This window comes from Pseudomonas sp. RL_105y_Pfl2_101 (assembly GCF_963970585.1).
Taxonomy (GTDB): domain Bacteria; phylum Pseudomonadota; class Gammaproteobacteria; order Pseudomonadales; family Pseudomonadaceae; genus Aquipseudomonas.
The window spans coordinates 57,672-102,437 of record NZ_CAXAPG010000019.1 but is presented as its reverse complement, the minus strand read 5'-3'; the positions used below and the strand labels follow the sequence as shown (position 1 = coordinate 102,437).

Sequence of the window (44,766 nt, the reverse complement as noted above, 5' to 3'; positions counted from 1 at the left end):
GGGTGCGCGATGTGGTGCAGACCACCTTCATCCTCAACGGTGAAAAACACGAGTATTTCAACCAGAAGGAGCGCTGGCAGCGCTTCGGCTGGCCGGGGCGTAGCGACTACCCCGGCGTGAGCCTGACCTGGACCAGCGTCCACACTGGCGAGCGGTTGTTCGCGGACTACGCCGGCACCTGGGGGCTGATTCGCTTGCTGGAGCAAGCCACGTTCACCGCACTGGATGACGGCGACAGCCGCTACCGCATGGTGCTCAAGGCCCCCGATGGGCTGGGCTTGACCTGGCACCTGCGCACCGAACTGGACGCCGGGCCGATGGCGTTGCTCAGGCTACGAGGGTTTACGTTGCCGGGGCAGGTATTTTTGGAGGGGCGTGGGGCTGCGGGGGGATAGGCGTGCAACCTGAACCGCCTGACGATTGCTGGATCTGAGCACGGATTGTTCGATGCACGAAACGGCGGTGCGGGCCGATGTAGAGCTGTCAGGCGTGAGGTTGCTCCGAGTTGTGGAATGAGGGGGTTGGTGAGCGTTTATGGAATAAATCCCCTCGCCACAGATTCGCCTGCGTTCTTAAGTGAACAGCAGCGCTAACACCGCAAACAGTCGCCCATCAGGCCGGCGCCCTAGGCGTATCTGAGGGTGACTCGCCAAACAGCGCCCGGTAATGGGCCGCAAAATGACTCAGGTGGAAAAACCCCATCGCCACGGCGATCTCACTGACGTTCAGTGCCGCCGCATGGGTCGTGATCAGACGCCGGCGCACGGCATTGAGCCGCAGGTTGCGCAGGTACTCCACCGGACGCATCCCGGTGACCGCCTGGAAACTGTTCTGTAGGGTCCTGCGGCTCACCCGCAATTGCTCGCACAAATCGAGGATGCTCAAGGGCACCTCTGCACTGGCGACGACCAGCTCCTGGCAGCGCTTGACCAAATAGGCACTGACGGCAAAATTGCCGCGCCGGCCACGCACCTCGTCCGAAGCGTGACTGAACAGGTCGAGAAAGGCGTTGAGCAGAACGTCCTCGAGGATTTTTTCCGAGGCTGGATTGACCGCGTCCGTCTGTTCCAAAAGGTGACGAAACAATGGGTGAATCATTTGTTGCACGCGGCGCAGCACCGCCTCATCCACGCTGACCTGGGACACGCTTTTCAAACGATTGAGCTGTTCGCTCGACAGTTCGTAGGCCGCCAGCTTGGCGAACCGTACCGTGTCGACATTCGCCGCGAAAAAATGCGTGCCTTCCGGGGCGTGCAAGACGAAGTCCTCGCCATCGCGCAACAGCACGACGCTGTGGGCGCCCACTTGGTGCCCCTGGACCACTGGCGCACCGCCCAGCGACATGGCAATGCACAAGCGCCCTTTTGGCGCGCTACCGCGCTGCACCACCCGTTTATCCAGCACCTCCTGGAATATCTGGAAACGTTCGGCGCACACCTGCCGCAGCTCGCTGGAAAGGCAGCCACGCCCGAGTTGGTCATAGACCTGTTGCCAGCCCAGGATCGAACCGGCGTGTTGCTGAGGATCATTGAAGGTACGGACTTCGGCGAACATGATCATTGTTCCTCGGTGACACTGTGCTTATTGCCCGGTGCTGTATAGGAGCTGTGCCAGACGCTGTGCCGATGCTGTGTCGGACGCTGTGTAGGAGCTGCCGAGTGCAACGAGGCTGCGATCTTTCCCCAGACACTTGAATCTCAAGCGAAAGAAAAAAGATCAAAAGATCAAAAGATCGCAGCCTTCGGCAGCTCCTACAGTGAACCGTGCTTATTGCCGGAAAACCAAAGCCAGTTCCATGCCAAGCATGTACAACCGGTACTCAGCGGCCTTGATCTCCAAGGGCGCCAATAAAGACCCGGACAGCACCACCTGGCCTGCTTCAACGCACTGCCCATCGGCCAGCAACCTGCGGACCAACCAGCACAGGTTGGCCTGGGGTGTGTCCTCGCGCGCCTGGGCATTGCCCTCGCCGCAAGGCACCCCGTCGCACTCCAGGCGATAGTTCACGTGGGGCAGTTGCTCGGGATGGAACCTGACCCGCGAACCCAGGCAATACAGCCCCGCCGCGGCATTGTCGGCAAGAAACGCCCCAACGCCGAAACGCCAGCCCTGCCAGCGACAATCGGCCATTTCGAACGCCGGCGCGACCTCGGACACGGCGGCCAGAATGTCATCATCGCTGTAGAAACCTGGCAGCAACGTACGCCCCAGAACAAACGCCAGCTCGATTTCCAGCTTGGGTTGAATCAGCCGGGCAAGCGACACGGAACGGCCAGGTTCCACGGCCATGGCATCGGTCAGTGCGCCCAACACCGGTTCATCAATACCGAAACGGTCCTGGGCGGGGCGGCCGGCGAAGGCCACTTTCCATCCGGTCAACTGCTCACCAGCGGCCTGGCGTCGGCGTAATGCCTCGCGCTGCAAGGTGTAGCCCGCCGGCAGGTCAACGGCCTGTGGCTCCAACGAAGGCAAGGCGTGTACGGCCTGCGCGGCATCCTGAAGCCGGACCAGGAAATCATCTTCGCGCCTCATGAGAGTTGCTCCGCCAATTTGCGCAAGACGCCTTCGAGCCGCTCAGGTGTGGTGATCGCGGCGACGAACCGATCCGGCCGCACCACCACTACGCAGTCACGCACCTTGGCAAACCATTCGCCCAAGCGGTTATCGACGTCCTCGACGCAAATGGCGCCATTGACGGACATGGGTTGGTTACGCCCCACGCCACTGCGCGAGCGATTGATCTGGATGAAACGCGTCTCCCAACGCGCCCACCAGGCGGCGGTTTGCTCACTGAGCTGTTCGCTCGGATTGACCCGATACCCCAGCACCGCATAGGAATGCCCCAGCACCTCGTCCAGGCGCCGGCGCTGGCCCTGGGCGTCTTCGACAGACGGCTGGATGAACAGCTGCCCAACCAGATCATCCTCATGCAGCTCGGCACGCTCGTGATGAACCAGGCCTTTGGTGATGGTCGCCTTGGGTTTGAACTTGAATTCCAGCAAGTGCGAGCGCAGGTTGTCGACGCTGTTGACGGCCTGGAACAACCAGTCCCGCACACCGGCCATCAGCGGGTTGGTCAGCCCCAGCACTGCGCCCATGTTGTCGGCCAACGCGATGAGATCGGTGGCATGCCCGCGGCGCTCCTGGTCGTAACTGGCAAGAATCGCCGGCGACGCCCGCCCTTGGAGGATCGCGGCAAGCTTCCAGGTGACGTTGGCGACATCACGCAGGCCCGAATTGAGCCCCTGCCCGGCCCAGGGCGGGGAAATATGCGCCGCATCCCCCACCAATGCCACACGGCCCTGGACAAAGCGCGCCGCGACCCGAGAGTTATGGGTGTAGGCGCGGATCCGGATGATTTCCAGTTGATCGACCGCATCGCCGATATGCCCACGAATCAAGTCCCGGATCGTCGCTTCTTCGCACATCCGGCTCTCGTCTTCACCCTCCAGGAGCATGAACTCCCAGCGCCGTTGCTGATACGGCAGGTAAATGCACACGAAAGGTCGCTGAGGGTCGGCATGCAGGGCTGTATACGGTGCATCCAGGGAGTCGTTGGCGGTATCGATGACCACCCATTTGCGCGGATGGGTCAACCCCAGCAGCTCGATACCGAGTTTCTTGCGCACGCTGGAACGTCCGCCATCGGCGCCGATCACGTACTGCGCCTGCAATTGATACAGCTCACCCTGGGCATCGCGCACCTGCAAGGTCACGCCCTCGGCATCCTGCTCAAGATCGAGCATTTCATGGCCCTGGCGCAACTCGACACTGGCGTGCTTGCCCAGTTGCTCGCGCAATGTCGTTTCCAGCAACTGTTGCATGAAGATGTTGCGCATCGGCCAACCATAGTGGGCCGTGCTCGGCTTGACCTCGGCAAAACACACGCCTCGCGCATTGTAGTAACGCAGGGGCACGTTGCAGATCATGTCACGCGCGGCCAGTTCAGCGATGCCGATGCCCTGCAACACCCGCAGCGCTTCGTCATCCATGCCCACGGCGCGGGGATACGGCAGGACGCCGTCAGCCAACTCGAGGACGATGCAGTCGATGCCGTACAGCCCCATGTAATGAGCGGCCGTGATTCCGTTGGGGCCACCGCCCACGATGACAACCTGGGTTTTCTCCTGCTTCATCGCTATTCACCGCTTTGTTGTTGTGGTTGTAGGCACTGGTCATACAGATAGTCCATGACGACAAGGTTGAACATTTCGCTCTGGTCATCATGGACGTAATGGCTGGCGTCGGCGATTTCCTCTGTGCGCACCCACTTATTGGCCTGCTTGATCGACTCAAGGATCGCCAACGGCAGGAAATCGGAACGGGCGCCACGAATGAACAGCGTCGGGCAATCCAGTGCCCGTACCGCCGGCCACAAGTCTGTCGGGGCAATACTCAGGCGCGCCTGGGCGATACCTTGCTGGTCGTGACGCCATTCGATTCCAGCCAGGGTTTCCTTCATGGAATACATCAACCTGGAAGCCAGCCCCTCCTGAGAGAGGCCAGGTCGCGCTTGCAGCCAGAACTGGGCGGCGCTCTCCCAGTCAGGAAACAACAACGGTGTCTGGCTCATCTCGCGCCGAATGCGCTCGGCGCCATCACCGCTGACCGAAGAACCAGGGCCGATGTCCTCGATCACCAGCGCTTGCAGTCGTCCCGGATTGAGCCGCGCATACTCCAGTGCATTGGTGCCACCGAGGGAATGCCCCACCAGGACGAAACGCTGCAACCCCAAATGCGCCACCAGATCTTCAAGGTCATTGACGTAGGCCTCGGTCCGATAGCTGGAGGCATCCGCCCAGTCACTGTAGCCACGACCGCGCTGGTCAAGGGCATAGCAGCAGTAGCGCTCGCCCAGTGCATTGGCCAAACCATCCCAGGTCTGGGCATAGGAGCGCAGCCCGTGCAGCAGCACCACCGCAATGCCCGACGGGTTGCCCCACGACAAATAGTGCAGGCGCATCTGCGAGCGATTGATGAAGAACTGGCTGTTTGCAGACATTCGTTTGCTTCCCACGATCAGCGCACCTCAATACAAGCCGTCATTGCCCTTGACGTCGGCAGCCTTGAGGCCACCCAGCCGTGCATGCAAACGCCCGCGCGTGGCGAAGGCCCAGATGATGATCAACTCGTCGGCGGCTGGACCGTCACCGAACGACAGGGAAATGCTGTCGTAGTGCGAACGGACATACAGCGCATCCTTGTGGGCCAGCGGCACATCGATGGTCACGCCAGGCCCGCCACGCTTGCCGGTGGAAGGCACCCAGGACTTGCCGCCGCCCAAGGCGACGCGGATCGGATCCGCCGCCGGGTTGGTCAACAGTGCATTGCCATGCTCGTACTCGCCCTGACTGCCCACCAGGCACGCCTTGCCGTAGCTGACGATTTCGCGCTGGCCGGCCATTACCCGGATACGCCGACCAAACTCCTGGCCCAGCAAGGGTGACGGCTCTACCAGCTCGGCCAGGCTTTCGCTGAAACGGCCGGCATAAGGGTTGGCGATCACGGCGCCAATGGCGTACTTGAACAGCGGCTCACCATCGGCCAACTGGCCCGTTTCGTTGGCCAGGGTTTCCTCGACGAAGCTATACCATTTGCGGATGTGGTAACTGGCGAAATTTGCGGTTTTCATAAGAGCAGTCTCTTCAAAGTGGGTCGAGATCGAAATGTCGGCTAGGCGCTCCAGCGGCGCTGAAACGCGCCTTGCCACGCGCATCGTCGTGTTCGGTCTCGAGGAAAAATTCCATGCGATTGCCGTCGGGGTCGTTGAAGTACACACCGTTGCCGATCTCGTGGTCGGTGATCTTCACCACCTCGACGCCCTTGCTCAGCAACATGCCGTAGAGCTGGCGCAGGGTGGTCATGTCGCCGGCGATTTCCAGCCCGTAGTGCTGCAAGCCCAGCCCGCCCTGGTGGGCCCCGGGTGCTGCGCGGAGCAACGCGATGTCGTGATGCTTGGCACCGAAGGCCATCATGATCCAGCTTTCACCCCGGGCGCTTTCATGCATGCCCAGCACGTCGGCGTACCAACGCGCCGACACTTCAGGGTCGCTCACGGATAGCGACAGGTGAGTACGAACGACTTCGACTTTCATCGCGCGGTCCCTCAGTTTTTCTTGATGATGGATTGATGCCCGGACTTGATCTGCGCCACGGCGGGCGTCCAGAGCACATCAGCGATTTCACTGAATTCACGCCACTGCTTCTGCCAGCCGTCACCGCCATTTTCGGAGGTGAACAGATGCCCATATTTGGTACCGGCGACGATCTGGCGAGGGTCGGCGGGGTTCAAGGCAATCGCCCAGACACAGGAGTTGGGCTGTTGTGGCAGCGGCAGCACTTCCCAACTGAGGGCGGCATTGCGCGAGACCAGCACCTTGCTGGTCGTACCAGGGGTACCGTCGGAGATACTCAGGTAAAGCGTATCCTCGCTGCCCAACGGTGCATTCATGGCACGCACGTAGTACAGGCCGAAGGCTTCCCGGGCGACGATGCCGGTCCAGGTCTGCCCCTCGTCAAGGCTGCGGTAAACGGCGTTGACGCACACCACCACGATGACCTTTTGCCCATGGTTGGGCAGGACCACGATGTTGTGCACGTCCGAGTTGTAGTCCCACAGCAAGCGATCGTCGACACGGGTCCAGCCATCGCCACCGTCACGGCTGTGGAACAACCCGCCCTCCTCCAGGCCGAACCAGAGCTGGTTGCGATCCGTCGGGTCGTAGGCGAAGGCCAGCAAACGCGGACGACTGACGCCGTCGCAGAACTCCGGGATCTCCACCGGGGCACGTTCCCAGTTCTGGCCACCGTCGAGGGTGCGCCACAGCACCGCGCGCGACGGAGCACCCGTACCGACGAAAATGCGCTGTGCATCCTGAGGATCCACGGCCACCTTCCAGACGGTTTGCCCATTGAATGGCGAATCCAACCGCTGCCAATGACCTCCGGTATCAAGGCTGATGCACAGGCCGACGTCGGTGCCGGCGTAGATCACCTCAGGCGTCCCCGGATGGAAACTCAGGGAGCGGGTGATCGCGTCGAATTCCAGGTCCTGGCCCAGGCCCAGTCGATGCCAGGTACGCCCATCGTCGGCGCTGCGGATCACCGCTTGCCCTACGGTGGCGACCAAAAGGGTTCCGTTACTCATCACTGCTGCTCCTCAAATGAAGATGCCGCGGGTCAAGCCGCCGTCGATGCCAATGGATTCCCCGGTCACCGCACCGGCTTTGGGGGATGCGAGGAAGCCGATCAGCCAGCCCATTTCAATAGGCGCCAAGGTGCGCCGGATCGGCGTCGCGTCGATGTAGCCCTGCTCCACCTGCTCGGGCGTCTTGCCCTGCTTGATCCCTTCGCGCTCGTAGAGCTCCTGGATGTGCGGGGTGTCCACAACGCCGGGGTGGATCAGATTGACCGTGATGCCGGAGGGGCCGAGTTGGTCGGAAAGCGTCTTGGTCATGTGGGCGATGGCCAGGTTGCGCATACCCGAGAGGACCTTGCTGCCACGCCCGGTCAGGCCACCGATATTGATGATGCGACCGAAGCCACCGGCCTTCATGTGCGGCGTCACGGCCTTGGCGCAACGGAAATAGCCGATCACTTTGGTGTTGAGGTCCGAGAGCAATTCGTCGTCGCCGGCATGCTCGATGTCGTTGCGCACCACACCGGACGGTGCGGCGGCGCCGTTGACCAGGATGTCGATGCGACCAAAGTGCTTGTGGGCCGCCTCCACCATGTCGGACACCGCCGACATCTGGTTGGTGTCACAGAACAGCGGCAGCACCTCGTTGCCGGTCTCTGCGGTGATTTCCTCGGCGGCTTGCTGGAGGTATTCCATGCGCCGCGCGCAGATCACCACCTTGCAACCTTCCTGGGACAGAAAGCGCGCGACTTCCTTGCCGATGCCCATGCCACCGCCGGTGACGATTGCCACGCGGCCTTGTAATTCCAGATCCATAGCAGTTCCTCTTGTGATTGTTCGGCTCAGGCGAGATCGACGAAGACACTTTTGGTTTCGGTGTAGGCATCGATCACGTTCTTACTCATTTCCCGGCCCCAGCCGGATTGCTTGTAGCCACCGAATGGCGAGGCCGGGTCGACGACGTTCCAGCAGTTGATCCACACCGAGCCGGCCTTCAACTGCGCCGCCACGCGATGGGCGGAGCGCAAGTCACGGGTCCAGAGACCGGCCGCCAGGCCATAGGGCGAGTCGTTGGCGCGCAGCACCAGTTCATCGATTTCGGTCCAGCTCATGACGGTCAGCACCGGGCCGAAGATTTCTTCCCGGGCGACACAGGCACGCTCGGCGCGGTCGAGAAACACGCTGGGGCGGATGAAGTGGCCGTGCTCCAGGTGGGCCGGCCGATCACCGCCGCAGATCAGCTCGGCGCCTTCTTCCTGGCCCCGTTGCAGGTAGCCACGCACCGTGCCCAATTGCCGGGCCGAGACCAGCGGGCCCATGCTGCTGGCCGGATCCAGGCCGGGCCCCAACACATGGGCGGCCGCGTGGCGCTGGAGTTCTTCAAGCACCTGATCGAGAACGCTGGCGTGCACGTAGAGACGCGATCCGGCGGTGCATACCTGCCCCTGGTTGTAGAAAATGCCGTCGGCGGCGCCTTTGGCGGCACGGACGATATCGGCGTCCGGCAGGATGATGTTGGGGGACTTGCCACCCAGCTCCAGCGAGACCTTCTTCATATTGCCGGTGGCCGCCTGGGCGATCAGTCGCCCCACCTGAGTCGAACCGGTGAAGGCGATCTTGTCCACGTCCGGGTGCTGGGCCAGCGGTGCGCCGGTATGCACGCCGAGGCCGGTGAGCAGGTTGACCACACCAGCCGGGAAACCGGCGGCCTCGATCAACTGCACCAGGCGAATCGCCACCAGGGGCGTCTGCTCGGCGGGCTTGAGCACCGCGACGCAACCGGTCGCCAGCGCCGGGCCAAGCTTCCACACGCACATGGTCAGCGGGAAGTTCCACGGCACGATCAAGGCGCAGACGCCCACCGGCTCGCGCAAGGTGTAGTTGAGCATCGGGGCGCCGCTGGAGGGCGAGACCGGCAGCGTGCTGCCTTCGATCTTGGTCGGCCAGCCGGCGAAGTAACGAATGATATTGGCCGCACTGGCTGCTTCGCCCCGGGCCGCGCCGATCGGCTTGCCGTTTTCCAGGGTGATCAGTTGCGCCAGCTCTTCGCGATGCTGGTCGAGCAGCTCCGCCAGGCGAAACAGCAACAACCCGCGCTGGGCCGGTGACTGCTGCGCCCAAGGCCCGGTGAAGGCCGCGCGGGCGGCAGCGACGGCGGCATCGACGTCGCGCTCGCCACCTTCGGCGACTTGCGCCAGGGTGTGTTCAGTGGCCGGGTTTTCCACGGCAAACCGACGGCCATCGGCGGCGTCCTGCCAAGTGCCACCGATAAACAGCCGACCCGGTTGCGACAGGAACTTCTCGACGGCAGGTAACAATTGAATCGGGTTCATATCCGCTCCTTCACAGTGCCATTTCAATCAGGCAAGGGCCGCCATCGGCCTTGGCGTTGGCCAGGGCGCGCTGCAACTCACCGTTGGTGTGCACGGTGCTGGCCGGCAAGCCGTAGCCTTTGGCCAGAGCCTTCCAATCGATGCGTGGCCGGTCCAGTACCGTCAGGCTCAGGGCCTCGGGGCCCAGGTCGGTCATGCCGAAGCGGCGCAGCTCGTTCTGCAAAATGGCGTAGCGATGGTTGGCCGCGATCAGGATCACCACCGGCAGTTGCTCGCGGGCAATACTCCACAAGGTCTGGATGGTGTACTGGGCGCTGCCGTCCGATTGCAGGCAGAACACGCGGTTGCCGCGCTCGGCCATGGCGGCGCCAAAACCCACCGGGATGCCCTGGCCGATGGCCCCACCGGTGTTGGTCAAGACCCGATGCCGTGCGGCATGGGCCGAAGCGGTGAAGAATGGATAGCCGCACGTCCCGCCTTCCACCGAAACGATGCAGTCGTCCGGCAGCGACGCAGCCAGCACCTGACCCACGGACTGCGGGGTCAACGTAGCTTCGCTTGGCGGCAGCTCGATACCGGTTGGCGTTGGCACATAAGCCGGCGCTTCAAGCGCATCGGCAAGCGCCGTGAGTGCGCCGGCAACATCGTCCCCTACTTCCGCCAGGCAGAGCAGGCGTTCACGTTCGGCCAGGCGAGAAGCGATGCCTTCGTAGCCGAAATAACTGATCGGCTCCGGCACGCCGGCGCACACCACCGCGTCGTACTGGTCAAGGATCTCAATGGCGACTTCGGGGAAGTACGGCAGGCGATCCAGGTCAGGCAAACCACCGCCGCGATAACTCAGGCGCGGAAAGGTTTCGGCGAACAGGCGCACGCCCGGCAGTTGCGCCAGGCGCCCCGCCGCTTCGAGCCCGGCGACCGACAAGCCTTGGTCGCCGACGATAAACACCAGGCGCCGACCATCACGCAGGGCCTGGGCGACCGCCTCGATCCGGTCACCGGCAAAACGCCGAACCGGGGCCTGCAATGCGGTGAAGGCTTTCTCGTGCTGCACCGTGTTGGCTTGCAGGTCCATCGGCAGAATCAGGCTGGCGATCTGGCCGTTGGCCTGCCAGGCGGCACGCACCGCCTCCTGGAAATCTTCACCAACGCCCGATGCCGTGCGCGAGGTACGTACCCACTTGGAAACACTGCCGGCCAACGCCTGGATATCACTGGCCAACGGCGGATCGTAATTGACGTGCCAGGACGCGTGATCACCGATGACGTTGACGATCGGGGTGTTGGCGCGACGCGCGTTGTGCAGGTTGGCAATGCCATTGGCAAAGCCTGGCCCCAGGTGAGTGAGGGTCATCGCCGGCTTGCCGGCAATCCGGCCATAGCCGTCCGCAGCACCGGTGCACACCCCTTCGAACAAGGACAACACCGGCTTGAGGGCTGGCGCACTGGCCATGGCTGCCACCAGGGGAATTTCAGTCGTTCCGGGATTGGCGAAGCAGTATTCGATACCGCTCGCCACCGCCGCTTTCACTATCAGTTGCGCACCATTCATTTCCAGCCCTCTTGATCGAGCGTTTGCAGTGGCTGGGATTTATCACATAGAAGAACCCTCCACTCAAGTACTTTTTACACATAAAAGCTCTTATTTTGAGATTTATGCAAAATTACCACGAGAATAAGGCCATCAATCCGTTTGTTTTTCTCAAGCACTGGCGTATCGTGGCAACGCCCTGTCCGCCTAACGAGCGGGCTTTCCATCATCGGCGCACCTACCTATAGTGCTCACCCAAACGACCACCTACGCGCCATTCCCCCTTTAGGAGCGAAATGAGCAGTCTGAGCAAAATGCTGAGTGTGCTGGACCTGTTCGGCCCGGCCACGCTGAAGATCGACCCCGACACCATCGCCGAACGCATGGGCCTGTCACGGGCGACCGTGTACCGCTACGTCAAGGATTTGTGTGATGCGGGCCTGCTGGTCCGGGTGGATGCCGGCAGCTACGGCCTGGGGCCACGCATCATCGAGCTCGACTGGATGATGCGCCAATACGACCCGATCCTCGTGGCGGGCCGCGAGTTGATGCACCAGCTGTCCGAGGCCACTGGCCTGGCGGTGTTCGCCAGCGTTTTCTATGACGGCCACATCATCAACACCTACATCGCCGAACCCGATAACACCTACCAGTTCGCATTCGGTCGCGGCCAGCCACTGCCGTTTTTTCGCGGTGCGCAATCCAAGGTGTTGATCGCCTTCCAAAAGGGACGGCGCCTGCAACGCCTGTTCGAAGAACACATGGCCAAGGACCCCGACAACGGCTATGACTGGGCAAGCTTTTCCAAAGCGGCGAAAAAGATCCGCAAGGACGGCTATTGCCTGACCCACGATGAACTCAATCTGGGGCTCACCGGTATCGCGGCGCCGATCATCAACCCCGGGCTCGACGAGGTGGTAGGCAGCCTTTCAGCCGTCGGCAGCACCGACAGCTTCAAACTGCTGCGCCAGGAAACCGTGATTGAAATGGTGATGGACACCACCCGGCGGATTGCCGAGAGAATGCAGAATCCGCCTGCCATCGGCTAGAAACCGGAGGTGCGGCCTTACCGCTGCCCTGTAGGAGCTGTCGAGCGAAGCGAGGCTGCGATCTTTTCGCCCCCATTGAGTCTCAACGAAAGATCAAAAGATCGCAGCCTTCGGCAGCTCCTACAGGTCCCGACGGGGCAAGCTCCCTCGCCACAAAGTTTATCGAACAGCCCCTGCCTCAGAACGGCACGACCACCGTCACCTGGCTGTACACGTTGGTGCCATTGCCCGCCACTTGATTGCCCCCGGTCGTTGCATCCCGATCCGGCTTGTAGAGGCCTATCAGCGGCGTGATGATCAAGTGCTCATTGACGGCCCACTCGGCATACAGATCCAGCTCGCGGGCATCCAGGTTAAGGGCGCTGTCTTTACGCACGGTGTTGTAATCGAAGTACAACGCCCCGAGGGTCAGGTTCTCCAACGGTGTGGCTGTCAGGCCGACATGATGAATGCCCGTGTTGCTGTTGAAGGGCCCGGCATAATTGCCCGCGACTTCACCCTGGAACCAGGTGCCGTAGCCCGTGCTGAGCCCGGTGAACAGCGAGTCCCACTTCTGGGAATAGCGGGTGTAGCGGTACGTCAGTTTCGGGGCCCAGGCGAGATCGGTAAAGGTGTAGCCGGCCTCGGCGTACCAGGCGTTCTGCGGGCCGGCGTCCTTGTCCTGCCAGGCGTATTCGAATGCCAGGCTGGCGTTCTCGATGCCCGCGTCGCCCTCACCACGAATGCTGTAGACGTCCATGCCCTTGCGTTGCTTCTGGACATCGCTGGCCCACTGCTCGTTCACGTCGATGCCATGTATCCAGGTCAGCCCCAACGTGCCCGCCTTGGCGGTGTAATCGAGCGTGCCGGCGGCCAGTTCGGTTTCGGCCTGGGCGCGGTTATCGGATTTGAGCCACACCACACTGCCATGCAGCCCATCCTGCCCGCCCAGACGTAATACGGCGGTTTGATCGAACGCGTGGCGGGCAGCCAGGTAATAGGCGCCACCGCGATTCAAGCGACCATCGGCAGGCCCTTTGCCCAGGTTCGGCCCGTCATCGTTGATCAAGAATCCCCTGCCCAGCTTGACCACCTGGCGGCCGCCGGAGATATCGACGCCGTCCTGTCCCAGTACGGGGAACAGATCGGCGGAACGCCAACCCAGGTAAGCGTCTTCAATCTTCGTCGTGCGCTCGCTGCCCAGCGTATTGCCGGCCGCGTCGCCATCGCCCCAGGTGGCGGAGCTGACCAGGCTGAACGCCCCGTAGGCGGTGCCATGGCCGGCCAGGCCCTGGTCGCCGCTGACGCCATACTTGATGAAGCCTTCGCGCCAGGTTGAACCACCTGGCCTGCCGTCGTAGTTCTTGCGGCTGTTGAAATGACCGAACACGGCCAGCATGTCGGCGTTGAGGTGAGTGTCGTCATCGGCATACAACTCATAGGCCTGGACCTGACTCGCGGCGCAAAGCGCCAGCGTACAGGCAAGGCCACTGCCGAAAAATTCCATACGCGATAGGTTCCGCATGGCGGGAGCTCCTTGTGGTGCGCCTTTTGAAGGCTGTCTTTGTATTCAGGAGCCGGCGCAGCACGCTGCGCCGGCTTGCAGGCTAGCGGCAGTCGGCAAGCGCGCTGTCCAACGCGCCGACCATCATGGCGGCCTCGTCGGACGTGAGGGTCAGCGGCGGCGACATCACGATTTTGTTGCCTATCGGGCGCATCAATACACCGGCCCGGCGCGCCTGCTCGGCGATGCGCGAGGCCAGGCCCGTAGCAGGATCAAGCGGCTCGCGCGTGGCCTTGTCCGCCACCAGGTCCACAGCGATCATCAAGCCCTTGCCGCGCACTTCGCCCACTACCGCATAACGTTCGGTCAGCGGTTGCAGTTGTTCCAGCAACTGGGCACCGACCTTCCCGGCGTTGCCCGGCAAATCCTCGGCCTCGACGATGTCCAGCACCGCCAGGGCCGCCGCGCAGGCAGTCGGGTGCCCGCTGTAGGTGTAGCCGTGCATGATGACGTTGCTGAAGCCCGGGCCGTTCTCGATGGCATCGACCATGCGCTGGTTGAAGACCGTGGCGCCCATGGGGATGTAACCGGCGGTGATGCCCTTGGCCAGGCACAGTACGTCCGGGGCGACACCCCAGCCACGACTGCCGAGCATGCAACCGGTGCGGCCGAAACCCGTCACCACTTCATCGGCGATCAACAGGATGCCGTGGCGGTCGCAGACTTCGCGCAGCCCCTTCCAGTAGTACGCCGGCGGCACGATCACACCGCCGGCACCTTGCACCGGTTCGGCGATCAGCGCGGCAATGGTCTGCGGGCCGAGCAGCGCGATCTGGTCTTCCAACTGACGAATGCAGTGCGCGGTCAGTTCTTCCGGATCGCGGCAGTCCCAGGGGTTGCGGTACAGCCACGGCGTGTCGAGCAGATGACAGCCGGCCAACAGCGGCCCGTGGTTGTAGTGATAAACCCCATTGCCGCCCACTGATGTACCGCCCACGTGCACGCCATGGTAACCATTGCGCAATGAGAGAAAGCGCGTGCGCCCTGGCTCGCCGCTGGCGATCCAGTACTGGCGGGCCATTTTCAGGGCCGTCTCGACCGCGTCGGAACCGCCGGAACTGAACAACACCCGGGTCATGTTTTCCTGGGCGAACATCGACGTCAGCCGCTCGGCCAGGTCGAACACCCGCGGATGGGCGATGCCGTCGAAGGTCTGGTAATAAGCCAGTTCGTCCAGCTGCGCGGCAATGGCCGCCTTCACTGAAGCTCGATTATGGCCCACGTTCACGTTCCACAAACCGCCGACACCATCGAGCATGCGATGGCCTTCGATGTCGGTGATGTAGTTACCGTCGCCACGGGCGATGATCAACGTCTTGGAGCGGTTGGCTGGCGCCGAAGAACTCATCGGGTGCCAGAATTTTTTTTGTGCTGTCTTGTAGTGCTCGTACATGGTTGCAGTCCTCACTCTGTTTCACGCTTGCGTACGTACAGCAGTTGCTGGCCGGTGAACTCCAGCAACCCTTCAAGGCCGAACTCGACGCCGAACCCGGACATCTTGCTGCCGCCAAACGGCGTATTCGGCTGGATCTGCGCATGGCAGTTGACCCAAGCCATGCCACATTCCAGGCGACTGGCCAGGGCCTGTGCCTGCTCGCTGTCGCGTCCCCAGATCGATCCACCCAGGCCCATGTCGCCCGCATTGGCGCGACGCAGGACATCCTCGACATCCTGGTAGGCAATCAGCGGCAACACCGGCCCGAACTGCTCCTCATCCACCAGGCGCTGCCCGTCGGTCACATCGGCGACCAACGTCGGCGGATAGAAAAAGCCCGGGCGGTCCAGACGAGCACCGCCGCACAACACGCGTGCGCCCTGGGCACGGGCATCCGCCACCAGCTCCTCCACCAGCGCCAACTGTTCGAGGTTCTGCACCGGGCCAAACGTGACCCCGGGCGCCAGGCCATCCCCCACCACCTGCCGTCGGGCGATCAGGGTCAGGGCTTCGGCAAAAGCCTCGTACTGGGAGTGGTGGATGTACAAGCGCTTGAGGGCGGCGCAGGTCTGCCCCATGTTCAGGAATGCAGCCTGGAAAATATCTTCGGCGACCGCCTCGACCGAGGTGCCTGGCAGCACGATGGCGGCATCGTTGCCGCCCAGCTCCAGGGTCAGGCGCTTGAGGTTGCCGGCGGCGCCGCGCATCACGCTTTGGCCGGTGGCGGTCGAACCGGTGAAGACAATCTTCTGGATGCCGGCATGGGCAGTGATCGCGCTGCCGAACCCTTGTTCACCGGTCACGCTATTGATCACGCCCCGAGGCACGTGGCGAGCGATGACTTCCACCAGGCGCAGGGTGCTCAAAGGGGTCAGGCTTGACGGTTTGCTGATCACGCAATTGCCGGCCCGCAACGCCGGCATGATGTGCCAGACAGCGATCATGAACGGCCAATTCCAAGGCGTGATCGACGCGACCACACCCAACGGCTTGCGGTGCAGTTCAATGCGCTGGGTCGGGGTGTCTTCCACCAACTCCACGGGAATCTGCTGCTCGGCGGCATAGCGCGTCCAGGCCACCGCGCCCATCACTTCAGAGAACGCCAGCTCCAGTGGCTTGCCCTGTTCCTGGACAATGAGCCGGGCCAATGCTTCGGCTTCCTGCTCGAGATCGGCGGCGATGCTCAGCAGGCGCTGACGGCGATCTTCATGGGTGCTGTGTCGCCACTCGATGAAGGCCGATTGCGCTGCTTCGACAGCGAGGTCCAGCTGGGCCAGGGAACCGGCCGGGCATCGAGCGAACACCGTACCGGTCGCCGGATTGAGCACATCAAAGTGCCCGTTCTCACCGTCGACCCGAGCCCCATTGATGAGCATTTGATAATCGTGCATAGCACCTTCCTTTCACGCGCTGACGAACCGTGCCGAACGACAGCGGACTTGTTTTCTGGGTGGATTGACGTTGTGCGTAACGCCTTAGAGCTTGTGGCTTCCCAGCGCCGTGAATCGCTCAGGTGATGCCTTGCGCAATCGAGCCGCGAGGAACACGCCGACGATCAGCGCTGCGGGAATCACCGCGCAAAGGCCATAGGACAAGAGCTGGCTGGCGCCGGTCAGCACGTCGAAATGAATCACCGCAAGGGCCAGGACCGCCAGCAATGCCAGGCACGAAAAGACCGGAAGAATCCGACCGCGCCAGAGCCCCAGCTTCAGCTCCGGGTGAGCGCGGAAATAGACAAACACCGCCGCCGAGGTCAGCGCCATGAGCAAGATCACGCACAGCGTGGCCAGGTTGGAAAACCAGGCGAACAGCTGAAGGATCGGATCGGCGTCCAGCGCGGCGAAGATCAGTACCACCACCGCCGCGATCAGGCTTTGCAGGACCGAGCCCATGTGCGGACTCTGGTGCACGCGATGGGTGGTGCCCAATCGGCTGTGCAGCAAACCGTCGCGGCCGATGGCATAGAAGTAACGGGCCGCAGCATTGTGAAACGCCAGCAGCCCGGCGTAGATGCTGACCATGAACAGCACGCGGATGATCTGGGTCAGGTGCGGGCCGACAAAGTGATCGGACATGCCGTAGATGAACGTCGTCGGATCCTGGAGCGCCTGCAAGGTCGGCACGATCTTGTCGGCCCCAACGCCGATCACCATCGCCCAGACCGACAGGGCATAGAAGCCACCGATCAACAGCACCGAGCTGTAGGTGGCAATGGGAATCGTGCGATGCGGATTCCTGGCCTCCTCGCCGTAGATGGTGGTGGCCTCGAAGCCGATGAACGCCGCGAAGCAGAACAGCAAGCCGATTGACGGCGTGCCGCTGAACACATGGCTGCGCTCGAACGAATCGAGATTGATACCGCTGTCGCCACCGGTCTTGAGAATGGCAAAATCCAGCGTCAGGATCGCCAGGTACTCAGCAATAACCACCACCGACAGCACCCGGGCCGACAGGTCGATCTTGCGATAGCCAAGCACCGCGATGCTCGCCATCGCCAGGAGCGAATACGTCCACCAAGGCAAGTCCAGGCCAAAGACACTGGCCATCGTGCCACTGACCACGCCGCCGAACATGCCGTAGAGGCCGACCTGGAGAATATTGTAGGCAAACATCGCCAACACCCCCGCCGCTCCGCCGGCCAGGCCACCCAGGCCGCGGGAAGTGAAGGCATAGAAACCACCGGCGTTGGTCATGTGACGGGACATGGCGGTGTAGCCCGCCGAGAACGCCAGTAACACCAGCAAGGCCAGGATCAGCAATGCCGGTGTGCCAGCGCCGTTGCCCAGCATAATGCCAATAGGGAAGCCGCCGGCGATGACGCTCAAGGGGCTCGCCGCCGAAATCACAAAGAAGATGATGAAACCGACACCCAAGGCGCCGCGCTTGAGCTCCGTCGAGCTGCTGATCGGGAAAGATACGCTCATTGTTCTTGACCTTATTGTATGAGGCAGTTGTTGCTGGATCGCAGACGGCCAGCTTCGCCGACTTCCAAAAGCTTATTGTTCTGCTTGCACGCTGGATTCGATGCTAGGCCCTGGCCGAAACCCTTCGCTATCCCAAAACGGCAGCATCCAAGACCGCGCCCCAAAACAGGTCAGTCCAATGCTGTAACGCCGACAAACCCGTCTCCCGCTGGGTCTGGATGGCGCTGTAGGAGCTGTCGAGCGAAGCGAGGCTGCGATCTTTTCAGCACCATTGAGTTTCAAGATAAAGATCAAAAGATCGCAGCCTTCGGCAGCTCCTACCGCAGGCCAGAGGGCATTCTGTGACCCCGGGTTCAGCGTTTTATTGAGTGACCCGCATTAGTCCGCTGTCGGCGCACAACGGCTGCCGATTCGGGATAACCGGCAGGCGCTTCCTGCCGCAAGATAGCCTCGCCCGCCCTTCAAACAGTGCTGGGACCAAAACAAATAAAAGCCCCTAAGCGCAGGAAACTTCAGCATGTTCTTGGCTCGTCTCTCTATCCAATGGCGGATCACGCTCTTGAGTGGCCTGTGCCTGCTCGCCGTCGTCGGGGCGTTGACCGGCGCCTCCCTGTATCAGAACCAGCAAGGCGCCACGCTGCTCAAGCAGCAAAGCAGTCAACTGCTCGGGCGCTCGGCACTGGAAGGTTTACAGGCGCAGGGCCTGGCCCACGGTCAGCGGGTGGAACGCTTTTTCAGCGAAACAGCGATCTATGGAGAAGGTTTTGCCCAACAGGTTCTGCAACTGCGCGCCCAGGCACTGAACGGGCGACTGACGCCAGGGCAACTGCGCCGGGACCTGATCGTCGCGACCCGCCAAGCCCTTCAGAACCGCGAAAAAGTCCTCGGTTTCTACGTGGTGCTGCTGCCCGACGCGCTGGTCGGTGAAGATGCGGGTTTCACTGGTCAACGCGATCTGGCCGGCAATGAAAAAGGTCGCTTTGCCCTGTACTGGTCGCAAAGCCAACCCGGCCATTTGGTGCAAGAGGTGCTCAGCGAAGCCCAGATCAGCGCCAACACCGCACCTCCGGGCAGCGAGCCGGCCAACGCCTGGTACGTCTGCCCGCAGACCCTGGGGCGCACCTGCGTGACAGAGCCCTACGCGATCGAGGTTGAAGGCCAGAAGACGTTGATGAGCAGCATCTCCATACCGTTGCTGGACCAGGGCAAAGTCATCGGCGTGGTGGGCATGGACATCAGCCTCGAGACCCTCCAGCAACTCGCCGCCAGCCTTGCCAACGACCTGTATCCCGGCCACAGCGAGATCAACATTCTTTCCCCGTCTGGGCTAGTTGCGGGCCAAAGCGGCACGGTTGACGGCATCTCCGTCGACGTTCGACAAGCCGTGCAAACCGTCCCCGACAATCCCCCCTGGCAATTGCAGATACGCGTGCCCAAAGCGCTTGTGCAAGCACCGGCCCAGCACATGCAGGCGCAGTTGGACGACAAGTATCGCCAGGCCAACTGGTTCAACCTCAGCCTCGGCTTGCTGGCGGCCGGCCTGGGATTGTTGCTCATCTGGCTCACCGCTTACGGCGTGACCCGGCCGCTGCTGCGGGTGGCGCACATGCTCGATGCGATTGTCGACGGCGACGGCGATCTCACCCAGCGCCTGCCCAACGACCGCCACGATGAATTGGGCCATCTGGCCCAGGGCTTCAACCGCTTTCTCGACAAGTTGCAACCCATCATCCGCGATATCCAGCAAGCCTCCCTGGACACCCGCAACACCGCCGATACCTCGGCGCAGGTGGCCCGGGAAGTCAGCGCGGGCATGCACACGCAGTACCGGGAAGTCGAGTTGGCGGCGACCGCCCTACATGAAATGAGCACCAGCGCCCAGGAAGTGGCCCGCCATTCCCACCAGGCAGCCGATGCCGCCACCGTCGCCGAAAACGCCAGCCGATCAGGGCGCGAATTATTTGCCAATGCAGTCACCAGCATCGACAGCCTGGACCAGCGCCTGGAGACCACGCTTGAGCAAGTGCAGGCGCTGGCCGGCAACAGTCAACACATCGGCCAGGTGCTGGATGTGATTTGTGCCATTGCCCAGCAGACCAACCTGCTGGCCTTGAATGCCGCCATCGAAGCGGCCAGGGCCGGTGAACAGGGACGCGGCTTCGCCGTGGTGGCCGACGAAGTTCGCCATTTGGCCAGCAACACCCAGAACTCGGTCGAGCAGATACGCACGGTGATCGAAGCATTACAACAGTTGAGCCAGGCAGTCGTGCACAGCACCCAATTGAGCCGCGAACAGGCCAGGGACAGCGTCGTTCAAGTCGAAAAGACCCAAACGGCGCTGCAACACATCAGCGACGCGGTGGAAGTGATCGAGCACATGAACCAGCAGATCGCCAGCGCCGCCCTGGAGCAAAGCGCTGTTGTGGAAGACATCAGCCATCGCGTCAGCGACATTCGCGGGATCAGCGAGACCTTGACCAGCCGGATGGAAGAAGCCTCGCAGGCGAGCCACTCGCTGCATGCCATGGCCAACCGTCAACAGCAGTTGGTGGGGCACTTTCGAGTTTAAGGATGCTTACACAATTTCACAGAGCGCCTACAAAGCTTCACCCCTGTCGTTGGCCTTGATCCCTACCATGGGCGGTTCAATAGTGGGGAAGCACCATGTCCAAGATTCCTGTCGTCACACTGAGCCTGTTGGTCGGCCCACTACTGCTCAGTGGCTGTGATAGCGCCTCGACCCCGCAAGCATCCGACCCGCTGGCAAGCGTGCGTGTCGAAACCGTCCAGGCCCGGCCGCTGTCGATCAGCAACGAGCTGAGCGGCCGGATCGCCGCGCCACGGGTCGCCGAAGTCCGGGCGCGGGTGGCCGGCGTGGTCTTGCAGCGGGTGTTTCGTGAAGGCCGCGACGTCAAACAGGGCGAGGTGCTGTTTCGCATCGATCCGGCGCCGTTCAAGGCCGACCTGGACAGTGCCGAGGCGGCGTTGCGCAAGGCCGAGGCCAATGCGTTCCAGGCTCGCTTGCAGGCCCAGCGTTATGCCCAGTTGATCGATGACAAGGCGATCAGTGGCCAGGATTACGACAACGCCCAGGCCAGCGTGCGCCAGACCGCCGCCGATGTCGCTGCCAGCAAGGCTGCAGTGGCACGGGCGAAACTGAACTTGGGGTACGCCACGGTCACCGCGCCGATTTCCGGACGCATCGGTCGCGCCCTGGTGACCGAAGGCGCCTTGGTGGGGCAGAACGAAAGCACGCCGTTGGCGTTGATCCAGCAACTGGACCCGATCCACGCCGACCTCACGCAATCGACCCGCGAACTCAACGACCTGCGCCGGGCCTTTCGCGCAGGGCTTTTGCAAGCGGTCGGCCAGGGCCAGGCCAAGGCCACGTTGATTCAGGACGATGGAAGCCCCTATCCGCTGCCCGGCAAGTTGCTGTTCACCGACCTCAGCGTCGACCCAAGCACCGGTCAGATCACCCTGCGCAGCGAATTCCCCAACCCCGACCTGGACCTGCTGCCGGGCAGTTTCGTCCGCGTGCGCCTGGAACAGGCGATCAACAGCCAGGGCATCACCGTGCCGCAACGAGCGATCCTGCGAGACAGCGCCGGGGTTGCCCAGGTGCTGCTGCTGGACGCCGAACAGAAGGTCAGCCAGCAACCGGTGCAACTGGGCGCAGTGCAAAGCGATCGCTGGATCGTCACGCAAGGTTTGAAACCCGGCGACCGCATCGTCATCGAAGGGCTGCAACACGCCCGTCCCGGTGAGCACGTCCGGGTCGATGACACCCCACTTCCCCTCGCCCAGGTTCCCGGGCCACAGGCAGGACACTAAGCCATGCCGCAATTCTTCATCGACCGCCCGGTGTTCGCCTGGGTCGTCGCGCTGTTCATCCTGTTGGCCGGCATCCTGGCCATCCCGCAGTTGCCGGTGGCGCAATACCCGGTCGTGGCCCCGCCACAGATCGAGATCTACACCGTCTACCCGGGTGCTTCGGCGCAAACCGTGGACGAAAGCGTGGTCAGCCTGATCGAGGAGGAGCTCAATGGCACCGATAACCTGCTGTACTTCGAGTCCCAAAGCAGCCTGGGCAGCGCCACCATCACCGCGACCTTCCAACCCGGCACCAACCCGGAACTGGCCCAGGTCGACGTGCAGAACCGCCTCAAAGCGGTGGAATCGCGCCTGCCGCAAGCGGTGACCCAGCAAGGCTTGCAAGTAGACAAAGTGTCTGCTGGCTTCCTGTTGCTGATCACCCTCACCTCCAGCGACGGCAAGCTCGACGACGTGGCCCTCAGCGACTACCTGGCGCGCAACGTGATGAACGAGATCAAGCGCCTGGACGGTGTCGGCAAGGCCCAGTTGTACGGGGCCGAACGGGCCATGCGGATCTGGATCGACCCGCAGAAACTCGTCGGCTTCAACCTGACCCCGGCCGACGTCAATGCCGCCATCGTGGCGCAGAACGCCCAGGTGTCGGCCGGCAGCCTGGGCGATTTACCGAGCCGCAGCACCCAGGAAATCACCGCGACCATCGTCGTCAAAGGCCAGCTCAACACGCCGCAGGAGTTCGCCGACATTGTGCTCAAAGCCAAGCCCGACGGCTCGACGGTGCGCATCGCCGACGTGGCACGGGTGGAAATCGGCAGCCAGGAATACCAGTTTTCCACGCGTCTGAACGGCAAGCCGTCCACCGCCGTGGGGGTGCAACTGTCGCCGGGCGCCAATGCCTTGAACACCGCGACCCTGGTGCGGAACAAGATGGACGAGCTGTCGCGCTACTTCCCGGCCGGCGTGGAATACAAGATTCCCTACGACACGTCGCCCTTCGTCAAGGTCTCGATCACCAAGGTGATCTACACCCTCGGCGAGGCGATGTTGCTGGTGTTCGCGGTGATGTTCCTGTTCCTGCAGAACATCCGCTACACCCTGATCCCGACATTGGTGGTGCCGGTGGCGCTGATGGGCACCTTCGCGACGATGCTCGCGCTGGGGTTCTCGATCAACGTGCTGACGATGTTCGGCATGGTGCTGGCCATCGGCATCCTGGTGGACGATGCCATCGTGGTGGTGGAGAACGTCGAGCGGATCATGGCCCAGGAAGGCTTGTCGCCCAAGGAGGCCACACGCAAGGCCATGGGACAGATCACCGGGGCGATCATCGGCATCACCCTGGTGCTGGTGGCGGTGTTCATTCCGATGGCCTTCATGCAGGGCTCGGTGGGGGTGATCTACCAGCAGTTCTCGCTGTCGATGGCGACCTCGATCCTGTTCTCTGCGTTTCTCGCCCTGACCTTGACCCCGGCCCTTTGTGCGACCTTGCTCAAACCGGTCGCCCAAGGTGATCACCACGCCAAGACTGGTTTCTTCGGTCTGTTCAACCGTGGTTTCGACCGATTCGGCGAGCGCTATCAAGGTTGGGTGGCCTATGCGGTCAAACGTAGCGGCCGTTATCTGCTGATCTACGGCCTGTTGCTGGTGGGCATGGGCGTGCTGTTCAGTCGCCTGCCCTCCTCGTTCCTGCCGGTGGAAGACCAGGGCTACACCATCACCGACATCCAACTGCCACCGGGTGCCAGCAAACACCGTACCGTCCAGGTGGTGGAACAGATCGAAGCTCACAACGCCGGCGAACCGGGGGTCGGTGACAGCACGATCATCCTCGGTTTCAGCTTTTCCGGCAGCGGGCAGAACGCGGCCCTGGCCTTCACCACCCTCAAGGACTGGTCGCAACGCGGCGCCGATGATTCGGCGGCGTCGATTGCCGACCGTGCCAACTTGGCGTTAAGTCAAATCAAGGACGCCATGGTGTTCTCGGTGCTACCGCCGCCGGTGGACGGTCTGGGCACTTCCAGCGGTTTCGAGTTCCGTTTGCAGGACCGTGGTGGCCTCGGCCATGCCACCTTGATGCAGGCCCGCAGCGAATTGCTCGCCGCCGCCGACAAAAGCCCGATGCTGATGAATGTGCGTGAAAGCGCCCTGGCCGAGGCACCGCAAGTGCAACTGGAGGTCGATCGCAAGCAGGCCAATGCCCTGGGTATTTCTTTTGCCGACGTTGGCAGTGTGTTGTCCACGGCGGTGGGTTCGACCTACATCAACGACTTCCCCAACCAGGGGCGTATGCAACGGGTGGTGGTCCAGGCCGAGGGCGACCAACGCAGCCAAGTCGAGGATTTGCTGAAGATTCATGTGCGCAACAACAGCGGAAAAATGGTCCCGTTGTCAGCCTTCGTCCAGGCCCGCTGGACCCAGGGGCCGGCGCAATTGACCCGCTATAACGGTTATCCGGCGGTGAGCATTTCCGGTGAGCCGGCACCGGGCTACAGCACCGGGCAAGCCATGACCGAAATCGAACGGCTGGTGGCCCTGGGGCCGACGGGCCTGGGCCAGGAGTGGACGGGGCTGTCCTTGCAAGAACGCTTGTCCGGCAGCCAGGCACCCATCCTGTTGGGCCTGTCGCTGCTGGTGGTGTTCCTGTGCCTGGCGGCGCTGTATGAGAGCTGGTCGATCCCGACCTCGGTGTTGCTGGTGGTGCCGCTGGGTGTGCTCGGCGCGGTATTGGCCGTGTCGTTGCGCGGCATGCCCAACGACGTGTTCTTCAAAATCGGGCTGATCACCATCATCGGCCTGTCGGCGAAGAACGCGATCCTGATCATCGAGTTCGCCAAGAGCCTGTACGACGAAGGCCACGACCTGATCGACGCCACGCTCCAGGCTGCCCGCCTGCGCCTGCGGCCGATCATCATGACGTCGCTGGCGTTCATCCTTGGCGTGGTACCGCTGGCGATTGCCACGGGTGCCAGCTCGGCAAGCCAGCAGGCCATCGGTACCGGAGTGATCGGCGGGATGATCAGCGCCACGCTGGCGGTGGTGTTTGTGCCGGTGTTTTTTGTGGTGGTGATGAAGCGTGTCAGGCGTGTTGATCCCAAGTGAGGCTAGGCCGGAGCACCGCTATCGCGAGCAAGCTCCCACATGGGATCTCCAGAGGACACAATATCCGCGTGCATCCGGAGTCCTTCTGTGGGAGCGGGCCTGCTCGCGAAGGCGGCGTCTTCGACACCCCGCTCAAGCACCGCGCCGGTTTCATCGTGCTCAGCGGCAATTTCTTCGACAGCGCGATCATGAAGGTGCCGGTGGTGGACGAAGCGTTTCGCAAGACCTACCTGTCCGAGCCCGGCGCCGAGAACAGTTTCGAAGCCCGGACCATCGTGCTCGAAGGTCCGGAGGATTACCACGCGCGCATCGAAGTGGACCTCAATACCCGCACCGTGAACCTGCTGATCGACGACGAAGAGATGACCCAGCGCCGACGCGAATGGACGCCGAATGCCCCACCCTCGCAAACGCCCTGGCAGGAACTGTACCGGCAACGGGTGGGACAGCTTTCCACAGGGGGCTGCCTGGAGCCGGCGACATTGCAGCTGCGCGTGATCGCCCGCAGTGGTGAACCGCGTCATTCACACTGAGTCCAGACGGCCGATTGTTCACGTACGTTGAATGCTGATGCCAACCCAGAGGGATTTATTCCAAGGGCGTAAAGGAGAAACATGCGCGCCAGGGGCTTTCGCCCTGCCTCATCTTTCTCACACCCACGGAGTCGATCCATGCCATTTGCCAACTACAAATTCCCCGAAGGAATCCTGGACCACGCCCGCAAAGAAGAGATCATCCATCGCACCACGGAAATGTTCGTCGAGTACTTTGGCGAGGGGGTTCGGCCGTTCACCATGGTCCTGGTCGAAGAGGTGGCAGACGGCGGATGGGGGCGCGCTGATGAAACGCTGACGCAGGCGAAGATGGGGTTGCCTGCCAAAGGACAATAGCGCCTGTGGAGCATCAACGATGCATCGCGCTCCCCGTTGGCTACTGTGACGGCACCCGTCGCCATCGGTAGCCCCCAATAACCATGGAGCGTCAGTTTGCAGCATCGTGCGCAGTCGCCGCCACGGCCTGGAGCCCACCAAGGGCATAACTCATCATGTGATCTATCAAACCCTGCGGCTCGAGACTCAAGCCTTGCAGCACATGCTGTTTTAACGGTTGATGGGCGATAAGCAAAAAAAGACAAGGGGCGAAAACGCTGATGGCGCTGCGCAACGTTGTCGGATGATCCGCAGGCAAGTTCATGATTTGCCCCAGCAAGCCACGCAGGATGTGCGCCTTGGGAAACGACTGCTCCTTGAGCACCACCTCAAACTCAGGAGAAGGCGAAAGTATTTCGCGCGTGAGCACTTTCAGCGCCCAGCCATCCGGATGGTCGTGCAGGCGTTCAACCAGCACGGTGATGAGGGCACGTAATTTGTCTTGCGGTGAGCCGGGCCGCTCATTAAGCGAAACCAGAGTTTCCATGCGCACCAACCGAGCGTGGGCTTCGAGCAATACCGCGCGGTACAGGCCCTCTTTGTTTACGAAATGATAATTCACCGCCGCACTGTTGGCTTGCGAACGTTCGCAAATCTGCTTGCTGGTGGTGTTGGCCAACCCCTGTTCGGCAAACAACTCACCCGCTTTTTCCAGAATCTGCAACCGCGTTGCCTGCCCATCGAGTCGCGAAGCACGAGGCAGGGAAGGCTTGCCAATGGCATTGTCCATGAGCTCATCTCTTTATAGTTCTAATTCAAATTTGACTTTTTATTTCAGCCTACCTATTTTGGTCCCGTCATTGTCCCTTTACAACACCGCGCGAGGACTTCGCAGCCGATGCTGCGGGCTTTTCACGCACTACCAAGGAAATACCGTCATGGAAGCGCGCGTAATGACACCTTTCACCTACTTCTCATTGCCAATGCAGAAGCAGTTCCTGGCCAATCAGCGGGCCATCCAAGGCAAACCCTACGCCGACTTTTTCCGCTCGAAAATCAGCGTGCCGCTCAGTGCAGTCGAAAAAATACAGCAAGGCCCCATGGCCTTGGCTGATACCTTGACGCCGAGCGTTGAAGACCTTAACCGCATGCTCGCTGCTGATTTCATTAGCGAAGAGGCCGGATACGCCCTGCTGCCAGGGCCGATGGCCTACGTGCAAAGTCGCAAGTTTTTCCCCAACTGCACAGCTGAGATGCTCAAGTGGTGGTTCATGTGGCATCCACTGGAGGCTGAACGCTACACCCTGTGGTTTCCTTATGCCCATGTGGAAAACCCCTGCGTTCATCACGAGCGCCTCCTCGACGACTCTCTGAGCTTCGAGGAGCGCTTGTACGGCAATACCTTTTGCGCCTCTGAGTACGTCGGTGACCGTCTCATGCACCTGCACATTGATTTCAGGGACCCCTGCGAGCTGGGCTTCTGTCCGGATCTGTACCGCGAATCCAAAATAGACGGCAGCGTCAGCGCCTTGATGAGCCTGGCCCACGAACCGCAAGTGCCAGTGTCATTGATGGCGCACTTGTTCAAGGAATGCCCGGAAGGTTTGTACCTGACGAGCCGTTACTGGGTCGGCAGCCACCCTGCCATGCAGCGTTTTCCAGGCGCCGAGCGAGCCGCTCAGCTACTGGAAGAAAACGGTCTGGGGGAAGTGGAGCTGGAAACCCTGGCTTATGAATTTGCCGTGCATGACTTGTGTGAATTCAACCACCTGGCCAGCATCCTGCCGAGCCTTCATGCACAATTCAGTGGCACAAAGTAAGGACAACCCCACCCGATAATCAGGCTTCGGCGGCGCCCTGAACCGCTGCCGAATTCGTGCGCAGTACCCCGTTCATCAGAAGTGTCGTGAATTCATTGATATCCGCTTCCACCTCCAACTGCTCGGTCAACAGCCGGTACCAGCAAAACCCGAAGATCATGTCCAGGAGCAATTCACGCGACGTATCCTTGGGCAACTCGCCCTGCTGAATGGCATTTTCCACCAGCTTGCGAGGCAACTCCCTACGTCGCTCCATGAATTCGTCTTTCAGTTTGGGCAGCGTGCTGGGATCGAGCTGAGCCTCAGCAATGACACACCGAAAAGCCTCCCCGCAAATCGTTTCTCGCCAGACCTTCCAGAGATTGAGCAGCAAGAAATTGAGGTTCTCCTTGAAGGAGCCTTTATCAGGCTCTTTGCGAATCTGCTCGCTTTCACTCTCGTAGACCTCGGCGATCAAGGCTGCCTTGTTACCCCACCATCGGTAGATTGTCGGTTTACTGGCGCCAGCACGGCGAGCCACAGCCTCGATGCTCAACCCCGAATAACCGCACTCCTTGAGTGTTTCTATGGCAGAAACAATGATCGCTTTGTGCGTGTGAGGGCTCCTCAATGAACCAATGGAGCTCCGAGATGGTTTACGGGCCATAAATCAAAATCTCCAATATGGCGCTTGACAAAAGAGACTCAGGGTATAGGATTCTCTCGAAAAGCAATGAAACGGATCGTTTCGTTTTGTATGTTTATTTGATCTCAGCTTCTGCTTAGCAGCGGGTCTCTTGAGCGTTTATTGCCTCCACGTAGGGAAATCGGAGAAAAAAATTCATAATTTTTTAACGCGACCTTAACGATACGGCACGTTTCGTATCATACATAATGATTGGACGGAAATAAACCTATTGTTCACAGGTTGACCGACAGGTTCTGTCTCCTGAACCCCCCCGATTTACGGGGCATAGGACCGCCAGTATCACTTTGCGAGCACCAATAGATAGTTTCTAAATATTTCATGCACCTGTCACGGCTTTCTGCCAGCGGGTGAAAGAACGGAATCTGGAGGAAGTACACATGAATAAAGTAGGAATTGTGAGCTACGGCGCGGGCATCCCGGTCTGCCGGCTCAAGGTGGACGACGTGATCCAGGTGTGGAAAAACACCGATCTGAGCTTGGTAAAGGGTCAATTGGGCGTTCTTGAAAGGGCTGTGCTGCAACCTGACGAAGACGTCATCACCTTGGGCGTGCTCGCCGCCCAACGCGCGCTGGACAAAGCGCCGCCGCGTCCCCTTGAAGCGCTATATCTTGGCACCTGCACCAATCCTTATGACTCCCGGGCCTCGGCCGCGATCATCCTGGAAATGCTCGGCTGCGGCTACGACGCCTTTTGCGCAGACGTACAGTTTGCCGGTAAATCAGGCACCAGCGCCCTGCAGATTGCATACGCCCTGGTGGCGTCGGGCATGGTGGGCAACGCTTTGGCGGTGGGCGCCGATACGATCAACCGCAACACCGCCCCCGGTGATTTGACAGAATCCTACGCCGGAGCGGGGGCCGCTGCCCTGCTGTTGGGTACAGAAAATGTGATCGCGCATTTTGACGCAAGTTTTTCTTGCGCAGCAGATGTCGCTGACAACATCAGGCCTCAGGGGGATCGCTATATCCGGTCGGGAATGGGACTGGGCTCGGACAAGAACAGCATCGGCCTTGAAGACCAGACTCGTCGTGCCGCCTCGGGATTGATGGCCAAAATCCATGCGCAGGCCGCTGATTTCGACTATGTCGTCTTCCAGCAAAACCTGGTGTCGACCCCCTACTCTCTCGGCAAGCACCTGGGATTCACGACGGCGCAAATCGAACCTGGCATCTATGCCCAGAGTGTCGGTGATGCTGGGGCAGCGAGCCCTTTGCTGGGCTTGGTCAACGTCCTCGATCAAGCGCGTCCCGGTGAAAGAATCCTGGTGGTTTCCTATGGGTTTGGTGCGGGCAGCGATGCCATTGCCTTGACTGTCACCGACGCCATCGAAGCCTATCAAAAGACCAACGTTCCGCTGCGCACACTGCTGGAGGATAAGTACTACGTGGATTACGGGACGTCGATCAAGTACGAGTTCAAATACTTGCGGCCTGACTATGCCCTGACGGCCTATCTCTGATTCCAATCCATCCAGCAAGGAGCACCTTCTTATGTGCGCACGACGCGTTGCTATCGTTTCGGCTGCCTATACCCCTAAACCGGGCAGTTCCAGAGTTCGTCAGACTTTCAAGGAGATGATCGTCGAGTCAGCCTACCAAGCGCTCAACGCCATCAAGATGCACCCCCGCGAACTCCAGGCAGTTGCCTATGGTTACCACGGCGAAGGTATTTCTGAATACGGCGGCCTGGGCCCGACCATCTCCGATGCCTTGGGTATCAGCCCTGCCCCCACGTTCATGAGTACGGCCAACTGCACCAGTAGCTCGGTGTCTTTCCAGATGGCTCACCAAATGGTCGCCTCAGGTGAATACGACATCGTCCTGTGTGGCGGTTTTGAAAAAATGACCGACCACATCAACTACGCCGAATACATCGGCTCCAGCACTGAATGTGAATACGATTATTTCCTCGGCATCTCACACACAGACGCCTTCGCCCTGGCGACCGCCGAGTATTTTGAAAAATTCGGTTATGCAGGACGCGAAGCGGATGTATTGGCGACTTTTGGGCGGCAGATGCGTATCTATGCCCATAACACCCCCACGGCTACCCGCTATGGCGTACCTATTCCGTCCCTCGAAGCACTCAAGAGTAGCGAAGCCTGTGGCTCGATGCTGGCCTGGGGTGAAGCCAGCGGTTGCGCCATCCTGGTGGCAGAACACCTTGCGCACCGTTACACGACCCAACCGGTATTTATCCGTGGCTGTGCCTACACCGGTGTATCGCACTATTTCGGCACGCGCTATCACAACCCGACGTTGCAATTTCCGGGACTGCCAAAAGATGTAGGCATGGCGGTTTCCGCCAACTCGATGGCCTGCGCCGAAATCGCCTACAAAAAAGCCGGTATCACAGCAAAGGACATCGATGTGGCGCAAGTCTACGACTTGCTGGGCGCCGGGTTGATTCAAATGGAGTCCATGGGCGTATGTGGTCCAGGCCAGGCCGGCGACTTCGTATTGGAAGGCGGCATAGCTCTTGACGGGCAACTTCCCCTGAACACTGACGGCGGCAACATCGGACGCGGCCACGCCTCCGGTTGCGATGGGATTTTGCACATTACTGAGTTGTTCCGACAGCTTCGCGGCGAGTCCAACAACCAAGTCAAAGGCGCCCGTATTGGTGTCTCGCAAAACCTGGGCGGTTACGCCGCGCACAACAGTGTCATTGTGCTTTCCAACGATTAAGGAGCCGACCATGTCCCTTTACCCTGAACAAATTCACCGCATGACCACTGCCAGCATGTTGCGCGAATGGCGCGAGCACGGCGGCAAATACCGTCTCGAAGGCAGCCGTTGCCAGGATTGCGACGAGATCTTCTTCCCCCGGCGCACCGTCTGCGGCGCGTGCAATTCATTAAATGTGGAACCGTATCGCTGCGCACGCACCGGCACGATCCAAGTCAGCGCCCATGCCGAGAATCCGATACTGGCGGCCATGGGCTACGGCGAAACCGTGCCTCGTTTCATGGCGATGGTGCGTCTGGATGATGGCCTGGTGATTGCCTCGGAAATCGTTGATGTCATCGATCCCCGGCAAGTCGTCAGCGGTGCGCCCGTGCGCATGGTTATTCGCAAACATGTCCGGGAAAGCAACTTGGCTTGGCAATATGCCTACAAATTTGTATTGGTGAAATAACAAACAAGGCGTCCGCTACACCCCGTTCTTTCGATAACAACAGTCAAGTTTTTTGGCTCTCCAGCCCGCTGTTTTGATTCTGCCTTTCAGAGTCCTGCGTTGCAGTCATTGCCTTAAATGTGCTTCTAACTTTATTGGCTTTTAGCCGAGGACTTGTCATGTCTACTCTTTGCAAACCCAGTTTGTTATTTCCGCAATACAAGATCACCCAGCAACAAATGATCGAGCATCTAGAGCAGTTGCATGATGATCACCCACGAATGGCACTTGCCAAACGAATGATTCAAAACACACAGGTAAATGAACGGCACTTGGTTCTGCCTATCGATGAACTGGCGGTGCACACCGGCTTCACCCACCGCAGCATCGTTTATGAGCGCGAAGCTCGCCGCATGTCATCTATCGCGGCACGCCAAGCCATTGAAAATGCCGGGCTGACCATCGACGACATTCGCATGGTGGCAGTGACATCGTGCACGGGCTTCATGATGCCTTCGCTGACGGCCCACTTGATCAATGACCTGGGCCTGCGAACGTCAACCGTACAACTGCCCATCGCTCAATTGGGCTGCGTGGCAGGCGCTGCGGCGATCAATCGAGCCAATGACTTCGCCAGTCGGGCGCCGGACAACCATGTCCTCATCGTCTCCCTGGAGTTCTCGTCGCTCTGCTATCAACCCCAGGACACCAAGTTGCATGCGTTCATATCCGCGGCGTTATTCGGCGACGCCGTATCGGCCTGCGTCATGCGCGCCGATGACCAGGCGCCTGGTTTCAAGATCGCCAAGACCGGGTCTTACTTCCTGCCTGACAGCGAGCACTACATTAAATACGACGTCAAAGACAGTGGCTTTCACTTTACCCTGGATAAGGCCGTCATGAACTCCATTAAAGATGTCGCTCCTATGATGGAGGAATTGAACTACGACACCTTCAATCAACATTGCGCTCAAAATGACTTTTTCATCTTCCATACAGGCGGACGGAAAATTCTTGATGAACTGGTCCTGCAACTGGACCTGGAACCCGGCCGGGTCGCGCAGTCTCGCGACAGTTTGAGTGAAGCCGGGAACATCGCCAGCGTGGTGGTCTTCGATGTGCTCAAACGTCAGTTCGACAGCGGGCTTGTCGATGGCGCGACAGGCATGCTGGCGGCCTTCGGCCCCGGTTTCACCGCTGAAATGGCCGTGGGCAAGTGGGTCGCCTGACAAACCCGATAAAACACCGGCACCCAGCCAGGGGCACACCTGCCCCTGGCTGCCGGAGTATGGATCGCAGGCGCTCACCTCGTTCGAGAGGGCTTCGAAAGCGCAAGGGAATGAAGGGGAAGGAACATGGAGATGAAGTATCTGGTCGCGCGACCTTGGGGCGGCTATGAAAGGCGCATGATCACGCTTCTGTCGCTGAGCTTCGGGCTGGTAGGACTGGACAGGTTCATTATCATGCCGCTGTTCCCGGTGATCATGCGTGACTTGGCCCTGGACTATCAGGACTTGAGCATGTTGTCGGCCATCCTGGCATTTGCATGGGGAGGCTCTGCCCTGTTCATGGGCGCCGCCGTCAAGGTACTGGGCCCCAAGAAGTTACTGGTGCTGTCGATCACCCTGTTATCCCTCCTGGCCGGTGCGTCTGCATTGATCACCAGCCTGGTGGGCCTGGTGCTCTTGCGTGCCTTGATGGGCGTCTGTGAAGGCGCCTTCACGCCAGTCAGTATCATTGTCACCGATGAAGTCTCGCAGCCTTGCCGGCGCGGACTCAATCTAGGTATTCAACAGGCCTTGTTCCCCATCATCGGCCTGTGCCTCGGACCGCTGCTGGCAGGTGTCCTGCTTGAAGTGTTCGGATCCTGGCGCGCCGTATTCGCCATCATTTCGTTACCCGGCCTGTTAGTGGCCTGGTACCTGTATAGAACCTATCAACCGACCCAGATGCCCGGCACGGCGTCGATTGCGCATACCTCCAAAAGCCAGTGGAGGACGGCCCTGTCCAGCGGGAATGTGCGGCTCAATATTGCCTTGATGCTTTGCATACTGACGTGCCAGTTCGTTCTGTGTGCCCTGCTCCCCAGCTACCTGACAGACATTCTGCACCTGAGCAACTTCTCCATGGCCATGATCATTTCTGCCATTGGCCTGGGTGGTTTTTTTGGCCAGTTGGTCATTCCCGGCCTGTCCGACCAACTGGGTCGCAAGCCCGTGGTTTCCACCTGCTTCATGATCAGCGCGCTGTTGGTGGGTTTATTGATCATCAGCCCACCGCTGCCCTGGCTGCTGTTCCTTCAACTATTTTTCTTGTCCTTTATCAACTTCAGCCTGATCTGCATAACGGTCGGCCCACTGACCAGCGAATCAGTGCCGCCCAGTTTATTGGCCACCGCGACGGGCCTGGTGGTGGGCTGTGGAGAGATCCTTGGAGGGGGCGTCGCGCCTGTTTTCGCCGGCTACATCGCCATGACGTGGGGACTCACCGCAATACTGTTCCTGGCACTGGCCGGAAGTATCACGGGGGGCTTGCTGTCCTTATGGCTCAAAGAGACAAACCCGGCTTTCAGCCGACTCAAGGACTACGCCCCCCTGTCCGTAAGCTTGACCCTGGAGGATAAGTGATGACCCATTATGTAATGTTGCTGGACTCTCCAGTGCCGCGAGGAGGCCTTGGTGTATTTGACTTCAAGTCCGGCCAAAGCCGTGAAGTGCGTCCACCCCAGGGAAATCTTTATGAAGCCCTGGCCCATTGCGCTGATCGGAATATGGACTGGGAGTCCTATCTCAAGGACCTGCCGTCCACGCCCTACCCGCTTACACCCACGGCGATGAAATACCGGCCGCCGCTCAAGCCTGATAGCAATCTATTGGTCCAGATCAGCGAAATCACGCTCTGTACCGCCAAGACAGAACAAGCCTGGTATTACAAAGGTAACGGCCGGTTGCTCAAGACCGACGGCGACCCTTTGCAGGTGCCTTATCATTCACAAAGCATCAGTAGCGAGCCGTGCATTGTCTGCCTCTATTGGGTCGACCCGTTTGGCGCGCTGCGCTTCATTGGTTTTACCCTGGGCAACGATATTCACGATCATGTATTGCACAGCCGTGATGCCACTTCTGCAACGCATGCGCACTTGCGCACCTGTGCGATTGCCCCGGCATTGATCGTGGGGGAATTGCAGGCGGACTTGGCCATCAATGTCCAGATAGAGCGCGACGGCCAGCCGTTGACGGCAAGTCACCATCGGATGAGTTTGCATCGCTGGCTGAGTTTGCGCCGATATTCGCAAGAGTTCCTGGAGAAACATGAGCAGTTTCTCGAGCCTGGGCTGGTTCACTACGTGTTTCACAGCTTGAGCCATCGCACCGCGAACGTGCCGCTCCAGCACGGTGACTGGCTCAGCATTGACTGCCCCGAGCTGGAATTGGCCATGAGCAATCAAATCGTCGAAGAGGAATTGGTTTCGCTGGTTCCCCTACCCGCACGACGCGCGCCTGAGCATGGTTGTATCGACCGGCCCTTGCCCGTGCCGAAAAAGTTCTGATCCCCAAACGTATGGAATAAATCCGGGCCATTTCGTTAAAGGCCCGGGCCATGTTGACTGAAGCATTACAATTGCCACTTGCGCCGTGGCATTGCCGATTTCCTGCATGCCCCTGCTGATCTCTTGCGCCATGCGGTTGAGGTTGAGAACCCGACTCACATCGCGCACCACCGAACCTTGCTAGCGCAGGGCTGCGCCTGCATAAGCTGCCAAGTGCAACGAGGCTGCGATCTTTCCAAAGACACTTGAGTCTCAAGCCAAAAATCAAAAGATCGCAGGCTTCGCCAACTCCTACAGAGCCGAGCGGAGCAATCCCTGGCCACAGGTCCATCGTTGTTTCTTAGGTGAACTGCATGACCTACCGAAGGGCGATATCGTAGGTGAAATAGATCCGGTTGCTGTCGCGGCCACGGGAAAAAGTCCGAGCGATAGACGTAGTGTGTGGCCGACAACGGCGTAGGACAGCGACCCGCTGAGCATGTCGTTGTCGATCTTACCGCTGTAGGCCGAACCCGAATCGACGCTGTTGAAGTAACGCAGGTCGCTGGTCAATACCCCTGCGCCCAAGGGCAAATCATGCTGGATGCCAACAAAGTTCTGTCGATAGAAATTCTCCAGATCGCCGTAGAAGTAACTCAGACGGATGTGCTTGCCCAGCTTGTAGTCGGCGCCGGCATAGCTGAAGTCACCAGACTTATCGCCGCCGTAGCCATCGGGCACGATGGGCATGCTGTCGCTCGAATCGCGCAGCTTCAAACGCTCCAGATACCCGCCGGTGACGGTGAGGTTATCGACATCATTGCTGCTGATCTGGTGCCTTGGTAAGTCTGGGGCAACAGCCGCGAATCGTTGTAGACCAGCACCGGGCTCTTGGGCAGCAAGGTTCCGTATTTGATCGTGGTCTTGGCCACCCTTCGGTGATCCGTCTCTACAACGAGCGCTACCCGAAAATCCGCATCCGTCTGCTCGACCTCAGCGCCAACGAAGGGCTCGAGGCGGTACTGCGCGGCGAAGCCGACTTCGGCATCATCATGATGAGCGGCCAGCACCCGGACATCGAGTTTGTGCCCCTGGTCAACGAGCCCTTCGTGCTGGCTTGCCGGCGCGATCAACCTGGTCGGAACTCAGTGATTATCGGTTGATCGGCGTCGGTCGCCTGAGCGGCAACCGCATGCTGCTGGACCACGCGCTGTCGGGCCTGAGTTGGCGCCCGCAGTGGTTTTACGAAGTCCAGCACTTGTCGACGTCGCTGGGATTGGTCGAGGCTGGCCTCGGCGTGTCGGCGATGCCCAGCCTGGCGATGCCGGCCGGGGATCATCCAACCCTGGTTAGCGTGCCGCTGATCGAGCCGGTGGTAAACCGCTCGCTGGGCCTGGTCTACCGCCGGGGCGCATCGCTCTCCCCGGCCACGGAGAAGTTCGTCTCGATCCTGCTTGAACAGTGGCCACAATGAAGCGAGAGTCTCCACACCGCCAACGCGGCGGCGCTGATCAAGGCGCCTAGCAGGCTGACCGCCATCCAGCCCCACAGCGCGTAGACCTGGGTCGCGGCCGTTGCGCCCAGTGCGCTGCCCACCGAGTAGAAGCACATGTACGCGCCGACCATGCGACTTTGGGCGTCGGGCCGTGCAGCGAAGATCAAGCTCTGGTTGGTGACATGCACGGCCTGCACCGCGAAGTCGAGCAACACCACGCCGCACACCAGTGCGACCAGGGAGGTCTCGGTAAACGTGATGGGCAGCCAGGAGAGCGTGAGGAGTCCCAGCGACCAGCCGGTAACGCGTTGTCCAAAGCCCTGATCGGCCCAACGACCGGCCCTTCTGGCTGCCAGGGCCCCGGCGACGCCAGCCAGGCCAAACAGGCCGATGGCCGTGTGTGAAAGCGACAGCGGCGCGGCGCTCAACGGCAGCACCATGGCGGTCCATAACACCGAAAACGCGGCAAAGATCAGCAAGGCCAGCAGCCCCCTGATCCGTAGCACCGGCTCGGTCATGAACAACTTGAACAGCGACCGGATAAGCACCCGATAAGGCTGCCGGTCAGGCGGCGACACCGCGATCGGCACCACTGCCCAGAACACTGCCGCGATGGTCAACATCAAGCCCGAGGAAACGAAATAGACCCCACGCCAGCCCGCCAGATCAGCAATCAACCCGGAGGTAAACCGCGCCAGGAGAATACCCAGGACAACGCCGCTGGTGACGGTTCCCACGGCCTGTCCCCGTTGGGAAGGCGTGGACAACACGGCGGCATAGGCCACCAGCACCTGGACGACCACCGCCAGCAAGCCCATCACGATCATCGCGCCCAGCAAAGCCAACCAGTGCCGGGCTGCGCCGACGGCCGCGAGCGCAATCGCGGACAACACCAATTGCGCGATAACCAGCCGTTTACGGTTGACCTTGTCCCCCAGCGGGACGATGAACAGCAACCCCAGCGCGTACCCCACCTGGGTGGCCGTGACCACAACCCCGATCAATCCTGAAGCAACGCCCAGGCTTTCGGCCATCGAGGCAAGCAAAGGCTGGGCAAAGTAAACGTTGGCGACGGCCAGTGCGCAGGTCACGGAAAACAATAACGTGAGCGCCGGTGAAAGCCCCGCGCATTGGTCGTCACTCAAGGAACACGGTGACCCCGCGTAGGAGCTGCCGAAGGCTGCGATCTTTTGATCTTTCCCTTGGGACTCATGTGCCTGGGGAAAGATCGCCGCCTCGCTTCGCTCGACAGCTCCTACAGGGGAGCACGCGCTCCCACCAGGGTGATTTCCCGAAGGCTGCTGGGTGAAACAATCGACATCTGCTGTCATGCACGTCTCCTTGGCGCTAAACTGGTTTCAATTTAAAACCTGAGTGAATTGTTGCCCGATCAGGTTTCAATTTGCAACCACAGACATCAACTGGACTTGCGATCCTTTTTCAGAAGGTCAATAAAATGGAAAACGCTTCACCACAAAACAGCGAATGCCCGGTAGCCAGGACACTGGACGTGATTGGCGATCGCTGGTCGCTCATGATCATCCGCGACGCCTTCGACGACATTCGCCGCTTCAGTGAATTTCAAAAGAGCCTGGGCGTGGCCAAAAACATTCTGGCTTCGCGACTCAAAGCGTTGGTCGAGGTCGGCGTGTTCGACGTTCGACCCGCGTCAGATGGAAGCGCCTACAAGGAGTACGTCCTGACGGACAAAGGCCGGGAGATTTTTCCGGTCGTGGTCAGCCTGCGACAGTGGGGCGAACGCTTCCTGTTCGAGCCGGGAGAATCGCGTTCCGTGCTGTTGGACAACACGTCCGGGCAGGCCCTCATGCCGATGGATGTTCGTTCCTCAAGCGGTCAGAAACTCGGGCCGGCCGATTGTCACAGGGTCAGGCTCATTACCGACAACCTGACGTGAGCACTTTTATCCCTGCAAGACCAATTGCGACGCGGCAGGGCACCTTCGACCCTGGACCGTGTAACGCTGGAGTTGGTCGGCCTCAAGCACTGACCGGTGCCGCCGTGGCGAAAATCTGGAGTGCCGCCCTGGGTCGCGAGAGCGATGGATGCTCGATCAGCAACCTGGCGTGCAGCAACGAAGGCTTGCGCCAGCAACGGCTACTCGCTAAACCAGTTGGCGAACCCCCAGAGACAAAATCAAACCACCGCACAGTCTATCAATTGCTTTTTTCCTACCTTGATAGCCGCAAGCAATCCTCGGTTGCGAAAGCGCAATTGCGACCATTGCATACCAAGCCATTGAAACCACCACCACAACTGCCAACATCGACAAAAACGTGCCTGGCGAAACGTGGGCGGGAGCCGCGGCTGAAAAAACAGCGGCATAGAAAGCCATGGACTTGGGGTTGCCAATGTTGGTGACCAGCCCCTGAAAAAAGGACTGGCGGCAACTACCGGCGACGGCATCATTCAGCGGGCCAGGCGCATTCCTCCCCGCATTGATCAGCAGTCGGAGTCCGAACCACATCAGGTAGGCTGCACCCAGAACCTTTACAACCAGCGCAGCCCAAGGGAGCGCAGCAAATACAACCCCGAGACCTGCAATCGCACAGGTGGACCAGAACAGGTTGACCAGCACGATTCCCGCCACCAAGGCCAGCGCTTCAGAGCGCGTAGCAGCCACCGCCTTATGGACCACCGCGACGAAATTCGGTCCAGGAATCACGACACCAGCCAGGTAGACCAAAAAAACTGTCAAGACAGCGGAACCGTCGATCATGTGCGTCCCTCGCGAGATCTGTAGGCGGTGATCGTCACCAAAACGAGAGTTTTACACAACACCTCCAGATTCGGGGCTTTTTACACACTCGGGAGATTCAAAGCGTTGGAGCCCTAAGCCTGTCGCACCGGGAAGTAGCGACTGGGTACTTCCCCCAGCAACTGTTTGAAAACCGTTGTGAACGCACTTGAACTGCTATAACCCAACGCCATGGCGACCTCGGTGACCGGCTGACCTTTCCCCAGACGAACCATCGCTTCGAGCAGGCAGGCTTGCTGTCGCCATTGGAGATAACTGATTCCGGTGTGCAATCGAAAATGGCGGGTAAACGTCCGACGACTCATCCCCGAACGGCGGGCCATATCGTCGATACCAACCTCCAGCGAAGGCTGGGTCAGAAACTCGCGACAGACCATCGCAAGGCGTGGTTCTGCCGGCAACGGGGCATTGAGCGAAAGCGCGGGCATGCTGGCGATCTCATGGAGCAGCAGCCCCATCAAATGCCCATCACGTCCCTGGATGGCATATCGCGCGGGGACATCGATCGCTTTGACCAGCAATTGCCGCAACAACGGCGACACGTCCAATACCTGACACTGCCCCGGCAACCCCAACCGCTGAGCCGCTTGTTTGCGGATATAGGTGTTGTGCAGGGTAACGGGGCCACGCATCTGCATGGAGTGGGCGAGTTGTGCCGGAACCCATATACCGCGTTGGGGCGGAACAACCCAGTTGCCGTCATCGGTAAACACGGTGATGACCCCGCTTGCGGCATAAGCGAACTGACCACGTGGATGGTGATGCATTGGGAACAGCGTTGCGTCTGCGTAGCCACGTTCGGTCACGACGGCATCGCGCGGTGTGTTCTGGTAGGTATGTAGGATGGTTTCTCGCATGGCCCGATTCTAATGAATATTGGCCTGTGACTGAAAGCAGGCCAGCTCGATTGCTTGCATATTCTTCACGCACGAACACTTCCGTTCTGCGCTGGAGAAAGACTGACAATGCAAAAGAAGCATCTATTACTCGCCATTCTGGTGACGGCCGTCTGGGGGGTGAATTTCCCCGTGACAAAACTCGGACTTGCCGGCATTGATCCGCTGCTGTTGACTGCATTGCGTTTCGCGCTGGCCGCCTTGCCTTGGGTATTTTTCGTGGAGCGTCCACGCGTTGCCTTCCGATGGCTGGCCGCCTACGGGCTGATTTTTGGCGTGGCCATGTGGGCGTTGATCAACCAGGGAATTGCCATGGGGGTGCCACCCGGTACAGCGTCGCTGCTGATCCAGTGCAGTGCATTCTTCACTCTGGGCTGGGGTGTACTTTTCTTTGGCGAACGCCTGGGACAACCTCAAAGGATTGGCAGCTTGCTGGCAGCCATAGGGCTGGGAGGGATCGTACTGTGCAGCCCTGGCGACTCGTCGAAGGCCGGTTTCGCACTCGTCATTGGCAGCGCAATGGCGTGGAGCATCGGCAACGTGGTCATCAAGGTATCGAAGGTGCGTGAGGTCTTCGCTTTCGTGGTGTGGGCCAGCTTGTTTGCACCCATCCCGCTCTTGCTGTTGACGTGGCTGTTGCATGGCTCAGCGCCCTTCAACGCACTCCCTTCGCAGCTCAATGCAACGACGTTGCTTTCGCTCGCGTTCCAGGTCTACGCCGCGACGCATTTCAGCTACTGGGGATGGAACCTGCTATTGCGTGAATACCCACTGTCACGCGTAGCGCCGTTGTCACTGTTGATCCCGGTGTTTGGCATCTTCAGTTCAATGGCGATCCTCGGCCAATACCCAAGCCCCTCTGATTGGGGACTGATCTTACTGATTCTACTGGCGATTGCCTTGAGCACAGGACAATTACAGGTGCTGCGTTGCGCCATCGTACGTGTTGATTGGACGAGGATGAAACGGCAGAAAGCAGGCGATTAATGCGGCCGGCCGCCTTGAGTTTTGGATTCAACCCGTCGAGGCAATACCACTACTCCTCGGCAGGCCTCATATGAAAAATCGTATAGGGCAGGATCAGCGTATCGGCGACGATACTGAAAGGAAGATCAACGATTGCAAAAGGTGCCAGAGCACGCGCATATACGTCGTTGTCGTTCGTCGAAGCCTTGATGATCTCGATATCGGTCGCCGCACCGCAGTAAGGATGGCGGCCACAGAGCTGTCCCATGTCAAAGGGTTCGTTGGCCGTGGCGCATCCGCCCAGCAACGCCATCGCCAAAGCCAATACTACGATCCGCATGACGCGCCCTCCCCCAGGAAAGGCCGGGCTGTAGCATCGAAGCCGCCCCAACGGCTCGGCGCTCAAGGCAAGGCCCCAGCAGGGTCGCGAACCACTCGATGAACACCCCGAGCGCGGCTGCACCGATAGAGACGTTGTGGCGGCTGTATTCAGACAACCCCAGGTTTCCGGTAGGATGCACACCCTCTCAATCAGCCGCGAATGTGAACAATGGAACTGCACTCAATTCTCGCCTTTACCCTGGTCGCGGCCATCGCCATCGCCAGTCCTGGACCTGCCACCTTGATGGCGATCAATAACAGCCTGGCCTACGGGCCGCGCTACGCGGTGTGGTCGTCGGTGGGCAACGCCAGCGGGCTGTTCTGCTTGTCGGCCGCCGCGATGCTGGGTCTCGGCGCATTGCTCGCCAGCTCCGAATGGCTGTTCAACGCCGTGAAAGTCCTAGGGGCGGGTTATCTGTTCTACCTGGGCGCCAAGCAGCTGTTCAAGAAAAGCCCGATACTTGCGCAGGATGTGCAAGCCGATGGCAAAACCAGAAAGCCATCGCGTTCAAAGCTGTACAAGTCGGCCTTCCTGACAGCCATCACCAACCCCAAGGCGACGATGTTCTTCACCGCCCTGTTCCCGCAGTTCATCGACCAGAGCGCCGCACTGCTGCCGCAGTTCCTGCTTCTCACCTCGATATTCGCCGGTTTGTCACTGGTGTCCTTGAGCCTGTATGCGGCCATTGCGGCCCAGGCCAAAGGCGTGCTGAAACGGCCTGCGTTTTCCGTGTGGATCAGCAGGCTCGTCGGCTCGACGTTCATCGGCTTCGGTACGGCCATTCTGGCGATGCGTCGGCCCGCCGCTTAGGAATTGCTTTCACGTAGCCCGTACCAGGTATTCGGTGAGTGTCGCCGCGCACGCAATGATTCCTTCATGGAGCACCATTTCAAACCCATGGGTATTTTCCGTTGGAATGGCGATGCACCCCACTCGCGCCGCCACTCCAGCGCTCATGATGGCACTGGCGTCGGAGGCGAAATCCACCAGAAGGGCAACTTGTGGGTCATATCCGCAGCGTTGTGCTGCCTTGATCAGGGCGTCCACGACAGAGCGGGTGTAATAGCCCTTCTGATCCCCGGTGTTGATGATCGGATCTGCCGATAAAACCGTCCCGTATTCCTCAAGTACCGGGCCCACCTCGACCGCGATGGTCGTGTCCCCCGGCACGCGGGCAGCGGCATAGAGCGCACCGGCGTTGGACTCCTCCTCAAGCGTCGTACAGACGAACCAGACGTCTTGCTTGAGCTCATGCCTGCGGTTTTTCAGGTGCTGTGCTGTTGTGATCACTGCCGCCAAGGGCGCCCTGTCATCCAGGAAGTGGGCGGCGACTGAATCTTTCACTTGGAACGGCTGACGCCAGTGCCGGCTAAGCACCACGCGTACCCCAGGTCGGACACCGGCGTCGGCCAGTTCTTGCAGCGAACACCGGGTGATGACATGGACATCGCTCCACTTCACAGCCCCCGAAAGGACATCGCGCCCCTGCGCTGAACCACCACTGTTGTGCATGGAACCATAAGACAGTACGCCGGGCAGGCATGTGCTATCACCGAGTATGTCTACCGGACAAACGCCGAAGCAAATGGGCTGGGCACCGCCCAGGGCCACGACCTCCAGATTACCGTCGTGCCTTACTTTCTTTACGATCATGGCAATTTCATCAAGGTGAGCCATGACCCTGATGGGCGGTGCTTGCGAAGAATCACCCATGGCCTTGATCAGGCCCCTGACATTGCCTGCCTCGTCGACCGAGATCTCATCGCAGTGTTTACCCAATTCCCTGAGGCATACTTCCCGAACCTCATCTTCCTGCCCGCCAGGGCCGCGGGCCAGGAGCAATTCTTCGAGCAAGGGCTGAATGTCCATTGAAGGCATCGGTTCTTTTCCTGTCACGACGCTTGAAAAGCGTAGACCGCCAGCTCTGTTCATCCGTTCAAATTCGGTAGACGCTCAGGCATGGGGGGCAGATCCGATTCAGTACACCGGCCAGGTTTCAACAATCTTCCCGCCGCGCACGGCCAGCAAATCGCCAAATTGCAGCAGCACGGATTCCGTCTGGATCGGTCGTAAAAACACCTGGTCTTCAACATTCAGCCCTACGGTGGGTGAGCCGTTGACCATTTCCTGATTGGGGCTGCGACCATAGGGCGTGACGGATTGCTTGACCACATTGATATTGTGATCGAGCCGGTCGAGGTCAATCAGCATCACGGGGCACATCGGCCCATGGATTTTCAGCGCCTGGTTCAGCGCGCGGAAGTATTCGTCGTAAGGGCTGCCCCGATCACTCGGACGTTGCAATGAACCGTGTAATCGCTGCCACTACATCGGCGCCCCGTTCAAGATAGGGCACATGCCCGCAATCCTCGATGAACTCGCCGCGCGCATCGGGCAGTTGCTGGAGCAAGGTCTCCAGGGTCGCCGGCAGGAATACCTGGTCATGCCGCCCCCAGATTACCAGTGTCCTTGAAGCAATCTGTGGCAACCGTTCGAGCAGCACGTCCAGGCCTTCACGACGGAAATCCTCGACGACCCGCTGCACCGCGGCGAACCTCGACCTGCCGCTGGCCGCCATGGCCTGGGCCAAGCGCCCTCCTACCTCAGGCGGCGCCTTGAACACCAGGCTCCAGAAGCGCCTCATCTCCTCGACCGTACGATAGCCAAACACCGCCCCCGCCCCTTGCAGACTGGCTTTCAATGTAGGGCCTAGCGCTTGCGCACCCAGACCGGCAGGCGCCAGCAAGACCAAGTGACTGACACGCTGCGGGTGTTTCGCCGCATACAGCCCGGCCACACACCCACCCAAAGAGCTGCCGACCAGCACGAAGGGGCCCTCGACGAGCGCTTCCAGCATGCCTTCGAGCTCCGCCAGCATCGCCTGGGGGCCAAAGTCTGCACCCGACTCGTACACGGATTGGCCATGCCCCGGCAAGTCGACGAAAACGCAAGGGTGATGGCGCGCCATGCCCAGCATCGCAGGGCCCCACTGGTCCTTGCTGGCACCCAAGCCATGGAGCATGACCAGCGTCGTCCGCGGGTGCCGTGCAGGGCTTTGCAGATAAGCCAGGCGTCCATGTGTACCGGTGTGCCAGCGCAGCTTCAAACCGAACTGCCAGCGGTGGACCAGGCGCAAGGTGCCTAGCAGCAGTCGATCAACGCGGTTCATCCGCCACTCCTTGTCCTTTGCTACGTGCCTTGAGGAAGAATCTTGCCGGCAGGCGCAGTTGGCATAGCGCCACACCTGACAGCGTCAACACGGCGCCGATCACCAGGCGCTGGCTGAAACCTTCGGCAAGCATGACCTGACTGACAGCGATCGCGAACACCGGCACCAGAAG

Annotated in this window: 39 protein-coding genes and 5 pseudogenes (1 of these 44 cut by a window edge); 19 read left to right on the top strand and 25 right to left on the bottom strand. The window is 60.4% G+C overall.

Annotation, left to right across the window (positions count from 1 at the left end):
• Window positions 1–395: type VI secretion IcmF C-terminal domain-containing protein (locus AACY31_RS19395; protein WP_339504981.1), on the top strand; the 395-nt coding region annotated here is incomplete at its 5' end.
• 217 nt (window positions 396–612) lie between these two features.
• Here AACY31_RS19395 and AACY31_RS19390 read toward each other — a convergent pair.
• The 10 genes from AACY31_RS19390 to AACY31_RS19345 all read right to left on the bottom strand — a co-directional run bounded on the left by AACY31_RS19390 (window position 613) and on the right by AACY31_RS19345 (window position 11,023).
• Window positions 613–1,554, bottom strand: coding sequence for a helix-turn-helix domain-containing protein (locus AACY31_RS19390; protein WP_339482056.1), 942 nt, complete (start codon window positions 1,552–1,554; stop codon window positions 613–615).
• Between the two features lie 213 nt (window positions 1,555–1,767).
• Window positions 1,768–2,532: a 2-keto-4-pentenoate hydratase gene (locus tag AACY31_RS19385; protein WP_339482058.1), complete on the bottom strand. Its 765-nt coding sequence runs from the start codon at window positions 2,530–2,532 to the stop codon at window positions 1,768–1,770.
• Window positions 2,529–4,136, bottom strand: a complete 1,608-nt coding sequence (locus tag AACY31_RS19380) for a bifunctional 3-(3-hydroxy-phenyl)propionate/3-hydroxycinnamic acid hydroxylase (RefSeq protein WP_339492127.1) — start codon at window positions 4,134–4,136, stop codon at window positions 2,529–2,531. Before AACY31_RS19380 ends, AACY31_RS19385 begins: the two co-directional genes overlap by 4 nt.
• 2 nt (window positions 4,137–4,138) lie before the next feature.
• Entirely contained in the window at window positions 4,139–5,002 is an 864-nt protein-coding gene (locus AACY31_RS19375) for an alpha/beta fold hydrolase (RefSeq protein WP_339482061.1), read from the bottom strand.
• Between the two features lie 27 nt (window positions 5,003–5,029).
• Complete coding sequence (locus tag AACY31_RS19370) at window positions 5,030–5,632, bottom strand: amino acid synthesis family protein (RefSeq protein ID WP_339492126.1); 603 nt, start codon at window positions 5,630–5,632, stop codon at window positions 5,030–5,032.
• Between the two features lie 13 nt (window positions 5,633–5,645).
• Window positions 5,646–6,095 carry a VOC family protein gene (locus AACY31_RS19365; protein WP_339482063.1) on the bottom strand — a complete coding sequence of 150 codons (450 nt, stop codon included), beginning with the start codon at window positions 6,093–6,095 and terminating at the stop codon, window positions 5,646–5,648.
• Window positions 6,096–6,106: 11 nt separating this feature from the next.
• Complete coding sequence (locus AACY31_RS19360) at window positions 6,107–7,147, bottom strand: YCF48-related protein (protein ID WP_339504980.1); 1,041 nt, start codon at window positions 7,145–7,147, stop codon at window positions 6,107–6,109.
• Between the two features lie 12 nt (window positions 7,148–7,159).
• A complete protein-coding gene (locus AACY31_RS19355) occupies window positions 7,160–7,954 on the bottom strand; it encodes an SDR family NAD(P)-dependent oxidoreductase (RefSeq protein WP_339482066.1) in 795 nt (264 codons plus the stop codon).
• Between the two features lie 26 nt (window positions 7,955–7,980).
• On the bottom strand, window positions 7,981–9,471 hold the full coding sequence (locus AACY31_RS19350; RefSeq protein WP_339482067.1) for an aldehyde dehydrogenase family protein: 1,491 nt from the start codon (window positions 9,469–9,471) through the stop codon (window positions 7,981–7,983).
• A 10-nt stretch (window positions 9,472–9,481) separates the two neighbouring features.
• Window positions 9,482–11,023, bottom strand: a complete 1,542-nt coding sequence (locus AACY31_RS19345) for an acetolactate synthase large subunit (RefSeq protein ID WP_053187581.1) — start codon at window positions 11,021–11,023, stop codon at window positions 9,482–9,484.
• A gap of 275 nt (window positions 11,024–11,298) precedes the next feature.
• Between AACY31_RS19345 and AACY31_RS19340 the strand changes: the two genes are divergently transcribed.
• Window positions 11,299–12,051, top strand: coding sequence for an IclR family transcriptional regulator (locus AACY31_RS19340; RefSeq protein WP_339482069.1), 753 nt, complete (start codon window positions 11,299–11,301; stop codon window positions 12,049–12,051).
• 178 nt (window positions 12,052–12,229) lie between these two features.
• On the opposite strand, the gene AACY31_RS19335 is transcribed toward AACY31_RS19340, so the two are convergent.
• From AACY31_RS19335 to AACY31_RS19320, 4 genes are all read right to left on the bottom strand, one after another.
• Window positions 12,230–13,555: a hypothetical protein gene (locus AACY31_RS19335; RefSeq protein ID WP_339482070.1), complete on the bottom strand. Its 1,326-nt coding sequence runs from the start codon at window positions 13,553–13,555 to the stop codon at window positions 12,230–12,232.
• 82 nt (window positions 13,556–13,637) lie between these two features.
• On the bottom strand, window positions 13,638–14,987 hold the full coding sequence (locus AACY31_RS19330; protein WP_024619773.1) for an aminotransferase class III-fold pyridoxal phosphate-dependent enzyme: 1,350 nt from the start codon (window positions 14,985–14,987) through the stop codon (window positions 13,638–13,640).
• Between the two features lie 11 nt (window positions 14,988–14,998).
• Window positions 14,999–16,420 (bottom strand): aldehyde dehydrogenase family protein, encoded by a 1,422-nt coding sequence (locus AACY31_RS19325; RefSeq protein WP_339492123.1) that lies wholly within the window; start codon window positions 16,418–16,420, stop codon window positions 14,999–15,001.
• Between the two features lie 84 nt (window positions 16,421–16,504).
• Complete coding sequence (locus tag AACY31_RS19320; RefSeq protein ID WP_339504978.1) at window positions 16,505–17,953, bottom strand: APC family permease; 1,449 nt, start codon at window positions 17,951–17,953, stop codon at window positions 16,505–16,507.
• Between the two features lie 517 nt (window positions 17,954–18,470).
• Here AACY31_RS19320 and AACY31_RS29005 point away from each other — a divergent pair.
• The 6 genes and pseudogenes from AACY31_RS29005 to AACY31_RS19295 all read left to right on the top strand — a co-directional run.
• Window positions 18,471–19,664 (top strand): annotated as a pseudogene (locus AACY31_RS29005) (PDC sensor domain-containing protein); the annotation flags it as partial.
• A gap of 102 nt (window positions 19,665–19,766) precedes the next feature.
• Window positions 19,767–20,522, top strand: coding sequence for a methyl-accepting chemotaxis protein (locus tag AACY31_RS29000; protein WP_445261563.1), 756 nt, complete (start codon window positions 19,767–19,769; stop codon window positions 20,520–20,522).
• A 95-nt stretch (window positions 20,523–20,617) separates the two neighbouring features.
• Window positions 20,618–21,787, top strand: a complete 1,170-nt coding sequence (locus tag AACY31_RS19310; protein ID WP_339504977.1) for an efflux RND transporter periplasmic adaptor subunit — start codon at window positions 20,618–20,620, stop codon at window positions 21,785–21,787.
• 3 nt (window positions 21,788–21,790) lie between these two features.
• A complete protein-coding gene (locus AACY31_RS19305; RefSeq protein WP_339482076.1) occupies window positions 21,791–24,886 on the top strand; it encodes an efflux RND transporter permease subunit in 3,096 nt (1,031 codons plus the stop codon).
• 119 nt (window positions 24,887–25,005) lie between these two features.
• Window positions 25,006–25,419 (top strand): annotated as a pseudogene (locus tag AACY31_RS19300) (dihydroxy-acid dehydratase); the annotation flags it as partial.
• Between the two features lie 138 nt (window positions 25,420–25,557).
• Window positions 25,558–25,776 carry a tautomerase family protein gene (locus AACY31_RS19295; protein ID WP_339482077.1) on the top strand — a complete coding sequence of 73 codons (219 nt, stop codon included), beginning with the start codon at window positions 25,558–25,560 and terminating at the stop codon, window positions 25,774–25,776.
• A 91-nt stretch (window positions 25,777–25,867) separates the two neighbouring features.
• Here AACY31_RS19295 and AACY31_RS19290 read toward each other — a convergent pair whose 3' ends face one another.
• On the bottom strand, window positions 25,868–26,545 hold the full coding sequence (locus AACY31_RS19290) for a TetR/AcrR family transcriptional regulator (RefSeq protein ID WP_339492120.1): 678 nt from the start codon (window positions 26,543–26,545) through the stop codon (window positions 25,868–25,870).
• 148 nt (window positions 26,546–26,693) lie between these two features.
• Between AACY31_RS19290 and phlG the strand changes: the two genes are divergently transcribed.
• Window positions 26,694–27,575, top strand: coding sequence for a 2,4-diacetylphloroglucinol hydrolase (phlG, locus tag AACY31_RS19285; RefSeq protein WP_339482081.1), 882 nt, complete (start codon window positions 26,694–26,696; stop codon window positions 27,573–27,575).
• 19 nt (window positions 27,576–27,594) lie between these two features.
• Here the strand turns inward: phlG and AACY31_RS19280 are convergent, their stop codons facing one another.
• Complete coding sequence (locus AACY31_RS19280) at window positions 27,595–28,221, bottom strand: TetR/AcrR family transcriptional regulator (RefSeq protein WP_339482082.1); 627 nt, start codon at window positions 28,219–28,221, stop codon at window positions 27,595–27,597.
• A gap of 419 nt (window positions 28,222–28,640) precedes the next feature.
• On the opposite strand from AACY31_RS19280, the gene AACY31_RS19275 reads away from it, so the two are divergent.
• The 6 genes from AACY31_RS19275 to AACY31_RS19250 all read left to right on the top strand — a co-directional run bounded on the left by AACY31_RS19275 (window position 28,641) and on the right by AACY31_RS19250 (window position 34,931).
• Window positions 28,641–29,723, top strand: a complete 1,083-nt coding sequence (locus AACY31_RS19275) for a hydroxymethylglutaryl-CoA synthase (protein WP_339504976.1) — start codon at window positions 28,641–28,643, stop codon at window positions 29,721–29,723.
• Between the two features lie 31 nt (window positions 29,724–29,754).
• On the top strand, window positions 29,755–30,951 hold the full coding sequence (locus AACY31_RS19270) for a thiolase family protein (protein ID WP_339482085.1): 1,197 nt from the start codon (window positions 29,755–29,757) through the stop codon (window positions 30,949–30,951).
• Between the two features lie 10 nt (window positions 30,952–30,961).
• Window positions 30,962–31,402, top strand: coding sequence for a Zn-ribbon domain-containing OB-fold protein (locus AACY31_RS19265; protein ID WP_018600485.1), 441 nt, complete (start codon window positions 30,962–30,964; stop codon window positions 31,400–31,402).
• Window positions 31,403–31,560: 158 nt separating this feature from the next.
• Window positions 31,561–32,610 carry a type III polyketide synthase gene (locus tag AACY31_RS19260; RefSeq protein ID WP_339482163.1) on the top strand — a complete coding sequence of 350 codons (1,050 nt, stop codon included), beginning with the start codon at window positions 31,561–31,563 and terminating at the stop codon, window positions 32,608–32,610.
• Window positions 32,611–32,742: 132 nt separating this feature from the next.
• Window positions 32,743–34,008: an MFS transporter gene (locus tag AACY31_RS19255; protein WP_339482087.1), complete on the top strand. Its 1,266-nt coding sequence runs from the start codon at window positions 32,743–32,745 to the stop codon at window positions 34,006–34,008.
• Window positions 34,008–34,931 carry a fumarylacetoacetate hydrolase gene (locus tag AACY31_RS19250; protein WP_339482088.1) on the top strand — a complete coding sequence of 308 codons (924 nt, stop codon included), beginning with the start codon at window positions 34,008–34,010 and terminating at the stop codon, window positions 34,929–34,931. Before AACY31_RS19255 ends, AACY31_RS19250 begins: the two co-directional genes overlap by 1 nt.
• Before the next feature lie 435 nt (window positions 34,932–35,366).
• On the opposite strand, the pseudogene AACY31_RS19245 reads toward AACY31_RS19250, so the two are convergent.
• Window positions 35,367–35,857: pseudogene (locus tag AACY31_RS19245) on the bottom strand (OprD family outer membrane porin); the annotation flags it as partial.
• Here AACY31_RS19245 and AACY31_RS19240 point away from each other — a divergent pair.
• A pseudogene (locus AACY31_RS19240) lies at window positions 35,843–36,384 on the top strand (LysR substrate-binding domain-containing protein); the annotation flags it as partial. The pseudogenes AACY31_RS19245 and AACY31_RS19240 sit on opposite strands and share 15 nt — an antisense overlap.
• Here the strand turns inward: AACY31_RS19240 and AACY31_RS19235 are convergent.
• The gene (locus AACY31_RS19235; RefSeq protein WP_339492117.1) at window positions 36,309–37,550 is read right to left on the bottom strand and encodes an MFS transporter; all 1,242 of its coding nucleotides are present in this window, start codon (window positions 37,548–37,550) and stop codon (window positions 36,309–36,311) included. The pseudogene AACY31_RS19240 and the gene AACY31_RS19235 overlap by 76 nt on opposite strands.
• 311 nt (window positions 37,551–37,861) lie before the next feature.
• Between AACY31_RS19235 and AACY31_RS19230 the strand changes: the two genes are divergently transcribed.
• Window positions 37,862–38,320 (top strand): winged helix-turn-helix transcriptional regulator, encoded by a 459-nt coding sequence (locus AACY31_RS19230; RefSeq protein ID WP_339482090.1) that lies wholly within the window; start codon window positions 37,862–37,864, stop codon window positions 38,318–38,320.
• A 207-nt stretch (window positions 38,321–38,527) separates the two neighbouring features.
• Here AACY31_RS19230 and AACY31_RS19225 read toward each other — a convergent pair whose 3' ends face one another.
• Together AACY31_RS19225 and AACY31_RS19220 are read right to left on the bottom strand one after the other, a co-directional pair.
• Window positions 38,528–39,142 carry a LysE family translocator gene (locus AACY31_RS19225; RefSeq protein ID WP_339482091.1) on the bottom strand — a complete coding sequence of 205 codons (615 nt, stop codon included), beginning with the start codon at window positions 39,140–39,142 and terminating at the stop codon, window positions 38,528–38,530.
• A 113-nt stretch (window positions 39,143–39,255) separates the two neighbouring features.
• A complete protein-coding gene (locus AACY31_RS19220) occupies window positions 39,256–40,038 on the bottom strand; it encodes an AraC family transcriptional regulator (RefSeq protein WP_339482093.1) in 783 nt (260 codons plus the stop codon).
• A gap of 108 nt (window positions 40,039–40,146) precedes the next feature.
• Here AACY31_RS19220 and AACY31_RS19215 point away from each other — a divergent pair, with 108 nt between their 5' ends.
• A complete protein-coding gene (locus AACY31_RS19215; RefSeq protein WP_339482094.1) occupies window positions 40,147–41,064 on the top strand; it encodes an EamA family transporter in 918 nt (305 codons plus the stop codon).
• Between the two features lie 49 nt (window positions 41,065–41,113).
• On the opposite strand, the gene AACY31_RS19210 is transcribed toward AACY31_RS19215, so the two are convergent.
• Window positions 41,114–41,383, bottom strand: a complete 270-nt coding sequence (locus tag AACY31_RS19210; RefSeq protein WP_339482095.1) for a YceK/YidQ family lipoprotein — start codon at window positions 41,381–41,383, stop codon at window positions 41,114–41,116.
• A 210-nt stretch (window positions 41,384–41,593) separates the two neighbouring features.
• Here AACY31_RS19210 and AACY31_RS19205 point away from each other — a divergent pair, with 210 nt between their 5' ends.
• Window positions 41,594–42,235 (top strand): LysE family translocator, encoded by a 642-nt coding sequence (locus tag AACY31_RS19205; RefSeq protein ID WP_339482096.1) that lies wholly within the window; start codon window positions 41,594–41,596, stop codon window positions 42,233–42,235.
• Window positions 42,236–42,244: 9 nt separating this feature from the next.
• On the opposite strand, the gene AACY31_RS19200 is transcribed toward AACY31_RS19205, so the two are convergent.
• The 4 genes and pseudogenes from AACY31_RS19200 to AACY31_RS19185 all read right to left on the bottom strand — a co-directional run.
• Complete coding sequence (locus AACY31_RS19200) at window positions 42,245–43,294, bottom strand: M28 family peptidase (RefSeq protein WP_339482164.1); 1,050 nt, start codon at window positions 43,292–43,294, stop codon at window positions 42,245–42,247.
• Between the two features lie 108 nt (window positions 43,295–43,402).
• A pseudogene (locus AACY31_RS19195) lies at window positions 43,403–43,573 on the bottom strand (DSD1 family PLP-dependent enzyme); the annotation flags it as partial.
• A gap of 139 nt (window positions 43,574–43,712) precedes the next feature.
• Window positions 43,713–44,594 (bottom strand): alpha/beta fold hydrolase, encoded by an 882-nt coding sequence (locus AACY31_RS19190; protein WP_339482097.1) that lies wholly within the window; start codon window positions 44,592–44,594, stop codon window positions 43,713–43,715.
• Window positions 44,581–44,766, bottom strand: the final stretch of a protein-coding gene (locus AACY31_RS19185) for a DMT family transporter (protein WP_339482099.1). It continues 720 nt past the right edge of the window; the window shows 186 of its 906 coding nt (coding positions 721–906); its start codon lies beyond the right edge, outside the window — the gene reads right to left on this strand; its stop codon occupies window positions 44,581–44,583. Before AACY31_RS19185 ends, AACY31_RS19190 begins: the two co-directional genes overlap by 14 nt.

What these genes read in the sequence shown, in the direction of transcription:
- AACY31_RS19390 (WP_339482056.1), bottom strand. Translation starts at nt 1,554, where the DNA reads ATGTTCGCCGAAGTCCGTACCTTCAATGATCCTCAGCAACACGCCGGT.
- AACY31_RS19385 (WP_339482058.1), bottom strand. Translation starts at nt 2,532, where the DNA reads ATGAGGCGCGAAGATGATTTCCTGGTCCGGCTTCAGGATGCCGCGCAG.
- AACY31_RS19380 (WP_339492127.1), bottom strand. Translation starts at nt 4,136, where the DNA reads ATGAAGCAGGAGAAAACCCAGGTTGTCATCGTGGGCGGTGGCCCCAAC.
- AACY31_RS19375 (WP_339482061.1), bottom strand. Translation starts at nt 5,002, where the DNA reads ATGTCTGCAAACAGCCAGTTCTTCATCAATCGCTCGCAGATGCGCCTG.
- AACY31_RS19370 (WP_339492126.1), bottom strand. Translation starts at nt 5,632, where the DNA reads ATGAAAACCGCAAATTTCGCCAGTTACCACATCCGCAAATGGTATAGC.
- AACY31_RS19365 (WP_339482063.1), bottom strand. Translation starts at nt 6,095, where the DNA reads ATGAAAGTCGAAGTCGTTCGTACTCACCTGTCGCTATCCGTGAGCGAC.
- AACY31_RS19360 (WP_339504980.1), bottom strand. Translation starts at nt 7,147, where the DNA reads ATGAGTAACGGAACCCTTTTGGTCGCCACCGTAGGGCAAGCGGTGATC.
- AACY31_RS19355 (WP_339482066.1), bottom strand. Translation starts at nt 7,954, where the DNA reads ATGGATCTGGAATTACAAGGCCGCGTGGCAATCGTCACCGGCGGTGGC.
- AACY31_RS19350 (WP_339482067.1), bottom strand. Translation starts at nt 9,471, where the DNA reads ATGAACCCGATTCAATTGTTACCTGCCGTCGAGAAGTTCCTGTCGCAA.
- AACY31_RS19345 (WP_053187581.1), bottom strand. Translation starts at nt 11,023, where the DNA reads ATGAATGGTGCGCAACTGATAGTGAAAGCGGCGGTGGCGAGCGGTATC.
- AACY31_RS19340 (WP_339482069.1), top strand. Translation starts at nt 11,299, where the DNA reads ATGAGCAGTCTGAGCAAAATGCTGAGTGTGCTGGACCTGTTCGGCCCG.
- AACY31_RS19335 (WP_339482070.1), bottom strand. Translation starts at nt 13,555, where the DNA reads ATGCGGAACCTATCGCGTATGGAATTTTTCGGCAGTGGCCTTGCCTGT.
- AACY31_RS19330 (WP_024619773.1), bottom strand. Translation starts at nt 14,987, where the DNA reads ATGTACGAGCACTACAAGACAGCACAAAAAAAATTCTGGCACCCGATG.
- AACY31_RS19325 (WP_339492123.1), bottom strand. Translation starts at nt 16,420, where the DNA reads ATGCACGATTATCAAATGCTCATCAATGGGGCTCGGGTCGACGGTGAG.
- AACY31_RS19320 (WP_339504978.1), bottom strand. Translation starts at nt 17,953, where the DNA reads ATGAGCGTATCTTTCCCGATCAGCAGCTCGACGGAGCTCAAGCGCGGC.
- AACY31_RS29000 (WP_445261563.1), top strand. Translation starts at nt 19,767, where the DNA reads ATGCACACGCAGTACCGGGAAGTCGAGTTGGCGGCGACCGCCCTACAT.
- AACY31_RS19310 (WP_339504977.1), top strand. Translation starts at nt 20,618, where the DNA reads ATGTCCAAGATTCCTGTCGTCACACTGAGCCTGTTGGTCGGCCCACTA.
- AACY31_RS19305 (WP_339482076.1), top strand. Translation starts at nt 21,791, where the DNA reads ATGCCGCAATTCTTCATCGACCGCCCGGTGTTCGCCTGGGTCGTCGCG.
- AACY31_RS19295 (WP_339482077.1), top strand. Translation starts at nt 25,558, where the DNA reads ATGCCATTTGCCAACTACAAATTCCCCGAAGGAATCCTGGACCACGCC.
- AACY31_RS19290 (WP_339492120.1), bottom strand. Translation starts at nt 26,545, where the DNA reads ATGGACAATGCCATTGGCAAGCCTTCCCTGCCTCGTGCTTCGCGACTC.
- phlG (WP_339482081.1), top strand. Translation starts at nt 26,694, where the DNA reads ATGGAAGCGCGCGTAATGACACCTTTCACCTACTTCTCATTGCCAATG.
- AACY31_RS19280 (WP_339482082.1), bottom strand. Translation starts at nt 28,221, where the DNA reads ATGGCCCGTAAACCATCTCGGAGCTCCATTGGTTCATTGAGGAGCCCT.
- AACY31_RS19275 (WP_339504976.1), top strand. Translation starts at nt 28,641, where the DNA reads ATGAATAAAGTAGGAATTGTGAGCTACGGCGCGGGCATCCCGGTCTGC.
- AACY31_RS19270 (WP_339482085.1), top strand. Translation starts at nt 29,755, where the DNA reads ATGTGCGCACGACGCGTTGCTATCGTTTCGGCTGCCTATACCCCTAAA.
- AACY31_RS19265 (WP_018600485.1), top strand. Translation starts at nt 30,962, where the DNA reads ATGTCCCTTTACCCTGAACAAATTCACCGCATGACCACTGCCAGCATG.
- AACY31_RS19260 (WP_339482163.1), top strand. Translation starts at nt 31,561, where the DNA reads ATGTCTACTCTTTGCAAACCCAGTTTGTTATTTCCGCAATACAAGATC.
- AACY31_RS19255 (WP_339482087.1), top strand. Translation starts at nt 32,743, where the DNA reads ATGAAGTATCTGGTCGCGCGACCTTGGGGCGGCTATGAAAGGCGCATG.
- AACY31_RS19250 (WP_339482088.1), top strand. Translation starts at nt 34,008, where the DNA reads ATGACCCATTATGTAATGTTGCTGGACTCTCCAGTGCCGCGAGGAGGC.
- AACY31_RS19230 (WP_339482090.1), top strand. Translation starts at nt 37,862, where the DNA reads ATGGAAAACGCTTCACCACAAAACAGCGAATGCCCGGTAGCCAGGACA.
- AACY31_RS19225 (WP_339482091.1), bottom strand. Translation starts at nt 39,142, where the DNA reads ATGATCGACGGTTCCGCTGTCTTGACAGTTTTTTTGGTCTACCTGGCT.
- AACY31_RS19220 (WP_339482093.1), bottom strand. Translation starts at nt 40,038, where the DNA reads ATGCGAGAAACCATCCTACATACCTACCAGAACACACCGCGCGATGCC.
- AACY31_RS19215 (WP_339482094.1), top strand. Translation starts at nt 40,147, where the DNA reads ATGCAAAAGAAGCATCTATTACTCGCCATTCTGGTGACGGCCGTCTGG.
- AACY31_RS19210 (WP_339482095.1), bottom strand. Translation starts at nt 41,383, where the DNA reads ATGCGGATCGTAGTATTGGCTTTGGCGATGGCGTTGCTGGGCGGATGC.
- AACY31_RS19205 (WP_339482096.1), top strand. Translation starts at nt 41,594, where the DNA reads ATGGAACTGCACTCAATTCTCGCCTTTACCCTGGTCGCGGCCATCGCC.
- AACY31_RS19200 (WP_339482164.1), bottom strand. Translation starts at nt 43,294, where the DNA reads ATGGACATTCAGCCCTTGCTCGAAGAATTGCTCCTGGCCCGCGGCCCT.
- AACY31_RS19190 (WP_339482097.1), bottom strand. Translation starts at nt 44,594, where the DNA reads ATGAACCGCGTTGATCGACTGCTGCTAGGCACCTTGCGCCTGGTCCAC.